The organism is Streptomyces silvisoli, assembly GCF_029269905.1.
Classification (GTDB): Bacteria; Actinomycetota; Actinomycetes; order Streptomycetales; family Streptomycetaceae; genus Streptantibioticus_A; species Streptantibioticus_A silvisoli_A.
Genome location: NZ_JARJBC010000006.1, coordinates 113,385 through 171,055 on the forward strand (window position 1 = coordinate 113,385; position 57,671 = coordinate 171,055).

The window sequence follows — 57,671 nt, forward strand, 5'->3', positions numbered from 1 at the left end:
CGGGCACCGGCAACTCCCTGCTGATGCGCAGCCCGCACACCCTCCAGATGATCATGGACTCGCTGCGCTACTGGGTGACCGAGATGCATGTCGACGGGTTCCGCTTCGACCTGGCGTCCACCCTGGCCCGGCAGTTCCACGAGGTGGACCGGCTGTCGTCGTTCTTCGACCTGGTCCAGCAGGACCCCGTGGTCAGCCAGGTCAAGCTGATCGCCGAGCCCTGGGACCTCGGCGAGGGCGGCTACCAAGTGGGCAACTTCCCACCGCTGTGGACCGAGTGGAACGGCGCGTACCGCGACACCGTGCGGGACCTGTGGCGCGGTGAGCCCGCCCGGCTCGCCGAGTTCGGCTCCCGGCTGACCGGCTCCTCCGACCTGTACCAGGACGACGGCCGCCGCCCGCTCGCCTCCATCAACTTCGTCACCTGCCATGACGGCTTCACCCTGAGCGACCTGGTCAGCTACAACGAGAAGCACAACGAGGCCAACGGCGAGGGCAACCGGGACGGCGAGAGCTACAACCGCTCGTGCAACCACGGCGTCGAGGGACCCACCGACGACGAGGACGTGCTGGCGCTGCGCGGCCGGCAGATGCGCAACTTCGTCGCCACGCTGATGCTGTCGCAGGGCGTGCCGATGATCTCGCACGGCGACGAGTTCGGCCGCAGCCAGGGAGGCAACAACAACGCCTACTGCCAGGACTCGGAACTGACGTGGGTGCCCTGGCCCAAGGGGGCGGAGAGCGGCAGCGGCGGCACGGCGGACGACGAGGCGCTGCGCATGCTGGAGTTCACCCGCACCATGGTGTGGCTGCGCCGCGACCATCCGGTCTTCCGCCGCCGCCGGTTCTTCCACGGCCGCCCCGTCGAGGGTACCCACGACGACCTCTCCGACATCGCATGGTTCACCCCGGAGGGTGAGGAGATGACACAGCGGGACTGGCAGGCGGCGCACGCCCGTTCGCTGGTGGTCTTCCTCAACGGGCAGGCGATCTCCGAGCCGGGGCCGCGCGGCGAGAAGATCACCGACGCGTCCTTCCTGCTGATGTTCAACGCCCACCAGGCCGCCATGGAGTTCGTGGTTCCGATCAACCACGGCACGCAGTGGCAGGTCGTGGTGGACACGGCCGTACCGGACGGGGTACCGCCCGGCACCGGCCGCAAGGTCGAGGCGGGCGACCGGCTGCGGCTGGTCGACCGCAGTCTGGTGGTGCTGATGCGTCCGGCGTGACAGCGTAGAGCTCGACGAGGGGAAGGCAGTTGATGAGCGACGACCTGCCGGGCGCCGTGCCGCCCACCGCGACCTACCGTCTGCAACTGCGGCCGGAGTTCCCCTTCCGCGCCGCCGAGGAGGCGGTCCCGTACCTGGCCCGCCTGGGGGTGTCGCATCTGCACCTGTCCCCCGTCCTCGAGGCGGCCCCGGGGTCCAGCCACGGCTACGACGTCACCGACCACACCCGGGTGCGTGCGGAGCTCGGCGGCGAGGAGGGACTGCGGTCGCTGTCCCGCACCGCGCGGGCGCACGGTCTGGGGCTGATCCTGGACACGGTGCCCAACCACATGGCGGTGCCGGTGCCGGAGCGGCTGAACCGGCCGCTGTGGGAGGTGCTGCGGGACGGCCCGGACAGCCCGTACGCCCGCTGGTTCGACATCGACTGGCAGGCGGGCCAGGGCAAGGTGCTGCTGCCGGTGCTCGGCGGACGGCTCGGCGACGAGCTGCCCGCGCTGCGCGTCGACGCCGATCTCGGCGAACTTCGCTACCACGACCACGCGTTCCCGCTGCGCCCGGGCACCGAGCGGCTCCCGCTGCCCGAGCTGCTGGACGCGCAGCACTACCGGCTCGCCTGGTGGCGGTTGGCCCGTACGGAGCTGAACTACCGGCGGTTCTTCACCATTTCGCAGCTCATCGGGGTGCGGGTGGAGCACCCCGAGGTGTTCGACGCCAGCCACGCCACCCTGCTGCGGCTGCTGCGCGACGGGGTGGCCGACGGCCTGCGCATCGACCACCCCGACGGACTCGCCGACCCCGCGGGCTACCTGGAGCGGCTGCGCAAGGCGTCCGGCGGCCGGTGGACCGTGGTGGAGAAGATCCTGTGCGGTGACGAACGGCTTCCGGACGACTGGGCCTGCGCTGGCACCACCGGCTATGACGCGCTGCGCCGGATCGACGGCCTGTTCACCGACCCGGCGGGCGTCGCCGAACTGACCGCCGTCTACCGCGATTTCGCCGCCCCCGAGCCCGACCTGGGCGGCGACTGGGAGGCGACCGCGCGACGGGCCGCGTACCAGGTGGTCACCGGCGCGCTGGCCGCCGAGGTCGAGCGGCTGGTCCGCACCGCCGACCGCCTCTGCCGCGCCCGCCTCGACCTGGCCGACCACGCCCCCTGGGCGCTGCGCACCGCGCTGCGGGAGCTGCTGGTACGGCTGCCGGTGTACCGCCCGTACCCGGGTCGGCGGGAGTCGGCCGAGGTGCTCCAGGAGGCGGCCGAGGGCGCCCGTGCCGGCTTCACGGTGCCCGAGGAGGCCCACGCGGTCGACGTGGTACGGGACCTGGCGCTCGGGCGGCTGGGGCGCGGGGGCGACCACGACGACTTCGCGGCCCGGTTCGCGCAGGTCGCCTCCGCTTTGCACGCCAAGTCCACCGAGGACGCGGCCTTCTACCGCTATGTGCCGCTGCTGTCGCTGAACGAGGTCGGCGGGTCCCCCGAGCGGCCCGGCACCTCCCCCGACGCCTTTCACGCCTTCTGCGCCCGGCTGGCGCGCGACTGGCCGGAGACCGGGACCGTTCTGTCCACCCATGACACCAAGCGCAGCGCGGACGTACGCGCCAGGCTGGCCGTGCTGTCCGAACTGCCGGGCGAGTGGGCCGATCTCCTGGCCGAGGTCCACGCACAGGCCGATGCGCCGCCCGACCGGCACCTGGCGTACGCGGTGTGGCAGACCGCCCTGGGCATCGGTTCCATCCGCCCGGAACGGCTGGTTCCGGCGGTGCTGAAGTCGGAGCGCGAGGCCGGGCTGCGCACCAGCTGGACCGAGCCCGACGAGGCGTACGAGCGGGCGGTGGAGGCCTTCGTACGGTCCGGGCCGTGCGGGCCGCCAGGGCAGACCCTGGCCCGCTTCAACCGCCGGATCGACGGCCACGCGCGGGCCAACGTCCTGGGCGCGGCGCTGGTCCACCTCACCATGCCGGGCGTGCCCGACCTGTACCAGGGCACGGAGGGCGTGTACGGCGCGCTGGTGGACCCGGACAACCGGGCTCCGGTGCGCCTCCTGCCCGACCTGCTGGCCGAGTTGGACAACGGCGCCGCCCCACGCGGCCTGGACCAGGAGAAGCGGCGGTTGACGGCGGCGGCGCTACGGCTGCGCCGGGGGTGCCCCGAGGCCTTCGACGCCCGGGGCACGTATCAGCCGCTGTCCGCCGAGGGCCCGGCGGCCGGGCACTGTGTGGCGTTCTGCCGGACGGGCCGGGTGGTCAGCGTGGTCACCCGGCTCAGCAGCCGCCTGGAGGCGGCGGGCGGGTGGCGCGGTACCCGGCTGCGTCTGCCGCCCGGCCGCTGGCGCTCGCCGCTGACCGGTCAGGAGGTCGAGGGGGAGGCCGACTTGGCACAACTGCTCGACGACCTCCCGGTGGCCCTGCTACGGCTCGTGTGACGCCCTGGCCGTCACGTACTGTCGGGCACCATGCGTGAGGAACAGCAGATGGCAAGAGTGGTCTACACCAAGTACGACGGCTCGCTGCACTGGCACCAGTACGCGACACGGCTCGGCGAGGACGAGCACGGCGTGTGGCTGGGCTGCCGGGCAGGGAACACCGCGCAGCGGGGCCATGAGCCGCCGATAACCTACGAGCACGCGTTCGTGCTGCTCTTTCCCCGGGACGCGTGGTGGACGGCCGTCTTCAACGCGGCTCCCGACAGGACCGAGATCTACTGCGACATCTCCACGGTGCCGTGCTGGCAGGACGGCGTGGTCACCATGGTCGACCTCGACCTCGACGTGGTCCGCCGCCGTGACGGTTCGCTGTTCATCGACGACGAGGACGAGTTCGCCGAGCACCGGGTGCGCTACGGGTATCCGGCCCAGGTGGTCGAGAACGCCGAGCGGGCCGCCCAGTGGCTGATGAAGTCGATCGGCGAGCGCGCGGAACCCTTCACGGACGGCTACCGGAAGTGGCTCTCCCTGGTCGAGTGAGCGGCGGTCAACCCGCCGGGGAACGGTCAACCGGCGTCTGTGGCACGGCGTTTGACCAACGCGCCGGACGCCGCACGGTCGGCGTACGCCGCATCGCCGGGCCGGCGGCCCCGCCGGTCAACGCCCGGCGAGACGCCTAGCGGGCGGAGAGGCGGAAGCCGATGCGGCCGAAGGTCACCAGGTCGCCGGGTCGCACCGCGGCGGCACCGGTCAGCCGCTGCCCGTTGACCCAGGTGCCGTTCATCGACCCGAGATCACGTAGCACCCAGACGTCTCCCTCGCGGCGCAGCTCGGCGTGCGCCCGGGACACGGAGTCGTCGCCTATGCGCAGCCCCGAGGCGTAGTCCCGGCCGATCCGCAGCGGGAACGGGCCGGGTTCCGGCAGCATCAGCTTCGGCAACCGCTCGGCCCACCAGGCCCTGCGCAGCCGCATGGTGAAGGCGGAGGCGGTGCTGACGACGCCGGTCGCCCAGCGGGTCATCCGGCCGCCGGACGGCAGGTCGTGGACAAGGGCGTCGAGCTCGTGCTGGCCACGCGCGGTGATGGCGAGTTCCATCCGCTGCAGGAACGTTTCGTGGGACAGCCGTCCACGGACGGCGTTCTCCTTGAGCACCTCGATGGCACGGTCCCGGTCGGCGTCCGAAGGCCGGTCGGAATGCGTCTGGAACTCAGATGACGTCACAGGTGGGATTCTGCGGTGCCGATCACGGAGTGTCCAGCGGACCAGTACCCGCGGGCATCGGCCGACAACGGCCCGACCGATCGTGTAAGGGCGCCGCGTTGACGGGGTACATACCGTCAGATCGCCCGCGCACACCGGGGCACGCCGGAGCACGCCCGTAGGGAGGACGACGGTGGGATACCAGGTCTGGGCACCGCAGGCCCGGCAGGTCGCGGTGCGCGTCGCGGGTCGGGACCACCCGATGCGGTCCGACCCGGCGCGCACCGGCTGGTGGCTGACGGACGGCGCGGGCGCGCCGCCGCACGAGGACGGCACCCGGTACGCGTTCGTGCTGGACGGCGGCGAACCGCTGCCCGACCCGCGCTCCCGACGCCAGCCGGACGGCCCCGACGGGCCGAGCGCGGTGGTGGACCACGCCCGGTACACCTGGCGGCACCCCTGGACGGGCAGGCAGTTGCCCGGCGCCGTGCTGTACGAGCTGCACATCGGCACGTTCACCCGCGAGGGCACCTTCGACGCGGCCGCCGCGCGGCTGGCGCACCTGGCCTCACTGGGCGTCAGCCATGTCGAGCTGATGCCGGTGTGCCCGTTTCCCGGCAGGCACGGCTGGGGGTACGACGGGGTGGCGCTGTGGGCGGTGCACGAACCCTACGGAGGACCGGCGGGGCTGAAGCGCTTTGTCGACACGGCGCACGGGCACGGGCTCGGTGTGGTGCTCGACGTGGTGCACAACCACCTGGGACCGTCGGGGGACCATCTGCCACGATTCGGGCCGTACTTCACCGAACGGCACCAGACACCCTGGGGCGCGGCGGTCAACCTGGACGCGCCCGGCTCCGACGAGGTGCGCGACTTCCTCCTCGGCAGCGCGCTCGCCTGGCTGCGGGACTACCGGCTGGACGGGCTCCGGCTGGACGCGGTGCACGCCCTGGCCGACACCAGGGCCCTGCCGTTCCTTGAGGAACTGTCCACGGCGGTCGACGCGTTGGCGGCCGAGACCGGACGGCCGCTGTTCCTGATCGCCGAGTCCGATCTGAACGACCCGCGCACCACCGCCCCCCGCGACGCGGGCGGAATCGGCCTGCACGCGCAGTGGAGCGACGACTTCCACCACGCCCTGCACACCGCGCTGACCGGTGAGTCCCAGGGCTACTACGCGGACTTCGCGCGCGCCCCGCTGGCCGCGCTGGCCAAGACGCTGACCGGGGTGTGGTTCCACGACGGCACGTACTCGTCGTTCCGCGGCCGGGCGCACGGCCGCCCGCTGCCCGGCGATGTGCCGCGGCACCGGTTCCTCGGCTACGCGCAGACCCACGACCAGATCGGCAACCGGGCCACCGGCGACCGCCTGACGGCAGGTCAACTCACCTTGGGCGCAGCGCTGGTGCTGACCGCGCCGTTCACTCCCATGCTGTTCATGGGTGAGGAGTGGGGGGCCGGCACGCCCTGGCAGTTCTTCACCGACCACACCGATCCGGCGCTGGCCGACGCGGTGCGGGACGGGCGGCGCAGGGAGTTCGCCGAGCACGGCTGGCCCGCGTCGAGTATTCCGGATCCGCAGGATCCGGCGACCCGGCTGCGGTCCTGTCTGGACTGGTCCGAGCCAGGCCGCGAACCGCACGCGGGGCTGCTGCGCTGGTACCGCACGCTGATCGCGCTGCGTGCGGCCGAGCCCGAACTGGCAGACCCGGACACGGCGGCGGTCCGGGTGGAGTTCGACGAGGACGCCCGGTGGATCCTGGTGCACCGCGGCACCCTGTGCACCGCGGTGAACTTCGCGGACCAGCCGCGCGAACTCCCGCTCCGTGGCCACCAGGTGCTGGCCGCCTCCACCGAACTTCCTTGCACCGGTGGGCGCTTGGTGCTGCCCGGGGGCTCGGCGGCGGTGGTACGGGGCGGCACGGGCCGGGGATGAGGGGCTATCCGCTGGTAGGGCGGCCCGCGTCGCGGGCGAGTGCGGTGAGGCGGGAGATCGCCCGGAAGTACTTCTTGCGGTAGCCGCCCGCCAGCATCTCCTCGCTGAAGATCCGGTCGAACGGAACGCCGGAGGCCATCACCGGAACCTCGCGGTCGTAGAGCCGGTCGGCGAGCACCACCAGCCGCAGCGCGGTGGCCTGGTCGGTGACCGGGGCCACCCCGCGCAGGAAGACCGCGCCGACCCCGTCGCACAGCGCGCCGTAGCGGCTGGGGTGCACCCGCGAAAGGTGCTCGACGAGGGGGCCGAAGTCATCGAGGGACGCGTGCGCAGTGGTGTACGCGGCCTCGGTGACCTGCTCGTCGGAGTACGGCGCCGGGGCCTGCGGCAGCCCGCGGTGCCGGTAGTCCTCGCCGTCGATCCGCTGGGCCTGGAAACGGGCGGACAGCCCCTGGATCTCCCGCATGAAGTCGGAGGCGGCGAACCGCCCTTCGCCGAGCTTGCCGGGCAGCGTGTTGGAGGTGGCGGCGAGCTTGACGCCCGCGTCGGCCAGCTTGCCGAGCAGGGTGGAGACCAGGACGGTGTCTCCGGGGTCGTCCAGCTCGAACTCGTCGATGCACAGCAGGCGGTGGCCGCTGAGCGCGGCAACCGCCTGCTGGAAGCCCAGGGCGCCGACGAGGTTGGTCAGCTCCACGAACGTGCCGAACGCCTTCCGCTCGCGCGGCGCGGGGGCGGCGTGCCACAGGGAGGCCAGCAGGTGCGTCTTGCCGACGCCGTAGCCACCGTCGAGGTACACCCCGCTGGGACCGCCGGCCGCGGCGGCCCCGCGCTCTCGCCGGAACCACCGCTTCCTGGCGCCCGGAACGGCGGCGTCCGCGCCGAGGGTCCCGGCGAAGCCGCGCAGGACGGTGACCGCCTGGGCCTGGCTGGGCTGGTTCGGGTCCGGCAGGTAGTTCTCGAACCGTACGGCGTCGAACCGCGGCGGCGGCACCATCTCGGCGACCAGCCGATCGGCCGGAACGTGCGGCTCACGCTCACACAGCGACGCGGGGACGTCACCGGAGGCGTCGGCTATCAGGTGCGGAGCGGAGTGCCGCGAGTCAGCTGCGGAGGCGGGAGAGGACACAGCCCCCAAGCGTATCCGCCCGCGCGTGACCGCGCTGTCGGCCATCTCACGCCCCGTGGCTCACGGCGGGGCGGCCGACGCCACCCGAGCGCGGCGGGTTTGCTGTGTTTTGCGGGGTTCGATGGATTCGGCGCCGCCGGACTCCCACAGTCGACCACCGTCCCGGTGGGGAGGGGGTTGACGCCTCGGCGGTGTGGGGCGCAGTGGGCGGCGCTGAAACGGCCGCGGCCCGGCGGAGGCGGGGCCGTGGGTCGAATGATCGCGTGACAGACTTTGCGCATGCGTCGCTTGTTTCCCGTGAGCCCGGTCGGCGAGGCCGATTCCCTGGACACTCTGGACGCGTTGGCCGACGCGTACGCCTACCCGGCGCCACGCGGCGCGGCGTCGGCCTGGCTGCGGGGGAACATGGTGGCCTCGTTGGACGGGGCGGCGCGGCACGACGGGCGGTCTCAGCCGTTGTCCTCGGCGGCCGACATGCGGATCTTCGGAGTACTGCGCGGCCTGGCGGACGCCGTCGTGGTCGGCGCGGAGACGGTGCGGCAGGAGGCGTACCGCCCGGCGAAGGCCAGGGAGGCGTTCGCCGAACGCCGCGCGGCGCTCGGCCAACCGGTCGCCCCGGTGATCGCCGTGGTCAGCGCCAGCCTGGACCTGGACTTCTCCCTCCCGCTGTTCACCGAGCCGCTGGTGCCGACCCTGGTGCTCACCGGCGCCCAGGCGGACCCGGACCGGGTGCGGGCCGCGCGGGCCCGCGGCGCCGAGGTGGTCGTGGCCGGGGCGGGCGCCGGGGTCGAACCGGCCGAGGCGGTGCGCGCGCTGGCCGCGCGCGGGCTGACCCGGCTGCTGACCGAGGGCGGCCCGCGCCTGCTCGCACAGTTCGCCGCGGCCGGGGTGCTGGACGAGCTGTGTCTGTCCATCGCTCCGCTGGTCGCCGCCGGTACCGCGCCACGGATCATGGACGGTCCCGGCCTGGACGTACCGGCACGTTTCGCTCCGGCGGCCATCCTCGAAGAGGACGGTTTCCTGTTCACCCGCTACGTCCGGGCCTGACCTCCGTTGTCTCTGGCGGACCCCCAGGGCATCCAGACATCCGCGCGAGCCCACCACCTACGGAATGACTCGTTCCGTTTTTCTCCCCGGAGAAGGGGATATTCGGCGCGCCCCATAGGGACTCAGGGCAGGATGGTTTCTGTGGGGATCAGTGGCCCGCGAGAAAGAAGGACGAGTCCGTGATCACGACCGTACTCATGATCGAGAAGCCGCTCGCCCCCGTCGACGTGCAGCTTGTCACCACCTTGCACGCGGACGAGCCTGTCTCCTTCGTGGTCCTGATGCAGCCGCGCGGCGATCAGGAACGACTGCTGCGCGCGCTGGATGATGTCGCCCTGGGCGAGCTGCGCAGCGCCGCGCACGAGGACGACGTGCCCGGGGGCGAGCAGGCGCTCGCCCCCGCGTCGCAGGCCCTGGAGCACAGCCTGCGCGAGCTGCGCAAGACGGGAGCGCAGGCGGTCGGCGAGATCGTCGAGGACCATCCGCTCGTCCTGCTGCGCTCGGTCGTCGAGAAGACCAGCGCCGACGAGGTGATCGTGCTCACCGCCCCGCACCTGGTGGAGGAGTTCTTCCACCGCGACTGGGCCTCCCGCGCCCGCCACACCGTGGGCGTGCCCGTACTGAAGCTGTACGCGCACAACGAGTGATCGCGGACCGCGCGGCCACGGACAGGATGCGACAATCACGGCCGAGCAGTTGTCAGCCATCATCGAAGGAGCCCGCGTATGGCACCCGCCGTCCCCACTGCCATGGCCCGACCGCACTTCATCGGTATCGGCGGCGCCGGGATGTCGGGCATCGCCAAGATCCTCGCGACGCGCGGCGCACGCGTCGCGGGCAGCGACGCCAAGGACTCCGAGACCGCCGCCGCCCTGCGGGCGCTGGGCGCCACCGTGCACATCGGGCACGCGGCGGCGCACCTCGCCGAGGACGCCACCTGTGTCGTGGTCTCCAGCGCCATCCGCGATGACAACCCGGAACTCGCGGCGGCCCGCGAACGTGGCGTTCCGGTCGTGCACCGCTCCGACGCGCTGGCCGGGCTGATGACGGACAGCCGTGCGATCGCGGTGGCCGGTACGCACGGGAAGACCACCACCACCTCGATGCTGGCGGTCAGCCTGACCACTTTGGGCCTCGACCCCTCGTACGCCATCGGCGGCGACCTTGACGTGCCCGGCTCCAACGCGCGGCACGGCGGCGGTGAGATCTTCGTGGCCGAGGCCGACGAGAGCGACCGCAGCTTCCACAAGTACGCGCCCGAGGTGGCGATCGTGCTCAACGTGGAACTCGACCACCACGCCAACTACGCCTCGATGGGCGAGATCTACGAGTCCTTCGAGACCTTCGCCGACCGGATCGTGCCCGGCGGCACCCTGGTGATCGCCGCCGACCACGCGGGCGCCCGTGAGCTGACCGCGCGGCTGCGCGGCCGGGACGGACTGCGCATCGTCACCTACGGCGAGGCGGCCGACGCCGACGTACGGATCGTGGGCATCGCCCCGCACGGGCTGACCAGCGAGGTCACCGTGCTGCTCGACAACGAGGAGCTGACCTTCACCGTCTCCGTGCCCGGCCGCCACTACGCGCACAACGCCGTCGCCGCGCTGACCGCGGGCACCGCGCTGGGCGTCCCGGCCGCCGAGCTCGCCGCCGCGCTCGGCTCCTACACCGGGGTCAAGCGCCGTCTCCAGCTCAAGGGCAGCGCCGCCGGGGTGCAGGTCATCGACTCCTACGCGCACCATCCCACCGAGATCGCGGCCGACCTCGAAGCGATCCGCGGCAGTGCGGGCGACGGCCGGGTGCTGGTGGTATTCCAGCCCCATCTGTTCAGCCGCACCCAGCAGTTGGCGACCGAGATGGGCGTGGCCCTCGCCCTGGCCGACGCCTCGGTGGTGCTGGACATCTACCCGGCCCGCGAGGACCCGATCCCGGGCGTCACCAGCGCGTTGATCATCGAGGCGGCCGCCGCCAAGGGGGCCGACACCGACGCGGAGCACGACAAGGAAGCCGTCCCGGACCGGATCGCCGGAATGGCCAAGCCCGGTGATCTCGTTCTCACCATGGGGGCAGGCGATGTGACCGAACTCGGTCCGAAGATCCTGGCCCGCCTTGCCACCGTGGAGAGCTGAGGAGCGAGCGATGCCGTACGAGGTCGACAAGCCGGACGAGCAGTGGCGTGCGGAGCTGTCCCCCGCCGAGTACGCGGTGCTGCGGCAGGCGGGCACCGAGCCCGCCTTCACCGGCGAGTACACCGACGCCACGACGAAGGGCGTCTACTCCTGCCGCGCCTGCGGGGCCGAACTCTTCCGTTCCGACACCAAGTTCGCCTCGCACTGCGGCTGGCCGTCCTTCTACGACCCGAAGGACAGCGACGCCGTCGAGCTGTTGGAGGACCGCTCCCACGGCATGGTCCGCACCGAGGTCCGCTGCGCCCGCTGCGGCTCCCACCTCGGCCATGTCTTCGAGGGCGAGGGCTACCCGACCCCGACCGACCAGCGGTACTGCATCAACTCGATCTCGCTGCGGCTCACCGCTGACGAGGACTGACACCTCCCTTCGGCCTGCGGTCACAGCCGCCGGTACATGATGTGCAGTCCGACGTAGCCCTTGGTCGGATGATGGAAGCCCTCGGGCAGCGTGGCCAGCACCTCGAAGCCCAGCGAGCGCCACAGCGCGACCGCCCTGGTATTGGTCTCCACCACGGCGTTGAACTGCATCGCCCGATAGCCCTCGGCGCGCGCCCACTCCAGCACGTGCTCGCCGAGGGCCCGGCCGACGCCCCGGCCGGAGCACCCGGGATCGACCATGAAGCTCGCACTGGCGATGTGCGCGGCGCCGCCCATGTGGTTGGGGTTCATCTTGGCGGTGCCGAGAACGGCTCCGCCGTCGTCCACGGCCACGACCGTCCGCCCCGGTGGCTCCAGCAGCCACATCGCGCGGGCCTGCTCCTCCGGCAGGTCACGGGGGTAGGTATAGGTCTCCCCCGCGGCGACGATCTCCCGCAGGAACGGCCAGATCGCGGGCCAGTCAGCAAGGGTCGCTTCCCTGATCAGCATGGGTTCAGCATGCCCCGGCCAACGGTTTGGTCGCCAACCCTTTGGATCCCCCGCTGCGTTCAGCGTCTGGCGGCCAGACGGCAACCGAGTGCCGTGGCGGCCGCGCAGACGGCGGCCGTGAGGGCCAGCGGGAGTATCGGCGGGTGCACCGCGCCGGTGTGCGATCCCCTGACCAGGCCGCTGACCGCGGCGTTCGCCGGAGAACCCGAGGCGACCAGGACCAGCAGCGCCGCCAGCGCGGTGACCGGTATCGGCCAGCCGGGACGGCGCAGCACCGGCGGGTTGCACAGCGTGCCGACCGCCGTACCGAGCAGGGCGCAGGCCAGCAGGGCCAGCAGCCCGGCCGCCACGGCCGGGCCCACCGCCACCGGCTGGGTGTGGTCGTCGGTGTACGGAGAGCTGATGGCGGCGACGGCCAGCGTCCCGGCGGCACCGAGCACCAGGGAGGCGCTGAACGCCGTTATGGTGCAGGCGAGTTGCACCCGGCCCGGTCCCGCGGCGGCCTGGGTGATGGCACGGGCGGCGGGCGGCTCACCGGTCGCGCAGACCCGTACCAGCCAGGCGGACACCGGCAGGATCGCCCCGGCCGAGAAGCCGAGGGAGTCCAGGAGCGGCTGCCCCGACTGGGTGCCGATGCCCGTGATCACGCCGTAGAGCAGCAGCGGTGGAAGCCAGCGCTGCGAACGCAGCAGGAGCGCCGTCTGGTAGCGCAGCAGGGCCTTCATCGCACCGCTCCCGAAGGACTCGTACCCCCGGTGGACCGCACCGCGCGGATGTGCCAGGGCGGATCCGCGTCCAGCAGGGCCCGCAGCGCGGCATCCGCCCGGTCGGCTGGCACACGGATCCGCAGCAGGCCCGGGGCGCCCGCCGCCGGTCCGGCGGTCCAGCTGTGCGGCGGAAGGGCGGCGGGCGGCTCGCCGGTGCCCTCGGCCTCGATCACCACCCGGGCCATCTCGTCGGCACCGCCGGGGCCGTCGGTGAGCCGCCCGGCCGCCACCCGGTGGCGGCGGGGGACGGCCTCGGCGAGCCGCCGTGGATCGTGGTCGACGTACACGGCGGTGCCGCCCGCGGCCACCCGCTCGGTCACCGCTTCGTCCAGCAGGGCACGGGCCGCCGTGTCCAACCCCGCCCACGCCTCGTCGAGCACCAGCAACTCCGGCTCGGCCAGCAGGGCCTGGGCCACGGCGACCTTCTGCGCGGTTCCCTTGGACAGCCGGTCCAGCGCCGTGCCCGCGAAGCCGGTGATCCCGAAACGCTCAAGCCACTCCTCGGTGCGGGCGGCCGCCTGCCGCCCGCAGAGCCCGTGCACCCGGCCCATGTGGACCAGGTACCCGGCGGCGTCGAACGGCAGGGTGGCAGCGAAGCGCTCCGGCACATAGGCGGTACGGGGGCGGCCTGTGATCCGGCCAGTGGTCGGGACGTCGATCCCGGCGAGCAGCCGCAGCAAGGTGGACTTGCCGCTGCCGTTGCCGCCTTCCACGCGCAGCAGCGCCCCCTCGGGCACATCGAGGTCTATCCCCCGCAACACCCATGGCCCGCGTGCCCGGTAGCGCCGCCCCACCGCCTCCAGTCTCATGCCGCTCACCCCCGTGTCCGATGCCTCCGCCGCCCCGCGGAGGCCTGTCGTACCGGTCAACGCCCCCCGCCGCGGCCTCGTTCCCTCATCGCTGATCGTTCACCCGTTCGAGTTAGGGCTCGTGGCATGCTGGGCCGGTGACCAGCGCTGACCCCTTCGCCGATCCGGCCGCCGAGGCGGCCGCGGACCGTGATGCCGCACCGCAGTTCGTCCTGCCGCTCGTGGTCCGCATCGAGCGCGACGCTCCGCCCACCCGTACCGACGCCCTGGAGACGTCGGCCCGGGGGGTGCTCACCTTCCTCTCCGACCCGCGCACGGCGGACGGCGGCGAGTGGGCGGAGCTGCTGCGCGACTGGGAGGACGGCAGGATCCGCAAGGTGGTGCGCCGGGCGCGCGGCGCGGAGTGGCGGCGGGCCCAGTCGCTGCCGGGCATCACGGTGGAGGGCCGGTCGGCGCACGTGCGGGTGTATCCGCCGGTGCCGCTGGACGGCTGGCCGAAGGAACTGGCCAAGTTGCAGGTCTCCGGCACCGAGTTGGCCGACCCCGAGCCGGTGGGCGCGCCGGACCCGGCGCTGCCGGTGCTCTGGCTCAACCCCGGCCTGGAGATGTCGGCGGGCAAGGCGATGGCCCAGACCGGGCACGCCGCACAGCTGGCCTGGTGGGCGCTGCCCGACGCGGCCCGCGCCGTCTGGCGGGACTCGGGCTTCGCCCTCTCCGTACGCACCCCGCAGGCGGCGCACTGGGCCGAGCTGGCCGAAAGCGGGCTGCCGTTGGTGCGCGACGCCGGCTTCACCGAGATCGCGCCCGGGTCCTGCACGGTGATCGCGGACCACCCGGCGTTGCGCTGACCGCCCTTGCGGGGCCTGCCGCTAGGGAACGTCGCCCGTGGGCGCCAGCGCGGGCCACAGTGCGATGACCCGGTCGGCGACCGCGCGCACATCCAGGTCACCGGTGTCCACGACCAGGGTTCCGGGTGGGTCGGAGGCCGCTATCTCCTCCAACTGGCGTGCGCTCCTGCTCAGTTGCTCACCGATCCGGCCGCCGATCCCCCGGCGTGTCACCCGCTCCCGCAGTACGTCCAGGCACGCGGTGAGCCGTACCACCGTGAACGCCGCGGCGGGCACCGCCTCGGCGATCCACGGCAACTCCTGCCGCAGGTCCGCGAAGACCCCGGTCAGCATCAGCCGATGATGGCCGAGGTCCGCGTAGTTCGCCCACACCGCGGCGAGGTTGCGGCGGGCCATCTCCCACACCGGCAGCCCCGGCACCGGCCAGGGCTGGATGCGGTCCAACTCGTCGCAGTCGAGGACGGCGTGAGCCATGGAGTCCGCGGCCAGCCGACGCGACACCTCGTACACGGTGGAGCTCTTGCCCACGCCCGCCGCGCCGCAGATGACGAGCACGTCCACCGTGTCCGGGATGTTTCCGCCGCTTCGCCCGCCCGTTTCGGACCCCATGGCGCGCCAGTCTGGTCCGGACCGTGGTACACCGCCAGAGCGCAACCTCAAATCCGGCTCTGAACCGCCCGGTTGGGCGTCCGCCTCCCGCCCCGGCCCGGGTGTCCGACGGCCGTCGGATCCCAACCGCCGAAATTCCAGGGCGGATTGTCAGTGGGATCCAGTAGAACACCCTTATGTGGGTTTTCCTGGTCGCCGTCGCCTGGGTGGCGGCGCTGATGTCCTGCGCGCGGCTGTGCCGGGCGGCGATGGCCGCCGCCCGGGAGTCCCCGGCGCCCGCCTGCGGCCCCGACCGCGCGGCGGCCGGGGAACCGGAACTGAGCCTGTACGAGGCGGCGTTCCTCGCCGGTGGGCCGAGCCGGGTCACCGATCTGGCGATGGTGGCGATGTCCCGGCAGCGGCGGCTGCTGCTCGCCCACACCGGCTGGGCGACGGTGGTGGACCCGGTCGGCCGCGATGAGGTGGAGCGTTCGCTGATCGCCTCGATAGGTCCCGGTGGCCAGTCCCTCATACCGGCGGTGCGCACGGTGCACGCCGCCGCCGACTGCGTGCGCGCGCTCGGTGAGCGGCTGGCCTCGGCCGGTCTGGCCGTGCCCGCGGCGGTCCGGGACGGGATGACGGCCGGGATCCGGCAGACGTGGGCCGCCACCGTGCTGGTGTGCGCTCTGCTGGCCGCTTCCACCGGCATCAACCGGCCCGGCGGGGACGCCTCGGACCCGCTGTGGTTCGTGCTGCCGCTGCTGCTGACCGTGGGCTGTCTGGTCATCGCCCGGATCGAGGCGCATCCGTACACCCGTTGGGCCTCGCCCGCGGGCCAGGAGTTGCTGCGGGCGATACCCGTGCCCCGGCTGCGGCACCGCCGAGGCGGTGGTGCCGCGGTGCCGGGGCTGACCGGTCGCGCGGACGACCGCACGCCGCTGATGACGCTCGCGCTGTGCGGGCCGGCGGTGCTGCGGGACCCGGCGTTGCGCGCGGCGCTGGGCGGTTCACGCCGGGTGGCGTGAACCCCCGCCTGCGGCCCGGCTGTTGACCGGGATCGTCAGCCGGTCGCGGTCGGTTCGTACCGCCGGGCTCCGACGTCGCGGTTGCTCGCCGTCTCGGCTGAACCTCTTGCCGCCGTGACGGCACGCGACCACGGCGGCGCAGGTCGGCGGTACAACCGGCCGCACACCCCGAGCCGAACGACCCGCCGGGAAGCCGCTACGCCAAACCCGCGACCAGTTCGGAGACGGCCTTGCGGCGGCCCGTGTAGAACGGGACCTCCTCGCGGACGTGGCGGCGCGCCTCGGAGCCGCGCAGGTGCCGCATCAGGTCGACGATCCGGTACAGCTCGTCGGCTTCGAAGGCCAGGATCCACTCGTAGTCACCGAGGGAGAAGGAGGCGACCGTGTTGGCGCGCACATCCGGGAAGCCGCGGGCCATCTTGCCGTGGTCGGCGAGCATCCGCCGCCGGTCCTCGTCGGGCAGCAGGTACCACTCGTAGGACCGCACGAACGGGTAGACGCTCACGTAGTCGCGCGGCGTCTCGTCGGCGAGGAACGCCGGGATGTGCGACCGGTTGAACTCGGCCGGGCGGTGCAGCGCCATGTTCGACCAGACCGGGTCCAGGGCGCGGCCGAGCCGGGTGCGGCGGAAGAGGTTGTACGCCTCCTGGAGCGCGTCCGAGCTCTCGGAGTGCCACCAGATCATGACGTCGGCGTCAGCGCGCAGACCGGACACGTCGTAGGTGCCGCGTACCGTGACGTCCTTCGCGGCGAGCTGCTCGAACAGTTCCTCGACCTCGTCCGCGTAGCCGGAGCGGTCCTCGGGCAGCGGGGAGCGCAGCCGGAACACCGACCAGAGGGTGTAGCGGATCACTTCGTTGAGGTCACGGGCCTTCTTGCCCGCGTTGGGGGCCTTGGCGGGGGCAGCATTCTCGGTCATGCGGCTATTCTCCCGCGCCGTCCTCGATGCCCGTCCGCAGGGTGCCCGTCGAGCGTCCGGCGAGGGTCCGCAGCACCTGGTCGGCGGCCTTGCGGGCGCTGGCGACGCAGGCCGGGATCCCCACGCCGTCGTAGACCGCGCCGCACACCGACATGCCGGGAAGCTTGGCGACCTGCTCGCGGACCCGGGCCACCCGCTCCAGGTGGCCGACCGGGTACTGCGGCAGCCCGCCGTCCCATCGGGTCACCCGGGCCGCGACGGGTGCCGCGCTGATCCCGGCCGCGGCGGCGAGGTCCTCCCGGGACAGCCGCACCAGGTCGGTGTCGTCCCAGGCCAGGTCGTCCTCCTCGCCGTACCTGCCGACCGAGGTGCGCAGCACGAAGGTGTCCGCTCCGGCCTCCTCGAGCCAGCCCCACTTGCGGCTGGAGAACGTGGACGCCTTGATGGTGTTGCGGTCCACCGGGGGCACCAGGAAGCCGCTGCCGCCGGGCATGTTCAGCAGGTCACGGCGGCGGAACGCCATGGTGACCAGCGCGACGCTGGCGTACTCCACGGTGCCCAACTCGGCCGCGGCGGCGGGCGATTCGGCGGCCAGCAGCCGGGCCGCGGCCGGCGCGGGCACGGCGAGCACCACCGCGTCGGCCGCCAGCGCCGATCGGCCGCCGGTCCCCTCGATGACCGCCTGCCAGCCGGAGGCGGTGCGGCGCAGCTCGCGCACCTCGGTGCCGGTCCTGATGTCCGCGCCCGCGGCTCGGCACGCCTGCGCGACCGCCACGGGCAGCCGCCCCACGCCGCCGCGCACGCCCATGAACACGGGTCCGTCCTGCCCGGCCGCGGCGGCCCGGCGCTGGCTGTCGCGCACCGCCTCGATCAGCGAGCGCCGACCGCGTGCCGCCTCGTAGAGCTGCGGGACGGCGGCGCGCAGCGAGATCTGGTAGGCGTTGCCCGCGTAGACCCCGCCGAGCAGCGGCTCGACCAGCCGGTCCACCACCTCCCGGCCGAGCCGGGCGGCCACGTACTCGCCGATCGCGACGTCCTCGCCGACCTCGGTGCGCGGCAGCACATGGTCCAAGGGCAGCCGGGCCAGCCCCGCGGGCGAGAGCACCCCGGAGGCGGACAGCGGTCCCAGGTCGCCGGGTACGCCCATGATGTGGCCGGTCGGCATCGGCCGCAGCCGACCGCGGGTCCACAGCGCGGCCCGAGCGGTGGCGGGCGGCTCCAACTCGTCGCCGAGCCCGGCCTCGCGGGCCAGTTCCACCGCCTCCGGGCGCCGCGCGAGCATCGACTCCGCGCCGAGGTCGACCGGCACCCCGGCGATCTCGTCGGCGTACAGCTTGCCGCCGAGCCGGGCCGACGACTCCAGCACCGTCACCCTGGCACCGCCGGTGACGAGGCGGAAAGCGGCGGCCAGTCCCGAGATCCCACCGCCGACCACGAGGACGTGCCCCGCGCCGGATCCGTGCTCGGGCCGCTCCCGCACCGCGTTCATGCCCTCCACTGTGCCACCGCCGTCAACGGGCCTCGGTCGTCTGGTGGACGAACTCCACGAGCCGGGTGAGCGCGTCCGGCTCCGTGTTGGGCAGCACGCCGTGCCCGAGGTTGAAGACGTGACCGGGCGCGGCCTTGGCCGAGTCCAGCACCTCGCGCGCCTTGGCCCGTACGGCCTGCTCGGGGGCGAACAGCACGGCGGGGTCCAGGTTGCCCTGGAGCGCCTTGTCCGCCCCCACCCGGCGGGTGGCCTCGGCGAGCGGTACCCGCCAGTCGACGCCGACCACGTCCGCGCCCGCCTCTCCCATGAGACCGAGCAACTCGCCGGTGCCGACGCCGAAGTGGATGCGGGGCACGCCGTAGGACGCGACCGCGTCGAAGACCTTCGCCGAGGCGGGCATGACGGAGCGCCGGTAGTCCTCGGGGGCGAGCGCACCGACCCAGGAGTCGAACAGCTGGACGGCCGAGGCGCCCGCCTCGATCTGCACCTTCAGGAACGCGGCGGTGATGCCGGCGAGCCGGTCGAGCAGGTCCGCCCACAGCTGCGGGTCGCCGTACATCAGCGCCTTGGTGCGCTCGTGGTTGCGGGACGGGCCGCCCTCGACGAGGTAGCTCGCCAGGGTGAACGGCGCGCCCGCGAAGCCGATCAGCGGGGTGCCGCCGAGTTCGCCGGTCAGCATGCCGATCGCCTCGGTGACGTAGCTGACGTCGTCCGGTTCCAGCGGACGCAGCCGGTCGAGGTCGGCGCGGGTCCTGATCGGCTCGGCGACCACCGGGCCGACGCCCGGCTTGATGTCGAGGTCGAGGCCGACGGCCTTGAGCGGAACGACGATGTCGCTGAAGTAGATGGCGGCGTCGACCCCGTGGCGCCGTACCGGTTGCAGCGTGATCTCGGTGACGAGGTCGGGGCGCATGCACGATTCGAGCATCGCGGTGCCCTCGCGCACCTTGCGGTACTCGGGCAGCGAACGCCCGGCCTGCCGCATGAACCACACCGGGGTGTGCGGCACCGGCTCGCGTCGACACGCCCGGATGAACGCCGAATCGGCGGTCCGCTGGCGTGCTTGGTCTGTCCGCTGCTGAGCATTCACGGATGAATCTTCGCACGCGCCGAATGTCCACCGAATGCCGACCGCGTGTCAGCCGAAGGGGCGACCCGCCCATACCGGTGTTCCTCCCGTGCCGAAGGGTGCCAGCGGCCTAGTCTTCCGGGCATGGTCGCGGCTCAGGGGCACCTCGTGGACGAGGATGGGGCACCGCTCGTATTCCAACGGGCGGTGGAGACACTGGAAGCGGCCCGGACGCGGGCCGAGGTGGAACTGGCGCAGATCCCGGCCCCCAAACGGCTGGCCCCGCACGCGTACGCGGTGGAGGCCTCGGTGGTCGTCGAGGGGGAGGAACTGGCGGACGGCAGGCTGGTGCTGCTGCACGACCCGGCCGGGCAGGACACCTGGCACGGTACCTTCCGGGTGGTCACGCTGGCCCGAGCGGAGCTGGAACCGGAGATGGCGGCCGATCCACTGCTGCCGGACGTGTGCTGGTCCTGGCTGACCGGGGCGCTGGCCGCGCGCGGTGCGGCGTACAGCGAACCGAGCGGCACCGTCTCGTGCAGTTCCTCGCACCACTTCGGGGCGCTGGCGGACCGGGCGGCCAGCACGGAGATCGAGGTCCGGGCGTCCTGGACGCCCGCCGACACATCGGCCGGGTTCCCCGACATGGCGGCGCACCTGGTGGCGTGGTGCGAGCTGCTGTGCACCAGTGCCGGGTTGCCTCCGGCGCTGGGCGAAGGGGGTGGCGACGGGGTGGTGTCGCTGCCGAACCGGCGTGGCCCGCGATAACGATCCACGGTAACGGTCGGTTGCCGTACGGCGGACCGAATGTCCTTGCCTGATCGAACCGTTGGCCCTTTTGTTCGGAATCGATCAGCCTCGTATCCGACTTGCCCGGATTGTTACAGAATAAATCGTGATCTTTCCCTAAAGGACCGTTCCGATACTGCCGAAGAGGACTGTGACCTTTATCCCCACGGAGCACCGGCCCCCTCCCCCATCGGCCGGTCCGGTTCCGCCACGTCACAGGAGGCCCGGTGTCGGTTCTTCTCGACCACCCCACAAGCCTGGTCGCCTACCGCCCGATCAAGCCGACGGCCATGGTCGTCGTCGCCGACCCGCGCGTCCGCAGCACTGTCACCCGGCATCTGTGGGCACTCGGCGTACGCGACGTCATCGAGGCGTCGTCGATCGCGGAGGCCCGCCCCCGGGTCGGCACCCCGCGCGACATCTGCGTCGCCGATGTGCACCTGCCCGACGGCTCCGGGCTCACCCTCCTCGCCGAGACCAGGGCCGCGGGCTGGCCCAACGGACTCGCCCTGTCCGCCGCCGACGACATCGGCGCGGTGCGCAACGCGCTGGCCGGTGGCGTCAAGGGCTACGTCGTCACCGGCACCCGTACGAATGTAGGTCTCGCGCAGCGACCCGGCGCCGCCCCGATCGGGGCACCCGGCGCCCGCCTCCAGCGCCGCCCACCGGGCGCTCCCGGCCACCCCGGCGGCTACCGGGAGCTGTCGGGGCGCGAGGTGGAGGTGCTCCGGCTGGTGGCCGAGGGGCAGTCCAACAAGGCGATCGGCGTGTCGATGGGGCTGTCCGCCCTCACCGTCAAGAGCCATCTGGCCCGTATCGCCCGAAAGCTCGGCACCGGAGACCGGGCCGGAATGGTGGCCGTGGCACTGCGCACCGGCATCATCCACTGAGCCCGACCCGTACGGCCGTCAGCGCGCCCGTTCGTGGAACGTTCCATCGACGGGCGCGACGCATGAGCCGTCCCGGCTACCCTTGACGAGTGACCGACGCCCGAGAGACCGCAGCAAGCGAAGCAATCCCGGCGCCGGTCCCGCTGCTGGACCCGCGCGAGGGCATCCCGCCGGTGACCGACAGCCCGGAGGCGCTCGCCGCAGTCGTGTCGGCATTCGCCGCGGGCACCGGTCCCGTCGCCGTCGACGCCGAGCGCGCTTCCGGCTACCGCTACGGGCAGCGGGCCTACCTGGTCCAGCTGCGCCGCGCCGGAGCAGGGACCGCGCTGATCGACCCCGTCGCCTGTCCTGACCTGTCCGCGCTGGGCGAGGCCCTCGCCGACACCGAGTGGGTGCTGCACGCGGCCACCCAGGACCTGCCGTGCCTGGCCGAGATAGGGATGCGGCCGGGCCGGATCTTCGACACCGAGCTTGCCGGACGGCTGGCGGGCTTCGCCCGGGTGGGCCTGGGCGCCATGGTGGAGAACGTGCTCGGTTACGCCCTGGAGAAGGGCCACTCGGCCGTCGACTGGTCCACCCGCCCGCTGCCCGAGCCGTGGTTGCGCTATGCCGCGCTCGACGTGGAACTGCTGGTCGACCTGCGCGACGCGCTGGAGGCCGAGCTGCGAGAGCAGGGCAAGCTGGAGTGGGCGCTGCAGGAGTTCGCGGCGATCGCCGCCGCGCCGCCGCCCGCGCCGCGCACCGACCCCTGGCGCCGCACCTCGGGCATGCACAAGGTTCGGCGGCGCCGACAGCTCGGCGTGGTACGGGAGTTGTGGACGGTACGGGACGAGATCGCGCGGCAGCGCGACGTCTCGCCGGGGCGGGTGCTGACCGACGCCGCGATCGTGGCGGCGGCACTGGCGATGCCGCCCAATGTGCACGCGCTCGCCGCGCTGCCCGGTTTCGGCAACCGGATGGGCCGCCGTCAACTGGACGTCTGGCAGGCCGCGGTGGACCGGGCGCGGGCGCTGCCCGAGCGGGACCAGCCGCAGCTCGGGCCGGTACAGGGAGGTCCGCCGCCGCCGCGCTCGTGGACCGACAAGGACCCGGCGGCGGCAGCCCGCCTCAGCGCCGCCCGCGCGGCGGTCACCGCGTTGGCGGAGCGGCTCAATGTGCCGCAGGAGAACCTGGTGGCGCCGGACGCGGTACGGCGGGTGTGCTGGGAGCCGCCGGCGGAGCCGAACGCGGCGGCGATCGCCGAGCGGCTCGCGGAGCGGGCCGCGCGCCCATGGCAGATCGAACTCGTCTCGGACGTGATCGCGCGGGCGCTGACGGCGGTTCAGGCCGAGTCCTGACGATCGGCCGCCCCCGCGGTCCTCGCGAACGGGTTCTGCCGCCCGCCCACCTGATTACCGTCGGCCTTCGCTTGACGGGGCGCACGGCCGTGCACGTTCGGTCGGCGGTGCGCTGCGGGTTTCACCCGCCCATCCGCCGCTTTCGCAGGCACGCTCCCGGCCCGTGCCGAACCGTGCGCGACGGCAGGCGAGAGGCCGAGGCAGACGGGTGGACGGGTGGGCGTGGCCCCAGGGCAGACGGTCGGCCAGGTGGGAGGCAGCGCCCCGGACCTGCGGGGAATGTGACGTTCACCGCTTACCGCGGGGGGACTGTCCACACTGGTTACCCGCAAGTAGCATGACCGTGTGAGCCGCCGCTGCTTCGCCATGCGGCGTCCTCTGCCGGGCTGCCCAGCCACACCGCGCGCCGCGGAGCGCCGCGCGCCCGGCGGCGAGCGAACACGAATGAGGGAGAGCCAACGTGCCTCGTACCGCTAGGGACGTCGTCTTCGTTGACGGCGTCCGCACCCCGTTCGGCAAGGCGGGCCCCAAGGGCATCTACCACGAGACCCGCGCCGACGACCTGGTGATCAAGTGCATCCGGGAGCTGCTGCGGCGCAACCCGGACCTGCCGGCGGAGCGGATCGACGAGGTCGCCGTCGCCGCCACCACGCAGATCGGCGACCAGGGCCTGACCCTGGGCCGTACCGCGGGCATCCTCGCCGGGCTCCCGAAGACCGTTCCCGGCTTCTCCATCGACCGCATGTGCGCGGGCGCGATGACCGCGGTCACCACGACCTCGGGCGGCATCGCCTTCGGCGCGTACGACGTGGTCGTCGCCGGTGGTGTCGAGCACATGGGCCGCCACCCGATGGGTGAGGGCGTGGACCCCAACCCGCGCTTCGTCTCCGAGAAGCTGGTCGACGAGTCCGCCCTGTTCATGGGCATGACGGCGGAGAACCTGCACGACCGCTTCCCGCACCTGACCAAGCAGCGGGCCGACGAGTACTCGGTGCGCAGCCAGGAGAAGGCCGCCAAGGCGTACGCCAACGGCAAGATCCAGCAGGACCTGGTGCCGATCTCGGTGCGCCGCACCAACCCCGAGGCGGGCGAGACCGGTTGGGGCCTGGCCACCGCCGACGAGCCGATGCGCCCGGGCACCACGCTGGAGAACCTGGCGAGCCTCAAGACCCCGTTCCGCGCCCACGGCCGGGTGACCGCCGGAAACGCCGCCGGTCTCAACGACGGTGCCACCGCCTCCCTGCTGGCGGCCGAGGACGTCGCGAACGAGCTGGGCCTGCCGGTCAAGATGCGGCTGGTCAGCTACGCGTTCGCCGGTGTCGAGCCCGAGGTGATGGGCATCGGTCCGGTTCCGGCGACCGAGAAGGCGCTGGCCAAGGCGGGCCTGTCGATCTCCGACATCGGCCTGTTCGAGGTCAACGAGGCGTTCGCCGTGCAGGTGCTCGCCTTCCTCGACCACTACGGCATCGCTGACGACGACCCGCGCGTCAACCAGTACGGCGGCGCGATCGCGTTCGGCCACCCGCTGGCCTCCTCCGGTGTGCGGCTGATGACGCAGCTGGCCCGCCAGTTCGAGGAGCAGCCGCAGGTCCGCTACGGCCTGACCACCATGTGCGTCGGCTTCGGCATGGGCGGGACCGTCATCTGGGAGAACCCGCACTGGGAGGGCAAGTGAGCACCACCGCTGAGCTGTTGAAGGGGGCGGCCGAGCTGTTCCCTGACGAGGTCGTCACCCAGGCGCACGTACGCCACCTCGAACTGCCGCAGGGCGCGGGCAAGTTCGCGCTGATCACGCTGGACAACGGCCTGGACCACACCAAGCCGACCACCTTCGGCCCGCAGTCGCTCGCCAACCTCAACACGGCGATCGACCAGGTGGAGAAGGAGGCCGCGGACGGCGAGATCGTCGGTGTGGGCATCACCGGCAAGCCGTTCATCTTCGCGGTCGGCGCCGACCTCAAGGGCGTCGAGCTGCTGAAGCGGCACGAGGACGCGCTGGCCATCGGCAAGGGCGGCCACGACGTCTTCAAGCGGCTGTCCGCGCTCGCCGTTCCCACCTTCGCGTACTACAACGGCGCGGCGATGGGCGGCGGTGTCGAGGTCGGTCTGCACTGCTCGTACCGCACGGTCTCCAAGGCGCTGCCCGCGTTCTCGCTGCCCGAGGTCTTCCTCGGTCTGGTGCCGGGCTGGGGCGGCTGCACGCTGCTGCCGAACCTGATCGGCGCGGACCGCGCGGTGAGCGTCATCATCGAGAACTCGCTCAACCAGAACAAGCAGCTCAAGGGCAAGCAGGTCTTCGAACTCGGCATCGCCGACGCCATCTTCGAGGGCGCGGACTTCCTGGAGCAGTCGCTGGCCTGGACCGCGTCCGTACTCAAGGGCGAGACCGAGGTCGTACGGGCCGAAGTGGACCGCGGCGAGGCCTGGGACCAGGCCGTGGCGCGCGGCCGGTTCATCGCCGACGGCAAGGTGCACGGCGCCGCCCCGGCCGCGTACCGCGCGCTGGACATCATCGCGGGCGCCAGGAACGGCGACCTGCGGCAGGGCTTCGACGCCGAGGACCAGGCGCTCGCCGACCTGATCATGGGCGGCGAACTGCGCGCCGGGATCTACTCGTTCAACCTGGTGCAGAAGCGCGGCAAGCGCCCGGCCGGTGCGCCGGACAAGAACCTGGCCCGCACGGTCGGCAAGGTCGGCGTGGTCGGCGCCGGTCTGATGGCCTCCCAGCTGGCGCTGCTGTTCGCCCGCCGCCTTGAGGTGCCGGTCGTGCTGACCGACATCGACCAGGAGCGGGTCGACAAGGGCGTGGCCTACGTCCACGGCGAGATCGACAAGCTGCTCGCCAAGGGCCGGGTGAACAACGACAAGGCCAACCGGCTCAAGGCGCTGGTGTCCGGCTCCCTCGACAAGGCGGCCGCCTTCGGTGACGCGGACTTCGTCATCGAGGCCGTCTTCGAGGAGATGGGCGTCAAGCAGAAGGTGTTCGCCGAGGTGGAGGCGGTCGTCGGACCGGACACCATCCTGGCGACCAACACCTCCTCGCTGTCGGTGAGCGAGATGGCGTCGAAGCTCCAGCACCCGGAGCGGGTCGTCGGCTTCCACTTCTTCAACCCGGTCGCGGTGCTGCCGCTGCTGGAGATCGTGCGCGGCGAGAAGACCGACGACGCCTCGCTGGCCACCGCCTTCGGTGTGGCCAAGAAGCTGAAGAAGACCGCGGTTCTGGTCAAGGACGCCCCGGCGTTCGTGGTCAACCGGATCCTGACCCGCTTCATGGGCGAGATCCAGAACGTCATCGACGAGGGCACCTCGGTCGAGGTCGCCGAGAAGGCCATCGAGCCGCTCGGTCTGCCGATGTCCCCGCTGGTGCTGCTGGAGCTGGTCGGCCCGGCGATCGGCCTGCACGTGTCGGAGACCCTGCACGGCGCCTTCCCCGACCGCTTCACGGTCTCGCCGAACCTGGCCGCGGTCGTCAAGGCGGGCAAGCGCGGCTTCTACGTCTACGACTCCGGCAAGCCGGAGCTGGACCCCGAGGTCGCGGCGCTGCTGAAGCAGGGCGACGTCAAGCTCACCGAGGAGCAGGTGCGCGACCGGGTGCTGGACGCGGTGGCGCAGGAGATCGGCCTGATGCTCGACGAGGGCGTGGTGGCCGAGGCGCAGGACATCGACCTGTGCCTGATCACCGGCGCGGGCTGGCCGTTCCACCTGGGCGGCATCACCCCGTACCTGGACCGCGAGGGCGTCTCGGAGCGGGTGAACGGCAAGCGGTTCCTCGCCCCGGGCGTCGCCAGCGTCCCGGCGTAACCGGGTGACACGCGAGGGCCGCCCGGGAGTTGTCCCCTCCCGGGCGGCCCTTTCGCGTCCTCGCTTCAACCCGGCGTTCTGCCGGGTGGTCCGCACAGGGCGGCGGTCAGGTCCTTCACCAGCACCGTGCGCGCGTGGTCGTCCAGGGCGATCCGGCCCCGGTCGGTGAGCCCGCAGACCGTTTCGGCGACCGTGGTGACCACATCGCCGACCAGCGCCTGGCGGTGCCGGGCGTCAAGGGCCGCCAGCTGCCTGCGCCGCATGATCACGGCGACCTCGGGCGCGTAGTCGATGCGCATCGGCCGGGCCGAGACGATCTCGATGCCCACCGGGCGCATCTCCTCCATCAGTGCCAGGGTCAGGGCGTCACCCACGTGGTCGGTGTCGCGCAGTGTCCGCGAGCGGGTGCGGAAGTCGTCGGTGGGCAGCCGGGAGAGCACCCGGGTCACCGCGCACTCCATCTGGTCGCGCAGGTAGACGACGTGGTTGTCGACGGCGAAGCAGGCCCGGGCGGTGTCCCGTACCCGCCAGACCAGCAGCACCGTCGCGTGCAGCCGGGTGCCGTCGGCGTCCACGGCCTCGATGGGCCGACTGCGCCAGTGGCGCAGCGCCACGTCCACCCGGCGCCTGGTCAGCAGCGGATTGATCCACAGCAGTCCGGTGCGCCGTACGGTGCCGCGGTAGCCGCCGCACCAGGTCAGCACCCAAACGCTGCCGGGTCGGCCGCGGTTGAGCCCGCCGACGGCGATCGCGCCCAGCGCGGCGAGCAGCATCACGGCGCCCCAGGTCGCGTAGTCGGCTCCGTAACCCGGGCTGCCGGGCAGCACCTCGTACCCGGCGACCCGGTCCGGGAGCACACCCCGCCACCACAGCAGCCACAGCGCGGCGCCCGCGGCGGCGGCGCCGGTGCTGACCGCCAACCAGCCCGGCAGACAGGGGCCTTGGCGTTCGGTCGGCTCGGTGGCGGTGGGTGCCCGTTCCGTGGCAGCGGCGACAGATCCGGCGAACACCGGTAGCACCATGGCTCCGCCCTCCGTCATCCAGCCGCCCAGCACCTAGGGCTCCATCCTGCGAGACATCCGGTGCGAAACGGCAGAAGACAGGCTGCACGAGTCGGATTATGTGTTTTTAATGCTCCCGTTGGCGGAACGGAGGCGCCGTCAGCCCGCCGACGGTGTGCCGGACGGCGCGCTCGGCGCGGAGGCGGTGGCGGACGGCTTGGCGGGCGCCGAAGCGGAAGCGGAAGCGGACGGCGACGGCTGGGTGTCGGCGAGGGCCGCCGCCTGCTCCACCAGGGAGACCAGCTTGGCCGGGGTCAGCCCGTCCTTGGCCGGGGACACCGTCTGGCCGTTGATCTGCAGCACCGGTACGTCGCCGAGACCGTCCTGCTGGTACTTCTTCTGCGAGGCGATGACCCAGCCGCCGTGGTCGTCGTCGTTCACACAGGGCACGAACTCGGAAGCCTGGAGCTTCTCCGACTTGGGCAGCCCCGGCAGCTTCTCCGCCAGCTTCTCCAGGTACGCGGCGCTGGCGAACCTGTCGTGCGCCCGCGCGGGCTGGTGCTTCCACAGCTGCTTGACGTAGGCCTCGAACTGGTCCTTGCCCTGGTCCTGGGCGCAGGCCACCGCGTTGGCGGCCATCGCGGAACCCTTGCCGCCCAGCTTGGCGTCGGTCGAGGTGACCAGGCGGTACTCGATCCTGGCCTGGCCGGAGTTGAGCAGCCGGTCGAAGGTGCTGGCGTAGCTCTCGGCGAACGTCTTGGACTGCGGGCTGCGCATGTCCATGTACACCGTGACGGTCACCGGCACCGCGGGGTTGATCGGAATGCTCAGCGGAGCCGCGCTGGGGACGCCGTTCGGCGGCTTGACGGTGGTGTTCTTACCGGCCCGTACGTGCGCGCCGATCACCGCGGACACCACGAAGATCGCCGCGACCGCGACGATCGCCGCCGAGTAGGGACGCCAGCGGTGCCAGCCGCCGCGGGAGCCCGCCGTACCCGAAGCCGTCGGCTCAACCTGCCCGGTGGCCTCCTGCGGCCCCTTGGACTCTGCCATCACGCGTCCCATCACTTCCTGCGTTGCCCTACCGCGCCTGTATACCACCGCCCCTGGAGGCGGGACCGTGCCAGGGTAGGCCCATGACCTTTGAACCACTGGTTGTCGTGGACGCGGCCAACACTGTGGGGGCCGTGCCGGACGGCTGGTGGCGGGACCGGCACGGCGCCACCGAGCGGCTGCGCGACGCCCTGGTGCCGCTGGCCGAGCGGGGCTTCCCGGAAGACGCCGACGTACCCGAGTGGGCGAAGAACACACCACTGGAAGTGGTCCTGGTAGTCGAGGGCGCGGCGCGCGACGTGGCCTCGGTGCCTGGGGCGCGGGTGGAGGCGGCGCCGGGCAGCGGTGACGACCGGATGGTGGAGCTGCTGGAGCGGGCCGCCCGTCAGGCCCCCGACCGCCCGCTGCTGCTGGTCACCGCCGACCGGGCGCTGCGCGAGCGGGCAGAGGCCCACGGCGTGGTCTGCGTGGGGCCGCGGGCGGTGCGGCCATGACGGCCTGACGCGCTAGGACCGCCGGACGTAGAGCACGGCGCCGTCGGCGGTGGCGGTGCGGTGGTAGCCCGCCAGCAGGTGGCGGAAGGCGGGGATGTGCGCCGGGCCGTACGGCTGGCCGCGCGAGTCGTCCACGATCAGGGCGGGCGGGCGGCGTTCCATCTCCTGCCGGAAGGCGCGCCAGGCGCCCGGCACCGCGTACTCCTCGCCGACCCGCGCGCCGCCGCGGCCGCCGCTGAAGTTGGTGAGGAACCCGGCGGTCAGATAGCGGCTGGCGGGCGCGCGGCCGGACAGCCAGTAGTCCTCGGGGTGCATGCCCCAGACCAGAACCGTCTCCCCCGGCGCGGTGCGGTGCGCGATCGCGGCGGCGACCCGGCTCGCGTGGTCCAGGTCGCCGTGCGGCGCCGCCAGCCCCCAGGCCGTGAAGCCGCAGGCCGCCAGCGCGGTCCATCCGGCGGCCGGGCGCCACCAGCGCGGCAGCCGGCGCAGGGCGGCCACCCCGAGCAGCACCAGCGGCGGCAGCAGCTGCAGGTAGTAGTGGCCGTAGAACTGGAAACCGGTGGTGACCGCGACCGCCGAAGCGGCCAGCCATATCCACAGGTCGGACTCGGCGAACCGGCGACGCCTGGCCAGCAGGTACAGCGCCGGGACCACGGCCCCCGCACAGGCGGCGGCCAGGATCCCCGTGTTGCCGAGCGCCCGCCCGACGGCGACCAGCCAGGCACCGCTCACCGACAGGTAGGACCCCGAGCCGGTCACCGTCCAGAACAGGAACCGATGCGCCCCCAGGAACAGCGCCACGGCGAGCCCCGGCACCAGGAAGCCGACCGCGAGACCGCCCAGCGCCCGCGCCCGGCCCGGACCGGACCGCCACAGCAGCCAGACCACCGGCAGCAGCACCGCGCCGCCGGTCTGCTTGGTGAGCGCCGCGCCCGCCACGGCGAGCCCCGCGAGCGCACCCCAGCGCGCCGCCGACCGGCCGCGGGCGAGATCCGCGCAGAGGAAGGCCGCCACCGTCCACGGGAGCATGAAGACCTCGAAGGTCGCGGCCTGGCTGTCCTCGGGGGAGAGCCCCACGGAGACCAGCAGATGGCCGATGCCCGCGGTCGCACCCGCCAGGTTCCCCCAGCGGCGCCGGGCGAGGGCGGCCAGCAGCGCCGCGGTGACCAGTTGGGCGAGCACCGCGGCGATCCGAAGCGGCGTCAGCGAGGCGTCCCCGAACAGCCAGAACGCGCCCTGGTACAGCCAGGGCAGCAGCGGTGGTTTGCGGTCCACCACCGTGTCGTAGAGCACGCCGCCGTGCGCCAGCATGCGCGCCTGGGTGGCGAGGAACCCCTCGTCGGGGTTCCAGATCGGGCGCAGGAAGGACGGCAGTCGGGTCAGGGCGGCCAGCACGGCGAGCACCGGCAGCAGCCGCACCCAGTAGTGGCCGGAGCCGGTACGGGCCACCGCGGTCCCGTCGCCCCGCTGCGACGGCAGCCGCGCCGTCGTGACACCGGCGGTCTCGGGGGCGGCAGGCATGCGGTCCAACGTACCGGGCGGTGGTCCGGACTGGGAAACGAGGCGTGTCCGGTCAGCCGCGCAGGCCGAGGCGGCTGTGCCGCCGCCCGTAGGCGAAGTACAGGAGGAAGCCGACGACCATCCAGACGACGAACCGCAGCCAGGTCTCCGCGGGCAGGTTGAGCATCAGCCACAGCGAGGCGCACACCGACAGCACCGGGATGACCGGAACCCACGGGGTACGGAAGGAGCGCGGCAGATCCGGCCGCGTCCGGCGCAGGATCACCACACCCACCGCGACCACCACGAACGCGAACAGCGTGCCGATGTTCACCAGTTCCGACAGCTCCGCGATGCTGGTGAAACCGGCCACCACCGCGACCACCAGGCCGAGCAGCAGGGTGGCCCGGTAGGGGGTGCCGAACCGCGGGTGGACCTGCGAGAAGAACCTCGGCAGCAGTCCGTCCCGGCTCATCGCGAAGAACACCCGGCTCTGGCCGAGCAGCAGGATCATGCAGACCGAGGTGAGGCCGACGGCCGCGCCGAAGCTGATCACCCCGGACCAGACCGGCGCGTGGTTCACCTTGAAGGCGTCGGAGAGCGGGGCCTCCACCGACAGCCGGCTGTACTTCTGCATGCCGGTGACGACGACGGACACCGCGACGTACAGGACCGTGCACACGGCCAGCGAGCCGAGGATGCCCAACGGGACGTCCCGCGCGGGGTTCCTGGTCTCCTCGGCGGCGGTCGCCACGATGTCGAAGCCGATGAACGCGAAGAACACCACGGCGGCGGCGGTGAACACGCCCCACACGCCGAAGGTCGTCGGCTTGTACCCGAAGATCAGCTGGACCAGCGGTGCGCCGAGCCCCGAGGAGGCGCCGCCGGCCCGTTGCGCGGCGGGCAGGAACGGCATGTAGTTGGCGCTGCTGACGTAGAACGCCCCGGCGACGATCACGATCAGCACCACGATCACCTTGATCCCCACGATCAGCGAGGTGAGCCGGGCGGACAGCTTCATCCCGGCGACCAGCACCCCGGTGAGCACCAGCACCAGCAGGAAGGCCATCAGGTCGAACTCCCCGCCGGCGCCGACCCCGGTCAGCCCGCGCGGCAGGCGGAGTCCCGCTGTGTCCAGCAGCGACCTGATGTACCCGGACCAGCCGACCGCCACCACCGCACAGCCCAGGGCGAGTTCGAGGATCAGGTCCCAGCCGATGATCCACGCGGGCAGCTCGCCGATCGAGGCGTACGAGAAGGTGTACGCGGATCCGGCGACCGGCACGGTGGAGGCGAACTCCGCGTAGCACAGGGCGGCCAGCGCGCACACCACGCCCGCGGCGACGAACGACAGGGCGACCGCGGGCCCGGCGTAGGACCTGGCCACCTGGCCGGTGAGGACGAAGATGCCGGTGCCGATGATGACGCCGACGCCGAAGACGGTCAGGTCAAGGGCGGACAGCGACTTGCGGAGGGCGTGTTCGGGCTCCTCGGTGTCCTGGATCGACTGCTCGACGGACTTCGTGCGGAACATCGGGTTCCGCGACCGGATCGCGGGCTGTGGCGTTCTGGCATCCATCGACGCACCTCCACGGTTGTCCTGCCCACATGGTCGGGACGGCCGGTCTGCCAGCCCGGCACCCGGATGGCCAGGTCACCCGAAAGGGCACGCATGCAGATGCGCCGATGGGCCGGGCGGACCACTCTTCGCAGTGGTCCGCCCGGCCCATCGGTGGGTCGTGCGGTCAGTCGCTGGTGACGCTGGTCGGCTCGTCCTCGTAGCGGCCGTCCAACGTGGCCACCAGGCCGGTCACCTGACGCGCGATGGCGGGCGCGGTGAGCCCGATCTCGGACATGACCTCCTTGCGGGAGGCGTGGTCGAGGAAGACCGGCGGAATGCCGAAGTCCCGCAGCGGCACGTCCACCTCGGCGTCCCGCAGCGCCTGCGAGACGGCCGAACCGACGCCTCCGGTACGGCAGTTGTCCTCCACGGTGACCACCACGCGGTGGCGTGCGGCGAGGGCGGGCAGCGCCTCGTCCACCGGCTTGACCCAGCGCGGGTCGACGACGGTGCTGGAGATGCCCTGGGCGTCGAGGAGTTCGGCGACCTCAAGGCACATCGGGGCGAGCGCGCCGACCGAGACGATGAGCACGTCCGGCTGCCCCTGCCCGACCGCCGGGTCGCGCAGCACGTCCATGCCGCCGATCCGGCCGACCGCCTGGACCGCGGGGCCCACGGCGCCCTTGGAGTAGCGCACCACGGTCGGCGCGTCCTTGACCTCGACGGCCTCACGCAGCTGGGCGCGCACCTGGTCGGCGTCGCGCGGTGCGGCGAGCCGCAGCCCGGGTACGACCTGGAGGATCGACATGTCCCACATGCCGTGGTGGGAGGCGCCGTCCGGGCCGGTGACGCCGGAGCGGTCGAGGACGAAGGTCACCCCGCACCTGTGCAGCGCCACGTCCATCAGCACCTGGTCGAAGGCCCGGTTGAGGAAGGTCGCGTACAGCGCGAACACCGGGTGCAGCCCGCCGGTGGCCAGGCCCGCCGCCGACACCGCGCCGTGCTGCTCGGCGATGCCCACGTCGTAGACCCGGTCGGGGAACGCCTCGGCGAAGGGGGCGAGGCCGACCGGCTGGAGCATCGCCGCCGTGATGGCCACGATGTCCTCGCGCTCGTGACCGAGCTTGACCATCTCCTCGCCGAAGACCGACGTCCAGTCAGTGCCCGCGGCGGACACCGGCAGACCGGTGTCCGGGTGGATGACGCCGATGCCGTGGAAGCGGTCCGCCTCGTCCTGCTCGGCGGGCTTGTAGCCGCGCCCCTTCTCGGTGAGGCAGTGCACGATCACCGGGCCGCCGAAGCGCTTGGCGCGCTGCAGCGCGGACTCCAGTGCCTCCACGTTGTGGCCGTCGATCGGGCCGACGTACTTCAGCCCGAGGTCCTCGAACATGCCCTGCGGGGCGATGAAGTCCTTCAGCCCCTTCTTGGCGCCGTGCAGCGTCTCGTACAGCGGCTGGCCGATCAGCGGGGTGCGCTCCAGCAGGTCCTTGCCGCGGGCGAGGAAGCGCTCGTAGCCGTCGGTGGTGCGCAGCGTGGCGAGGTGGTTGGCCAGACCGCCGATGGTCGGCGCGTAGGAGCGCTCGTTGTCGTTGACGACGATGACCAGCGGGCGGTCCTTGGCGGCGGCGATGTTGTTGAGCGCCTCCCAGGCCATGCCGCCGGTGAGCGCTCCGTCGCCGATCACCGCGACGACGTGGTCCTTGCGGTCCAGCACCTGGTTGGCCTTGGCCAGGCCGTCGGCCCAGCCGAGCACCGTGGAGGCGTGCGAGTTCTCGATGACGTCGTGCTCGGACTCGGCGCGCGAGGGGTAGCCGGACAGGCCGCCCTTGTTGCGCAGCCTGGAGAAGTCCTGACGGCCGGTGAGCAGTTTGTGGACGTAGCTCTGATGGCCGGTGTCGAACAGCACCTTGTCCTTGGGCGAGTCGAAGACCCGGTGCAGCGCGATGGTCAGCTCCACCACGCCGAGGTTCGGCCCGAGGTGGCCGCCGGTCTTGGACACGGCCTCGACGAGGAAGGTCCGGATCTCGCCCGCCAGCTCCACCAGCTGCTCCTGGGTGAGCCGGTCGAGGTCGCGCGGTCCCTTGATACGGGATAGCAGGGCCACCCGTGCCTCCTTGTGCTGTCGAACCTGTCGAGCGTTGCCGGTCAGTCCGTCGAGTCTAATGTTCCGTCCTGAGCGAAGTCGGCCGGGCGATGCGATTCACGTCACCCGGGCGAACGCAACGGTACCCGGCGTGCCGTGGCACGCCGGGTACCCGGGGAAGGCGGACGCTAGGCGCGGCCGGACGCCTTCTGTGTCCTGCGCGACACCGAGTCGACCACCACGGCGGCCAGCAGCACCGCACCGGTGATCATGTACTGGATCGCGGTGTTCAGGTTGAGGATGTACATGCCCTGCTGGATCGAGACGATCACCAGCGCGCCCAGCAGCGCCGACCAGGTCTTGCCCCGGCCGCCGAACAGGCTGGTGCCGCCGATGACGGCCGCGGCGATCGCGTTCATCAGCGTGTTGCCGCCACCCTGGGTGGACTGGGCCGAGTTGACCTGGCCGGCCAGGAACATGCCGCCGACCGCGGCCATCGTGCCCGCCAGCATGAACACCGAGATCCGGATCCAGGCCACGTTGATGCCCGCCCGGCGGGCGGCCTCGATGCCACCGCCGACCGCGAAGATCTGCCGCCCGTAGGTGGTGCGGCGCAGCACCAGGTCGAGACCGATGACCACCGCCAGGAACAGCAGCAGGCACAGCGGCAGCCCGTCCGCCTGGTTGAGCACCACGGCGGCGGCGAACGAGACGATCGCCAGCAGCACGGTCTTGACGATGATGTCGGTCAGCGGACGGAACGGCACCCCGGCCTGCCGACGGCGGTTGGCCTGCCACAGCGAGGAGCCGAGGTAGAGCAGCACCCCGATCAGCGCCAGACCGTAGGCGTAGGCGACGTCGGTGAAGGTGTAGTTGTAGAGGTTGTACAGCAGGCCGTTGGCCTTGAGGTTGATGGTGCCGTTCTTGCCGAGCACCCAGAGCATGGCACCGTTCCACGCCAGGAAGCCGGCCAGCGTCACCACGAACGCCGGTACGCCCACCTTGGCGAAGAAGAAGCCCTGCAGCGCGCCGATCGCCGTGCCGGTGAGGATGCCCAGCACCAAGGCCAGCGGCTCGGGGAACCCGTGGTAGACGCTGAGTACGGCGAAGACCGCGCCGGCCAGACCGCTGACGTAGGACACCGACAGGTCGATCTCGCCCAGCAGCAGGACGAAGACGATCCCGACGGCGATCATGCCGGTGCCCACCACGTTGAACGCGATGGTGGACAGGTTGTTGGCCGACAGGAACGTGCTGTTCATTCCCTGGAAGACGCCCCAGATGAGGATCAGGGCGACGATCACCGGCATGGATCCCAGATCGCCGCTGTGCAGGCGGCGCTTGAACTCGGTGACATAGCCGGCGAGTCCCTGCTCGCGTATGAGCAGCCGTGGGTCGACCGCCACGATGGCGTCGGCGGCGGGGGGCGGCGCGGCGACCGCCGGTTCCTGCTCGGCGTCGTCCGCGACCGGGGGCTTGTGCAGATCGGAGTTGCTCACTTGTCCGCCTCCGCGGTGCGCGCCTTCCGGCGGGTCACGGCGTTGTCCGTGGCGCCGGTGATGGCGGAGATGATCTCTTCCTGGGTGGTTTCCCTTGCGGCGAAGACGCCGTTGTTGCGGCCCAGCCGCAGCACCGCGACCTGGTCCGCGACCGCCATGACGTCCACCATGTTGTGGCTGATCAGGATGACGGCCAGGCCGCGTTCGCGGAGCCGCTCGACCAGGTCGAGGACCTGGGCGGTCTGCTCCACGCCGAGGGCGGCGGTGGGCTCGTCCAGGATGACGACCTTGGGGTCGCCGATCAGGGAACGGGCTATGGCCACCGTCTGGCGCTGACCGCCGGAGAGCGAGGCGATCGGGATCCGCACGCTGGGGATGCGGATGGAAAGGGTGTTGAGGAGTTCGCGGGAGCGCTTCTCCATCTCCACCTCGTCGAGCACGCCGACCCTGCGGACCTCCCGGCCCAGGAACAGGTTCTGGACGACATCGAGGTTGTCGCACAGCGCCAGGTCCTGGTAGACGGTCGCGATGCCCAGTCCCTGGGCGTCATGCGGCCGGTTGATCGTCACGGGCCGGCCCTCCCACTCGATGACGCCTTCGTCGATCGGGTGAACTCCGGCGATCGTCTTCACCAGCGTCGACTTTCCGGCGCCGTTGTCGCCGACCAGGGCGACCACCTCACCGGAACGGACCTCCAATTCGACATCGGTGAGCGCCTGTACGGCACCGAACCGCTTGGAGATCCCGCGCAACGCCAGCACGGGCGTAGCGGACACGTGAACCATCTCCTTCGCCGCCTGGCCGGCGGGGGATGCCGCGCTGCGGTGGCAGACGCGGAATGCTGTGCGAGAAAAGTTTGGGAATGCCGCGCCGGAAAAAGCGAGGCCTTTCCCGGGGAGCCTCCCCGGGGATGTCCGGTGCACTGTCCCGTTAGCGGGGTCTGTTTGCCGGGACAGCGCACCGGACGGCTGATATCAGCGGTCATCAACCGCTGACCGCGAGGAAAAAGGGCGGCTACTTCAGTCCCGCCTTGGCGCAGTCGGCCGCGTACTGACCGGAGCACAGCTGGTTGACCGTGAACAGGCCGCCCGCGATCACCGTCTGCTGGATGTTCTTGTCGGTCAGGATCTGGGTCGGGATCAGCTTCGCCGGGATTCCCTTGTTGGTGGCGCTGGCCACCGTGGTGTCGGCCGCGGAGACCGGCTTGCCGGTGGCCACCTCGATCGCCATCTCGGCGGCGGCGTCCGCCTCGTCCTTGTACGGCTTGTAGATGGTGAACGCCTGGGTGCCCGCCAGCACCCGCTGGACGCCGTCGAGTTGCGCGTCCTGGCCGCCGACCGGCGGCAGCGGGTTGATGTGCGCGGACTGCAGGGCGGAGATGATACCGGCGGCCATGCCGTCGTTGGCCGAGTACACCGCGGCGATGTTGCTGCCGCCGATCCGGCTTATGGCGCCGGAGACCTCGTTGTTGGCGTTGTTGGCCAGCCAGCCGTTGGTGTCGAACTCGGCGGCGATCTTGACCTTTCCGTCCAGCACGCTGTGCGCACCGGCCTTGAACTGGGCGGCGTTGGGGTCGCCCTTGTCGCCGTTGACCATGACTATCTGGCTGCTCGGGCTGGCCTTGGAGCCCATGGCCTGGAGGAGCGCCTGGCCCTGCTGCTTGCCGACCTGGGTGTTGTCGAAGGAGGTGTAGGCGTCGATCGGCCCCTGGGCGAGCCGGTCGTACGCGACGATCTTCACGCCCTTGTCGTGCGCCTTCTGCACCGACGGCTGAATGGCCTTGTAGTCGACCGAGTCGAGAATGATGACCTTGTCGCCGTCATTGATGAGCGTGTCGACCTGCTGCTGCTGGGTATTGGCGTTCTGCGCGGCGTTTTCGTAATCGACCTGGCACTTGGGGCACAGTTGGTGCAGCTTCGCCTCGATCTTCGGTCGGTCGACCGACTCATACCGCGCGGTCTGGTTCTCCGGAAGCGCCAGACCGATACGGAATCCGTTGTTCACGTCGGCGGCGCTGGTTTTGCTGCCGCCCGCCTTGCCACACGCCGCCATGGACAACGCCATGGAAACAGCCGCCGTCGCGATGACTGCACGACGCAGAGTGGTGTTCACTGAGTACCTCCCTGACGGGGCCGCGACGTTGCGGCCGAGGTGGACGTGAGTCAACTCCCACCAAAGCTTGCCGTCAAGAAGTAAATAATTAACGAGATGACAACGACACGACTCGTTATCTAGCTGAACGCGAGGGCGGCCGGCGCGGAATCCGGCAAAAGAGTTGAATCGCCCATTTCGCTGAGCACCAATGCCAGCGCGCCCAGCACTTCCGCCCGGGCCCCCAAAGCACCGGGAACCACCGCGAGTTGCCGGGCCGCGCTGGGAATGGCGTACCGGGCCACGGATTCCCTGATGGGCCCCAGCACCACCTCCCCGGCCTCGGCCAGCTCCCCGCCGAGCACCACACGGCTCGGGTTGAGCACGTTGCACAGGTTGGCCACGCCCATGCCGACGTGGCGGCCGACGTCGGCGATCACCCGGCGGCACCCGGGGTCGCCGTCCCGGGCCAGCCGTACCATCTTCGGCACCGTCAGATCCGGACCGTGGCTGGCGCGCAGCAGGTCCAGCACGTACCGGGCGGCGGTGAAGGTCTCCAGGCAGCCGCGGTTGCCGCAGCGGCAGACCGGCCCGGACTCGTCCAGGGTGATGTGCCCTATCTCGCCCGCGGTGCCGCCCGGTCCCCGGTAGATCTGCCCGTTGATCACCAGCCCGGCGCCGACACCGCTGGCCACCTTGATGTAGGCCAGGTCCTTCACCCCGCGGCCCGCGCCCCAGACCAGCTCGCCGAGGGCGCCCAGGTTGGCGTCGTTGTCCACGTGCACCGGCATGCCGAGCCGCCCGGCCAGCTCCTCGCGCGGGTTGATGCCGCCCCACCCCGGCATGATCGCGGTGGACCCCAGGACACCGGTGGCCACGTCGATCGGCCCCGGTACGCCCAGGCCGACGCCGATCACCTTGTCGGCACCGATCCCGGTGGTCTCGATCAGCTGCGCCACCAGCCGTTCCGCCCGGTCGAAGCCCTGCGCCGCGGAGGCGTCCACATCGATCGGCTCGGTCTGCTCGGCGAGCACCTGGTGGGCCAGGTTGCCCACGGCGACCCGCAGATGGGAGTGGCCGAAGTCGACGCCGACCACGATTCCGGCGTCCCCTGACAGCGACACGCTGCGGGCCCGCCGGCCGCCCGAGGAGGTCGGGGTGACCTGCACCGTTCCGTTGTCCCGCAGCTCGCGGACGATGTTGGAGACGGTGGCGGCGGACAGTCCCGTACCGCGGGCGATCTCCGCCTGGGTGAGCGAGCCAGCCAGCCGCACCGCGCGGACCACCCGCTCAAGATTGGCCCGGTGCAGCGAGGACTGCGATCCCGGAGTCTCCACGACCATCCACTCCCTGCCGTTCCTCCAACATATGAACTCTAAGCAGAGCCTCAGGGGTCGTGCCCCGTCAAGGTATTGAGCGGCAGGAACCCCGGATGATCACAGATCGTACGTGGGGCGACCGCACCCCCGGCTCGGTCACCGACGGTACCGTCCCCGGCCGGCGCTACTTCAACGTGCCCGCCGTAAGTCCGGCCTGCACCTGCCGCTGGAAGGAGAGGTAGACCACCAGCACCGGCAGCATGGCGATGGTCATCCCGGCGAACAGCGCGGGCATGTCGCCGGCGTACCCCTGCTGGAGCGCCAGGTTGACCAGGCCCTGGGTGAGCATCGAGTGGTCCCGGTCGGAGCCGCTCTGCTTCTGCATCAGGGTCAGCGGCAGGATGTACTGGTTCCACTGCCCCAGCACGTTGAAGATCCCGACGCTGAGCAGCCCGGGCTTGGCGATCGGCAGCATCACCTGGAAGAAGGCCCGGGTGTGCGAGCAGCCGTCGATCATCGCGGCCTCGTGCACGGCCGTCGGCAGGGTGCGGAAGAACGAGTGCAGGAAGAAGACGGTGAACGGCAGCGAGTAGGCGACGTAGACCAGGATCAGACCCTGGTACGTGTTGAGCATGCCGAGGTTGCGCACCATGAAGAACAGCGGCACCAGCGCAAGGTAGACCGGGAACATCGCCCCGGCCACGAAGAGGTAGTACAGCACGCGGTTGCCCGGGAACTCGTAGCGGGCCAGCACGTACGCGGCCATGGAGCCGAACAGCATGGTGAGCGTCACAGAGAAGAACAGCACGATCACCGTGTTGAGGAAGAACCCGCCGATGCCCTTGTCCCAGGCCCGTACGAACACCTCGAACGACCAGTGCGTCGGCCAGGTCCAGGCGCTGCCGCCGATCTGCGCGTCGGTCTTGAACGAGCTCAGCACGATCCACGCCAGCGGCAGCACGATCATGACGGCCCACAGGGCGAGGAAGCCGTGGGAGAAGACGTTCAGCACCCCGCCGCCCTCCGCGAACCGGGTCCGCGGGTCCGCCTTGCGCGGGCTCGGCGCGGGAGCCGGTTCCACCGGGGCCGGGGTGGGGTCCTTGATGGGTGTGCTCATGACGCGGTCCCCGCTCAGAACTCGATGCGCTCGCGGCGGGTGACCCGCAGCGCGACGGCGGACAGGATCAGGGTAAGGAAGAGGATCACCACGCCCATGGCGCAGGCGTAGCCGCTCTTGCCGAAGTACAGGAAGTTGCGCATCAGGTAGGTGGCCATCACCTCGCCGTGGTAGTCCGGTCCACCGCCGTAGGCCACGCCCGGGGTCAGCGTGGAGACCAGGGCGAAGGCGTCCATCGCGGCGATCGCCAGATAGACCCAGGCCGTCTGCACGCTGTCCCACAGCAGCGGGAGGGTGACCCGGAAGAAGGTCTGCACCCGCCCGGCGCCGTCCAGCAGCGCGGCCTCGTAGATCTCCCTGGGGATGGACTGCATGGCGGCCGAGAACAGCACCAGGTAGAAGCCGACCCCGGACCACACCAGGATGGCCAGGATGCACCACAGCACCAGATTCGGGTCGTTGAGCCATTCGATCGGATGCTGTGCGTCCTCCAGATGGAGTTTCAGCAGGATGCCGTTGAGCAGCCCGCCGCCGTCACTGCGGTAGACGGCCTCGAACAGCACCGCGAGGATCGCGATGGACAGCACCTGCGGGAAGAAGAAGACCACCTTGTAGACCGCCGCGCCGCGCACTCCCTGCACTCCCCCGGTGCCGCCGCGCCCGCCGACGTTGAGCATGAAGGCGAAGAACAGCGCCAGCAGGATGGTGACCACCGGCAGGAACACCAGCAGCAGCGCGTTGTGCAGCAGGGCCTGGCGGAAGACGCCGTCGGAGAACAGCGTGGTGTAGTTGCGCAAGCCCACGAAGTGCATCACGGTCGACTCGCCGGACCAGTCGGTGAGCGAGTAGCCGAAGGTCTGCAGGTACGGCCAGATCACCAGCAGCGCGTACAGCGCGACCGGCACGATGAGGAAGCCCACGATGAACGGGTACTTGCGGTGTCGCATAATTCCTGCCTGACGATCGAGAGGCCCGCCGTGGTGGCGGTACGTCCAGCGCGTACCGCCACCTTGTGCTGTCAGGAACCGTTCTTCTTCGCCTTCTGCGTCGCCGCCTTGACCCGCTTCAGCCATTCGGCGGGCTGGATGCGGTTCGCCATCAGCTCGCTGCTGGCGTTTCCCATGTCGACGTCGAGCGAGCTGGCGGTGTACAGGTACGTGGGGTTGAAGACGTTGGTCCCGGCCGCCTTCAGCGCGGCTACCGTGGACTTGGTGCCGGGGCGCAGTTGGACGTCCGGGCCGAGCGCGTCCTTGACCACGGTCAGCGAGTTGGCGGTCTGCGCGAAGGCGATCGCACCCGCCTTGCTGAGCATGACCCGCATGAACTCCATGCCGCCCGCCGCGTTCTTCGCCTTGGCGGGCACGATGTACGGCTCGTTGGCACCGCCACGGATCGCCTCGAACGGCATTTTGTCGCCGGGCAGCGACGGCATCGGCATGAAGGTCATCTCGAAGTCCGACGGGGTGGACTTCAGCTGCTCGTTCTCCAGCCAGGCGCCGCACGGGACGAAGGCGGCCCGGTACTGGTTCCAGGCGGTTTGCGCCTCGATGTGGGTCATGCCGTTGGTGCCGGGCAGCAGGTAGTTGTTGCTGACGATCTGGTAGACCGCCTCGATGGCGTTCTTCGCCGGGGCCTCGTCCCACACCGTCTCGTCGAGCCTGTCGACCCGGTTCAGGAAGTCCTGGCCGCCGTTCTTGATGGCCAGGTCCATGATGGCGACGTTGATGTAGTACGGGTACTTGCCCTGGTGCGCGAACGGCGCGATACCGGCCTTCTTGATCTCCGAGGAGAGCGACATGAAGTCGGCCCAGGTCCTGGGCTCGCTCCAGCCGTGCTGCCGGAACAGCTTTCCCGAGTACCACAGGCCGAAGACGGTGTAGACGTACTGGAGGGTGCAGAACGTGCCGCCGATGGTGCCCAGCTCGACGGTGCCCGGTTGCAGGGTGTCGCGGACCTTCTTGCCGGGATCGTCTATTGATGGCGCGTCAAGCAGCGGGGTGAGGTCGGCGAGCTGGCCGGCCTTCTGCAGGACGTCCAGTTTGATCTGGGCGTTGCCCGAGTCGTCCACCACGTCCGGCGGATTACCGCCGTTCAGCCTGGGCTGCAGGAGGCCGGTGATGTTCTGGGTGGGCGTATGGGTGACCTTCGCGTTGGGGAATTCCTTCGAATAGAGCTTCTCGAACCGCCTGGCGTAGTCGTCCCCGAATCCGCCTTTGAAGATGATGACTTCCAGGCCCGCGTTGTCCACCACGCCGAACGGGTTGGTCGCGGTTTTCTTTCCGGTCTCCTGCTTGCCGCCACCGCCGCTGGCGGCGCACGCGCTGAGCAGCCCACTGGCCGGAACGGCGGCGATTCCCAGCGCCGCGGCCCGTTTGATGAGGTCGCGGCGGTTGAGCCGGTTCGGCTCGATGGTGGATCCCATGCTCAAGTCCTCGCCTTCTTCAGGACTCAGGCGGTGCACCGGAACCCGCCGGCTACCGCTGTCGGTCGAAGCTGGGTCGTACGGTGAAGCTGGGCCGAAATCGAAAGGCCGTTGGACGCCGACAGGTATAGTCCACTTCCTGTGAGGCGGCAAGATCGAGCACAGTCCCGGACGGGAAGTTTCCCGAGTTGAGACCTGCCACTCCGTCGTCTCACAGGCTTGAAACATAAAACAGGGCCGCACTCCTGAAGTGGAGTGCGGCCCTGTCGGCCGTGTCGGGCACGTCGCGCCCGCCGGATCTACTTCCGGATCAGCGAGCGCAGCACGTACTGCATGATGCCGCCGTTGCGGTAGTAGTCGGCCTCACCGGGGGTGTCGATGCGGACGGTGGCGTCGAACTCGACACCGGTGTCCGTGGTGACCTTCACGGTGCCGGGGGTGCGGCCCTCGTTCAGCTCGGTCACACCGGAGATGGAGAAGGTCTCCTCACCGGTCAGGCCCAGCGACTCGGCCGAGGCGCCCGCCGGGTACTGCAGCGGGAGCACGCCCATGCCGATCAGGTTGGAGCGGTGGATGCGCTCGTAGGACTCGGCGATGACGGCTTTGACGCCCAGCAGCGCGGTGCCCTTGGCGGCCCAGTCACGGGACGAGCCGGAGCCGTACTCCTTGCCCGCCAGCACGACCAGCGGGATGCCCGCCGCCTGGTAGTTCTGCGACGCGTCGTAGATGAAGCCGACCGGAGCGTCCGGCTGGGTGAAGTCGCGGGTGAAGCCGCCCTCGGTGCCGGGCGCGATCTGGTTGCGCAGCCGGATGTTGGCGAACGTACCGCGGATCATCACCTCGTGGTTGCCGCGGCGCGAGCCGTACGAGTTGAAGTCCCGCTTGTCCACACCGTGCTCGGTGAGGTACTTGCCCGCCGGGGTGTCGGCCTTGATGGCACCGGCCGGGGAGATGTGGTCGGTGGTCACCGAGTCGCCCAGCTTGGCCAGCACCCGGGCACCGGCGATGTCCTCGACCGGGGCCGGGTCCATCGTCATGCCCTCGAAGTACGGGGGCTTGCGCACATAGGTGGACTCGGCGTCCCACTCGAAGGTGTTGCCGGTCGGGATGGGCAGCGCCTGCCACTGCGCGTCGCCCGCGAAGACGTCGGCGTAGTCCTGCGCGAACATCTCCTGGCCGATGGCGGAGGCGACGACCTCCTCGACCTCCTGCTCGGAGGGCCAGATGTCCTTCAGGAACACCGGGTGGCCCTCGTTGTCGGTGCCGAGCGCGTCCTTGGTGATGTCCACCTTCATCGAGCCCGCGATGGCGTACGCGACGACCAGCGGCGGGGACGCCAGGTAGTTCATCTTGACGTCCGGGTTGATCCGGCCCTCGAAGTTGCGGTTGCCCGACAGCACCGAGACCACGGCCAGGTCGTTGTCGTTGACCGCCTTGGAGACCTCCTCCGGCAGCGGGCCGGAGTTGCCGATGCAGGTGGTGCAGCCGTAGCCGACCAGGTTGAAGCCCAGCTTGTCCAGGTACGGGGTGAGCCCGGCGCGGTCGTAGTAGTCCATGACGACCTTGGAGCCCGGGGCCAGCGTGGTCTTGACCCACGGCTTGCGGGTCAGCCCCTTCTCCACCGCCTTCTTGGCCAGCAGCGCGGCGCCGACCATGACGTACGGGTTGGAGGTGTTGGTGCAGGAGGTGATCGCGGCGACCGTGACGGCGCCGTGGTCGATCTCGTAGGTCGCGCCGTCAGGGGCGGTGACCTGGGTCGGCTTGCTCGGCACGCCGTTGGAGACGGCCGGGGCGTCGGAGGCCGGGAAGGACTCCACGCCCGCCTCGTCGAGGTCGGCGACCGGCACGTAGTCGCGCACGTCCTGACCGAACTTCTCGGCGGCCTCGGCCAGCACGATGCGGTCCTGCGGGCGCTTGGGGCCGGCGATGGACGGCACGACGGTGCTCAGGTCCAGCTCGAGCTTCTCGGAGAAGTCCGGCTCGGCGGCCGGGTCGAGCCACAGGCCCTGCTCCTTGGCGTAGGCCTCGACCAGGGCGATCTGCTGCTCCGAACGGCCGGTCAGCTTCAGGTAGTTGATGGTCTCGGAGTCGATCGGGAAGATCGCGGCGGTGGAGCCGAACTCCGGGGACATGTTGCCGATGGTGGCGCGGTTGGCCAGCGGGATCGAGGAGACGCCCTGGCCGTAGAACTCCACGAACTTGCCGACCACGCCGTGCTTGCGCAGCATCTCGGTGATGGTCAGCACCAGGTCGGTGGCGGTGGTGCCGGTGGGCAGCTGGCCGGTGAGCTTGAAGCCGACGACCCGCGGGATCAGCATCGAGACCGGCTGGCCGAGCATCGCGGCCTCGGCCTCGATGCCGCCGACGCCCCAGCCCAGCACACCGAGGCCGTTGACCATGGTGGTGTGCGAGTCGGTGCCGACCAGGGTGTCGGGGTAGGCCTGGCCGTTGCGGACCATGACGGTGCGGGCCAGGTGCTCGATGTTGACCTGGTGGACGATGCCGGTGCCGGGCGGGACGACCTTGAACTCGTCGAACGCGGTCTGGCCCCAGCGCAGGAACTGGTAGCGCTCCTTGTTGCGGCCGTACTCCAACTCCACGTTCTGCGCGAAGGAGTCGGGGGTGCCGAAGCGGTCGGCGATCACCGAGTGGTCGATGACCAGCTCGGCCGGGGCGAGCGGGTTGATGCGGGACGGGTCGCCGCCCAGCTCCTTGACGGCCTCCCGCATGGTGGCGAGGTCGACGACGCACGGCACACCGGTGAAGTCCTGCATGATCACGCGGGCCGGCGTGAACTGGATCTCCTGGCTGGGCTGGGCGCTCGCGTCCCAGTCGCCCAGCGCACGGATGTGATCGGCGGTGATGTTCGCCCCGTCCTCGGTACGGAGCAGGTTTTCCAGCAGCACCTTCAGGCTGTACGGCAGACGGGCGGAGCCCTCGACCTTGTCCAGCCGGAAGATCTCGTACGACTCGTCGCCCACGCGCAGCGTGCTGCGGGCGTCGAAGCTGTTCGCCGACACGACAGTCTCCTTATGCATGTTTCGCGCGTACCACCGCATCCTGTCGCCGCGGTTCGAGGCCGATGCACTAAGGTGGGCCTAAGTTAGGTGAGCCTTACTAGCGCGGCAGCGGTACGCCCCTCGACAGATATCTCGATGTCGAGATAACACTAGTACATCACCGCCGCGCGGTCATGCCGCGGCCCCGACCGGCTCCGGCACGGGCTTTGGGCCATTCGCCGCACAGCGGGGCGCCACACCACCCCCCTGCCGAGCGGCATCTCATATCTGAGATAGCCTCTGCTCATGACTGACGACTACCTCGTACGTATCGGCAGGCTCATCCGTGACGCGCGGCAGCACCGCGGCTGGACCCAGTCGCAGCTCGCCGAGGCCCTGGGCACCAGCCAGAGCGCGGTCAACCGCATCGAGCGCGGGAACCAGAACATCAGCCTTGAGATGATTGCCCGAATCGGTGAGGCACTGGACAGCGAGATCGTCTCACTCGGATACGCGGGCCCCATGCATCTGCGGGTGGTGGGCGGACGTCAGCTGTCCGGCGCGATCGACGTCAAGACCAGCAAGAACGCCTGTGTCGCGCTGCTGTGCGCCTCGCTGCTGAACGCCGGGCGCACGACGCTGCGCCGGGTGGCCCGGATCGAGGAGGTCTACCGGATCCTCGAAGTGCTGGGCAGCATCGGGGTGCGCACCCGCTGGATCAACGGGGGCAACGACCTGGAGATCGTGCCGCCCGCCGAGCTCGACCTGGACTCGATGGACACCGAGGCGGCGCGCCGCACCCGCAGCGTGATCATGTTCCTCGGCCCGCTGATGCACCGCACCGACCAGTTCCGGATCCCGTACGCGGGCGGCTGCGACCTGGGCACCCGCACCGTGCATCCGCATATGGCGGCGCTGCGGCACTTCGGACTGGACGTCACGGCCACCTCCGGCTCGTACCACGCCCAGGTCGACCCCTCACGCTCCCTCAGCCGGCCCATCGTGCTGACCGAGCGCGGCGACACGGTGACCGAGAACGCGCTGCTGGCCGCCGCCCGGCACGACGGTGTCACGGTGATCCGCAACGCCAGCTCCAACTACATGGTCCAGGACCTGTGCTTCTTCCTTGAGCAGTTGGGCGTGAAGGTCGAGGGCATCGGCACCACCACGCTCACCGTGCACGGCGTGCCGCACATCGACCGCGACGTGGACTACGCGCCGTCGGAGGACCCGGTCGAGGCGATGAGCCTGATCGCCGCCGCCGTGGTCACCTCATCGGAGCTGACCATCCGCCGGGTGCCGATCGAGTTCCTGGAGATCGAGCTCGCGGTACTGGAGGAGATGGGCCTGGACCACGAGCGCAGCCCGGAGTACCCGGCGGACAACGGCCGCACCCGGCTGATCGACCTCACCGTACGGCCGTCGAAGCTGCGGGCGCCGCTGGACAAGATCCACCCGATGCCGTTCCCCGGCCTCAACATCGACAACGTGCCGTTCTTCGCGGCGATCGCGGCCACCGCCCAGGGCTCCACGCTGATCCACGACTGGGTGTACGACAACCGCGCGATCTACCTGACCGAGCTGACCCGGCTCGGCGCGAGCGTCAAACTCCTGGACCCGCACCGGGTGTTGGTCGAGGGCCCGACCCGCTGGCGCTCGGCGGAGATGATGTGCCCGCCCGCGCTGCGGCCCGCGGTGGTGGTGCTGCTGGCGATGCTGGCGGCGGAGGGCACCTCGGTGCTGCGCAACGTCTATGTCATCAACCGCGGTTACGAGGAGCTGGCCGAGCGGCTGAACTCCATCGGCGCCCAGATCGAGACGTTCCGCGACATCTGACAGGGGGCGGGTGGGTGGGGAGGGTCCCACGGCAGCCCCACCCCACCCGCACCCGCCCATCGCGGCTCACCGGTACAACTCCCGCGCGATGATGGACCGCTGCACCTCGGTCGCGCCCTCATAGATCCGCGGCGCCCGCACCTCGCGATAGAGGTGCTCCAGCAGATGCCCCGCGCGCAGCGCACCGGCCCCGTGCAGTTGGACGGCGGCGTCCACCACGTACTGCGCGGTCTCAGTGGCGAACAACTTGGCCATCGCCGACCGCTTGGCGATGTCGGGGGCCCCGGCGTCGTACGCCTCCGCGGCGGCCAGCACCAGCAGCCGCGCCGCCTCGGTGCGGGTGGCCATCTCGGCCAGGGTGTGGCCCACGGCCTGTAGGTCCTTCAACGGCCCGCCGAACGCGGTGCGTTGACCGGCGTGATGGACGGCGGCGTCGAGCGCCGCCCCCGCCATACCGACCGCGAACGCGCCGACGCTCGGCCTGAACAGGTTCAGCGTCTCCATGGCGACCCGGAAGCCGCGCTCCGGTTCGCCCAGCAGATCGTCCGGACCGACCGGCACCCCGTCGAAGCTCAGGCTGCCGATGGGGTGCGGGGAGAGCATCCGGATCGGCTCGCCGGTAAGTCCAGGGCGGTCGGCCGGGACGAGGAAGGCGGTCACGCCGCGCGCCCCGGCATCCGGTGCGGTACGGGCGAAGACCGTGTAGAAGTCGGCTTCCGGCGCGTTGGAGATCCAGCGCTTGGTACCGGTCAGCCGCCACCCGGCGCCGTCCGGCTCGGCCCGCAGCCGCAGTGCCGCGGCGTCGGACCCGGCGTCCGGCTCGGTCAGCGCGAAGGCGGCCACCGCACGGCCCGAGGCCACAAGCGGGATCCAGCGCCGCGCCAACCGCGGTGCGCACAGGACCGGATGAGCGCCGAGGCCCTGGAGCGCCAGCGCGGTCTCCGCCTCGGTGCACTCGCGGGCCAGCGACTCGCGCAGCAGGCACAGGTCCAGGGCGCGGGGCCGGCCGTCCGCCGGGAACAGCCGCTCCAGCATTCCCAGACGGGCGAGTTCGGCGAGCAGCGGCCGGTTGACCCGGCCGGGCTCGCCCGCCTCGGCGAGCGGACGCAGCCGGGTGGCCGCCTGCTCGCGGACGCGCTCACACCACGCCTGCTGTTCGGGATCGAGTGCGAACACCGGCACCGGGCTGCCTCCTCGCTTCGCGGTCTGACGGACCCAACGCGTTGCTTATCGCGGTCTGTTGACTGTCGTCACCATCACGTTACGCTGATTCGGCAATCGCACGGCCGGATTCCCACCCTTGCCCGGACCGTCGCAAAGGGGCGACCCACGATGGATCTGCTGCCCTCCGCACATCTGGACACCTTCGCGCGCGACCACCTGCCGCCGCCGGAGCAGTGGCCGGGTCTGCTGCTCGACGCACCACTGCCGCGGTACCCGGACCGGCTCAACTGCGGTACGGAACTGCTGGACGCCAGCGCCGAACGCTTCGGCCCCGACCGCCCGTGCCTGCGCACGCCGGGCGGCGAGGTGTGGAGCTACGAGGAGCTGCGGGCGGCCTCCGACCGCGTGGCACGGGTGCTGGTGGAGGACCTGGGGGTGGTCCCGGGGAACCGGGTGCTGCTCCGGGGACCCAACTCGCCGTGGCTGGTGGCCTGTTGGTTCGCGGTGATGAAGGCCGGCGCGGTCGCGGTGACCGTGCTGGCCGCGCACCGCCCCCGGGAGCTGGCGGTGATCTGCCGGATCGCCCGGGTACGGCACGCGCTGTGTGACATCCGGTCACTCGACGACCTGGAGAAGGCCGAGGTGCCGGGGCTGCGCACGGCGGCCTTCGGCGGCGAGCGGCCGGGGGACCTGACGCGGCTCGCCCAGCGCAAGCCGGATCGTTTCCCCGCGGTCGCCACCTCGGCGGACGACGTGGCGCTGATCGCCTTCACCTCGGGGACGACCGGAATGCCGAAGGGGTGCATGCACTTCCACCGGGATGTCCTGGCCATCGCCGACACCTTCTCCGCGCTGGTGCTGCGGCCGGAGAAGTCCGATGTCTTCGCCGGAAGCCCGCCGTTGGGGTTCACCTTCGGGCTGGGCGGCCTGGTGGTCTTCCCGCTGCGCGCCGGGGCGTCCACGCTGCTGCTCGAACGGGCCGGTGCCGAGCCGCTGTTGGAGGCGGTGACCCGGCACCGGGTGAGCGTGCTGTTCACCGCGCCGACGGCGTACCGCGCCATGCTGGGCGCGCTGGAGGGCGGCGGATACGACATCTCCTCGCTGCGGCGGTGCGTTTCGGCCGGGGAGAACCTGTCGGCGGACACCTGGCAGGCGTGGCACGAGCGCACCGGCATCGAGATCATCAACGGCATCGGCGCCACCGAGATGCTGCACATCTTCATCTCCGCGGCCGACGGTGCGATCCGGCCGGGCACCACCGGGGTGCCGGTCCCCGGCTACCAGGCGCGGGTCGTCGACGAGTCGGGCGGCGAACTGCCGGACGGTGAGCCGGGGTTGCTGGCGGTGCGCGGCCCGACCGGCTGCCGGTACCTGGCCGACGAGCGGCAGCGCGACTACGTACGCGACGGCTGGAACATCACCGGCGACACCTATGTGCGCGACGCGGACGGCTACTTCACCTACGTGGCACGCGCCGACGACATGATCATCTCGGCCGGGCACAACATCGCCGCGCCGGAGGTCGAGGAGGCCCTGTCCCGCCATCCGGCCGTGCGCGAGGTGGCGGTGATCGGCGTCCCCGACCCGGACCGCGGGCGGATCACCAAGGCGTACGTGGTGCTGCGCGACGGGGTGCCGCGGGACGAGCGGACGGTGCGGGCGCTGCGGGAGTTCGCCAAGGGCGAGATGGTGCCGTACAAGTGCCCGCGCGAGGTCGCGTTCCTGGACGCGCTGCCGCGTACCCCCACGGGCAAGCTGCAACGCTTCCGGCTGCGCGACCTAGAGTGATCGCGTGGAAGGGCAACGTACCGAGGGGCATACGCCGAGTTCGCTGATCCTGACGTTCTTCGGGGCGTACGGCCGGGCGGAGTGCGCGGGACGGGTGGCGGTCGCCGCGCTGATCCGGCTGCTGGGCGCCGCGGACGTCGACCCGCAGTCGGTGCGCTCGGCGGTCTCCCGGCTCAAGCGGCGCGAACTGCTGGTCGCCGACCGGGTGGGCGCGGCGGCGGCCTACCGGCTCTCGGCGGACGCCACCGAGCTGCTGGCGGACGGCGACCGCCGGATCTACCGGCACCCTTCGGCCGCGGGCGCGGACGGCTGGGTGCTGGTGGTCTTCTCGGTCCCGGAGACCGAACGCCGAAAGCGCCATCTGCTGCGCTCACGGCTGTCCCGCCTGGGCTTCGGCACGGCCGCCCCCGGTGTGTGGATCGCCCCCGCGCAGCTCTACGAGGAGGCCCGGCACACCCTGGACCGGCTCGGCCTGGCCGGCTACGCCGACCTGTTCCGCGGCGACCACCTGGGCTTCGAGCCCACACGGGAGTCGGTCAGCCGCTGGTGGGACCTGGACGCCATCGCCGCGCTGCACCGGGCGTTCCTGGCCGAGCAGGAGCCGGTACTGGCCGCCTGGTCCCGCCGCGCCTGCGTACCGCCGCAGGACGCCTTCCGCGACTACCTACGGGTGCTGGACTCGTGGCGCCGCCTGCCGTACGCGGATCCCGGCCTCCCGGCCGAACTGCTCCCCGCGGACTGGCCCGGCGGCCGGGCCGCGGAGGTGTTCTCGGCGTTGCACGAGCGACTGCGCGAGCCTGGCGCGCAGTTCGTACGGGCGGTTCATCGGATGCCGTGACCGGCGGGAGCGGCGGCTTGACCTTCGAGACCGCCGCCCTCACCTGGCGTCCAACGTCAACCGCGGCTTGGGGCCGTCGACCCGCCCCGTCGGCGGACGCCTGGAGCCCGCCTGATACGGCAGCGGCCACTGCGCACCCGGTCCCGAGTAGCCCTGCTCCGCGGCGGCGTGCAGGGTCCAGTTGGGGTCGTACAGGTGCGGACGCGCGAGCGCGCAAAGATCCGTACGGCCCGCCAGGACAAGGGAGTTGACGTCGTCCCAGGAGGAGATGGCGCCCACCGCGATCACCGGGATGCCCAACTGGTTGCGGATGCGGTCGGCGTACGGCGTCTGGTACGAGCGGCCGAACGCGGGGCGTTCGTCGGGCACGACCTGGCCGGTGGAGACGTCGATGGCGTCGGCGCCGTGCGCCGCGAAGGCACGGGCGATCTCGACCGCGTCGTCGGCGGTGGTGCCGCCGTCCGCCCAGTCGGTGGCCGATATCCGTACCGTCATGGGCCGCTCCGCGGGCCAGACCTCGCGTACCGCGTCGAAGACCTCCAGGGGGTAGCGCAGCCGTCCGGTCAGGTCGCCGCCGTAGCGGTCGGTGCGCCGGTTGGTGAGCGGTGAGAGGAAGCCCGACAGCAGGTAGCCGTGGGCGCAGTGGAGTTCGAGCAGGTCGAAGCCAGCACGCGCGCCGCGTACGGCGGCGGCCGTGAACTGCTCGCGGATCTCGGTGAGTCCCGCCGCGTCCAGCGCGTGCGGCACCTGGTTCACCCCGGGCCGGTACGGCAGTGCGGAGGCGGCGGCCAGCGGCCAGTTGCCGTCCGGCAGCGGCTGGTCGATGCCCTCCCACATCAGCCGGGTCGAGCCCTTGCGGCCGCTGTGGCCGAGTTGCAGGCCGAGCGCCGCCGGGGACTGGCTGTGCGCGAAGTCCACGATGCGCCGCCAGGCGTCCTCGTGCCGGTCGGTGTAGAGCCCGGCGCAGCCCGGTGTGATCCGCCCCTGCGGGCTGACGCACACCATCTCGGTCATCACCAGGCCCGCGCCGCCCAGCGCCCGGGCGCCCAGGTGGACCAGGTGGAAGTCGCCGGGTGTGCCGTCGGCCGAGGAGTACATGTCCATGGGCGAGACGACCACGCGGTTGCGCAGTGTGAGACCGCCCAGCCGGAAGGGGGCGAACATCGGCGGGGTGCCCGGCTCGACGCCGAACTCGGTCTCGACGGCGGCGGTGAAGTCCGGGTCGCGCAACCGCAGGTTGTCATGGGTGACCCGGCGGCTGCGGGTGAGCAGGTTGAAGGCGAACTGCCGTTTCGGCTGGTCGGCGTACTGGGCCAGTTCCTCGAACCACTCCAGGCTGGCCAGCGCCGCGCGCTGGGTGCTCTCCACCACGGCCCGGCGCTCGGCCTCGTAGGCCGCCAACGCCGTGTCCAGATCGGGTTGTTCCCGCAGGTTGGCGGCGAGGGCGAGGGCGTCCTCCATGGCGAGCTTGGTGCCGGAGCCGATGGAGAAGTGCGCGGTGTGCGCGGCGTCGCCGAGCAGCACCACTCGTCCTGCCCGCCAACTGCCGTTGGTCACCGTGGTGAACGCCGTCCAGCGAGAGCGGTTGGAGCGCAGCCAGTGGCCGCCGAGCAGATCGGCGAAGACCTTCTCGCACAGCGCGATCGAGCCTTCCTCGTCCAACCGGTCAAGACCCGCGCTCCGCCACACCTCCTCGCGCATCTCCACTATGAAGGTGCTGGCACCATCCAAATGGGAGCGCGAAGCGCCTCCGTTGAGGGTGGTGGTGGGCGACGGGTGGTCATCACTGCGGCGCGAAGCGCCTCCGTTGAGGGTGGTGGTGGGCGACGGGCGGTCATCACAGCGGCGCGAAGCGCCTCCGTTGAGGGTGGTGGTGGGCGACGGGTGGGCGAAGGGATAGCCGTGCGCCTGCATCAGGCCGTGCGGGGTTTCGGCGATCTCGAAGCGGAAGGCGTCCAGGACGAGATCGGTGGCCAGCCACACATACCGGCAGCGGTGCGTGGTCAGGCTCGGACGGAAGACGTCCCGGTACGCCTCCCGGGTGGCGCTGTGCACCCCGTCCGCGGCGATCACCAGATCGTGCTCACGGGCCAACTCGGCTGCTGGCGGCGCGGTTTCGGCGAACCGCAGCCGTACGCCGAGGCTCCGGCAGCGGTCGTGCAGCACGGCGAGCAGCCGGCGGCGGCCGAGCGCGGCGAAGCCATGGCCGCCGGAGCGGATGACCGTACCGCGATGGGACACGTCGATCGCGTCCCAGCGGACGAACTCCTCGCTCAGCGCCCGGTACACGACCGGGTCGGCGTGCTCGATCCCACCGAGGGTCTCGTCGGAGAGGACGACGCCGAAGCCGAAGGTGTCATCGGGGGCATTGCGCTCCCAGACGGTGATCTCCCGTGCCGGGTCCAGCCGTTTGAGCAGCGCGGCGGCGTACAGGCCGCCGGGGCCCGCGCCGATCACCGCAATCCGCCGCGGACCTGCCGCGGTCACCGCCCCTCCCACTTCGGGGGGCGCTTGCCGGTGAACGCGGCGTGGAACTCGGCGTAGTCGGCGCTGGTCATCAGCAACGCCTGGGCGGCGGCGTCCATTTCCACGGCGGCGCCCAGCGGCATGTCCAGTTCGGCGGTCAGCAGGGCCTTGGTCTGGCGGTAGGCGAGCGCCGGGCCGTCGGCGAGCCGGCGGGCGAGCGCGGCCGACGCCGTCGCGGCCTGACCGTCGTCGGCCAACTCGCTTACCAGGCCGATGCGTTCGGCCTCGGCGGCGTACACCGGTTCGCCCAGCATCAGCAGCCGGGTGGCGTGGCCGAGCCCGACCACCCTGGGCAGCAGATAGGCGGCGCCCATGTCGGCCCCGGCCAGGCCGACCTTGGTGAACAGGAAGGCGAACCGCGCCGAGCGCTCCACGATCCGGAAGTCGCAGGCCAGCGCCAGTACCGCGCCCGCCCCGGCGGCCACCCCGTGTACGGCGGCGATCACGGGAAACGGACACTCGCGCAGCGCCCGTACCACTTGGCCGGTCATCCGGTTGAACTCCAGCAGTTCACCGGCGCCCATGGCCAGGGTGGCGCCGATGATCTCGTCCACGTCGCCGCCGGAGCAGAAGCCGCGCCCTTCGCCGCCGAGCACCAGCACCCGGGTCCGGCCGTCCTGGGCGAGTTCGGGGAGCAGGTCGCGCAGGTCGGCGTAGGCGCCGAAGGTCAGGGCGTTGAGCCGGTCGGGGCGGTCGAGGGTGACGGTGGTGACGCCGTCGGCTCGCTCCACTCTCAGATGGCGCCATTCCTCGGTGATCGTCGCGGAGCCTCGCATCGGGCTCATGGCACGGCCTCCTTCGCGATGGGGAGGGCGGACGGACGCTCGCGGTCCGAAGTTATCACCGCTTCGTGACTGCCGTCACGAGTACGACATAGAATCCGTTCGGCTATCCGGTCCCGGGCAGCCGGGACCTACGGCGTCCGTACCCCGCGTACACCAGCGTCCCGAGGACCAAGTAGCCCAGGAACAGCAGCCAGTTGGCTCCGCCGAGCCCGTAGACCGGGTACAGGCAGCAGCCGGCCCAACGACCGCCGCCAGACGCCGAAGCACACCAGCTGGAACAGGCCCATGGTGCGCCGCAGCCCGTGCCCCTCCAGGTCCGCGCCGGACTCGGCGACCAGCACTTCCGGTGACTTGATACGGGGCATGGACAGATGGTGGCGAACCGCGGCGCCCGCCGCGGTTCACGACATCCGCCTGACGCTCGGTCAGCCGAGCGTGGCCACCAGCACCGCCTTGATGGTGTGCATCCGGTTCTCCGCCTGGTCGAAGACGACCGAGTGCTCCGACTCGAAGACCTCGTCGGTGACTTCGAGCGAGTCCAGCCCGTACTGCTCGTTGATCTCCCGGCCGACCGCCGTGCCCAGGTCGTGGAAGGCGGGCAGGCAGTGCATGAACTTCACGTCCGGGTTGCCGGTGGCCCGCAGCACGTCCATGGTGACCGCGTAGCGGCCGAGCAGCGCTATCCGCTCGTCCCACATCTCCTTGGGCTCGCCCATCGACACCCAGACGTCGGTGTGCACGTAGTCGACGCCGCGCACTCCTTCCGTCACGTCCTCGGTAAGCGTGACCCGGCCGCCGGTGCGCTCGGCGAGGCGGCGGGCCGCGGCGACCACCGACTCGCCGGGCCACAGGATCCTCGGGCCGACGATGCGCACGTCCATGCCGAGCAACGCACCCGTTGTCAGCAGCGAGTTGCCCATGTTGTAGCGGGCGTCGCCGAGGTAGGCGTAGGCGATCTCGTTCAGCGGCTTGGCGCTGTGCTCGGTCATGGTGAGCACGTCGGCGAGCATCTGCGTCGGATGCCACTCGTCGGTGAGCCCGTTCCAAACGGGGACGCCCGCGTGGGCCGCGAGCTCCTCGACGATCTCCTGGGCGTGGCCGCGGTACTCGATGCCGTCGAACATCCGGCCGAGCACCCGGGCGGTGTCCTTGACCGACTCCTTGTGGCCGATCTGCGAGCTGGCCGGGTCGAGGTAGGTGGTCCGCGCGCCCTGGTCGGCGGCGGCGATCTCGAAGGAGCACCGCGTGCGGGTCGAGGTCTTCTCGAAGATCAGCGCGATGTTCCTGCCGCGCAGCCGCTGCTCCTCGGTGCCCGACCGCTTCGCGGCCTTCAGCCGCGCGGCCAGCTCCACCAGGTGGCGGAACTCCTCGGCCGAGAAGTCCAGCTCCTTGAGGAAGTGGCGGCCGGTGAGGTCGATGGCCATGACGGGTGCTCCTAGGTGGGGCGGCAGCGACACCGGAAGTGTATACGATTAATCGCATCCTTATGCGGCGGCCCGCTCGCGTCGGTCACCGGCATCATCGCCCGCCGCCGGCGGCGGGGCTAGACCGGGTCGCGCTCGATCGGGCAGCTCATACAGCGCGGGCCTCCCCTGCCCCGGCCCAGCTCGCTGCCCGGGATGGTGATCACCTCGATGCCGTTCTTGCGCAGGAAGGTGTTGGTGGTGGCGTTGCGCTCGTAGGCGATGACCACGCCCGGTTCGATGGCCAGCACGTTGCAGCCGTCGTCCCACTGTTCGCGCTGCGCCGAGTGCACGTCCTGGGTGGCGGTCAGCACCCTGATGTCGTCCAGGCCGAGGGCCGCCGCGATCGCCCGGTGCATGTGCTCCGGCGGATGGTCGGTGGCCTTCAGCTCCCCCTCGCCCGCGCCGGGCTCGATGGTGTACGAACGCAGCATCCCCAGGCCCGCGTACTTGCTGAAGGTATCGCCGTCGACCATCGTCATCACGGTGTCGAGGTGCATGAACGCACGTCTCTTGGGCATGTCCAGGGCGACGATGGTACGGGCGGAGCCCGCCGCGAACAGTCCGCGCGCCAGCATCTCCACCGCCTGCGGGGTGGTGCGCTCGCTCATCCCGATCAGCACCGCGCCCTTGCCGATCACCAGCACGTCACCGCCCTCGATGGTGGACGGATAGGCCGACTGCCCCGCCGACCACACATGGAACAGGCCGCCCGCGAACATCGGGTGGTACCGGTAGATCGCCTCGAAGTGCACCGTCTCCCGCCAACGGGCGGGCCAGCGCATGGCGTTGATGCTCACCCCGTCGTACACCCACGCCGAGCTGTCCCGGGTGAAGATGTGGTTGGGCAGCGGGGCGAGCAGGAAGTCGTCCGGCTCCATCACATGGAAGCGCACCGAGGTGGGCTCGGCGTGCCCTTCCAGGAACTCGCGCTTGGTCATCCCCCCGACCAGCGCCTCGACCAGGTCCGCCACCGGCATCTCGGCGAAGGCCGCCCGCAGGTGATCGGTGGCCAGCGGCCCGAACTCCTTCTCGTCGAAGACCCGGTCCAGGACGAGTCGGCGGGCCTCGGGCACCAGCAGCGTCTCACGCAGCAGGTCGCCGAAGAGATGGACCTCCACGCCGCGGTCCCGCAGTATGTCGGCGAAGCCGTCGTGCTCGGCGCGCGCCCTGCGCACCCAGAGCACGTCGTCGAACAGCAGCGCGTCCTTGTTGGACGGGGTCAGCCGCTTCAGCTCCAGATCCGGGCGGTGCAGGATGACGCGGCGCAGCCGCCCGGCCTCGGAATCCACATGGAAGCCCATGGAAGAACCTTCCCACGCCGGGCGCGGGCACCCCACCCCGCACGCGCGCCCCAGCGCCAGGCGGCCGGAACGCTACAGCCGTGGATCGACCGGTTCCGACTCCAGCGCGAGCACCGCGAAGACCGCCTCGTGCACCCGCCACAGCGGTTCGCCCGTCGCCAGCCGGTCCAGTGCCTCCAGCCCCAGCGCGTACTCGCGCAGCGCGAGCGAGCGCTTGTGGCCCAGGGAGCGCGCACGCATCCGGGCCAGGTTGTCGGGCCGGGTGTACTCCGGGCCGTAGACAATCCTCAGGTACTCCCGGCCACGGCACTTGACGCCCGGCTGCACCAGGCCCTTCGGTCCGCGCACGCACGCCTGGAGCGGCTTGACCACCATGCCCTCGCCGCCCTCGGCGGTCAGTTCCAGCCACCACCGGACGCCTTCGGCGACCGACGTCTCGTCCTCGGTGTCGACGACCAGACGGCGGGTGGCGGCGAGCAGGC

General features: G+C 71.3%; 48 protein-coding genes (2 of these 48 cut by a window edge). 19 read left to right on the top strand and 29 right to left on the bottom strand.

Annotated elements, in window-relative coordinates:
- The 3 genes in view from glgX to P3G67_RS12225 are tightly spaced (at most 32 nt apart) and all read left to right on the top strand, a layout consistent with a single transcriptional unit that may run on beyond the window.
- Positions 1-1,229: the 3' portion of a glycogen debranching protein GlgX gene (gene glgX, locus P3G67_RS12215; RefSeq protein ID WP_276093479.1), read on the top strand. It extends 916 nt beyond the left edge of the window; 1,229 of the gene's 2,145 nt are visible here — the last part of the coding sequence; the start codon falls outside the window, past its left edge; its stop codon occupies positions 1,227-1,229.
- 32 nt (positions 1,230-1,261) lie between these two features.
- Positions 1,262-3,649 carry a malto-oligosyltrehalose synthase gene (treY, locus tag P3G67_RS12220; RefSeq protein ID WP_276093480.1) on the top strand — a complete coding sequence of 796 codons (2,388 nt, stop codon included), beginning with the start codon at positions 1,262-1,264 and terminating at the stop codon, positions 3,647-3,649.
- 30 nt (positions 3,650-3,679) lie between these two features.
- A complete protein-coding gene (locus P3G67_RS12225; protein ID WP_276093481.1) occupies positions 3,680-4,189 on the top strand; it encodes a DUF402 domain-containing protein in 510 nt (169 codons plus the stop codon).
- Between the two features lie 136 nt (positions 4,190-4,325).
- Here the strand turns inward: P3G67_RS12225 and P3G67_RS12230 are convergent, their stop codons facing one another.
- Complete coding sequence (locus P3G67_RS12230) at positions 4,326-4,871, bottom strand: DUF1707 and FHA domain-containing protein (RefSeq protein ID WP_276093482.1); 546 nt, start codon at positions 4,869-4,871, stop codon at positions 4,326-4,328.
- 172 nt (positions 4,872-5,043) lie between these two features.
- On the opposite strand from P3G67_RS12230, the gene treZ reads away from it, so the two are divergent.
- Complete coding sequence (gene treZ / locus P3G67_RS12235; RefSeq protein ID WP_276093483.1) at positions 5,044-6,786, top strand: malto-oligosyltrehalose trehalohydrolase; 1,743 nt, start codon at positions 5,044-5,046, stop codon at positions 6,784-6,786.
- 4 nt (positions 6,787-6,790) lie between these two features.
- Here treZ and zapE read toward each other — a convergent pair whose 3' ends face one another.
- A complete protein-coding gene (gene zapE / locus P3G67_RS12240) occupies positions 6,791-7,957 on the bottom strand; it encodes a cell division protein ZapE (RefSeq protein WP_391858245.1) in 1,167 nt (388 codons plus the stop codon).
- Positions 7,958-8,191: 234 nt separating this feature from the next.
- Between zapE and P3G67_RS12245 the strand changes: the two genes are divergently transcribed.
- From P3G67_RS12245 to msrB, 4 genes are all read left to right on the top strand, one after another.
- Positions 8,192-8,959, top strand: a complete 768-nt coding sequence (locus P3G67_RS12245) for a pyrimidine reductase family protein (RefSeq protein ID WP_276093484.1) — start codon at positions 8,192-8,194, stop codon at positions 8,957-8,959.
- Positions 8,960-9,138: 179 nt separating this feature from the next.
- On the top strand, positions 9,139-9,606 hold the full coding sequence (locus P3G67_RS12250; protein WP_269856502.1) for an indole-3-glycerol phosphate synthase: 468 nt from the start codon (positions 9,139-9,141) through the stop codon (positions 9,604-9,606).
- Between the two features lie 78 nt (positions 9,607-9,684).
- A complete protein-coding gene (murC, locus tag P3G67_RS12255) occupies positions 9,685-11,088 on the top strand; it encodes a UDP-N-acetylmuramate--L-alanine ligase (protein WP_276093485.1) in 1,404 nt (467 codons plus the stop codon).
- A 10-nt stretch (positions 11,089-11,098) separates the two neighbouring features.
- Complete coding sequence (gene msrB, locus P3G67_RS12260; protein WP_269856504.1) at positions 11,099-11,506, top strand: peptide-methionine (R)-S-oxide reductase MsrB; 408 nt, start codon at positions 11,099-11,101, stop codon at positions 11,504-11,506.
- A 20-nt stretch (positions 11,507-11,526) separates the two neighbouring features.
- Here msrB and P3G67_RS12265 read toward each other — a convergent pair whose 3' ends face one another.
- From P3G67_RS12265 to P3G67_RS12275, 3 genes are read right to left on the bottom strand one after another with little or no spacing between them, the layout of a single operon-like run.
- Entirely contained in the window at positions 11,527-12,015 is a 489-nt protein-coding gene (locus P3G67_RS12265; protein WP_276093486.1) for a GNAT family N-acetyltransferase, read from the bottom strand.
- A gap of 59 nt (positions 12,016-12,074) precedes the next feature.
- On the bottom strand, positions 12,075-12,740 hold the full coding sequence (locus tag P3G67_RS12270) for an ABC transporter (protein WP_276093487.1): 666 nt from the start codon (positions 12,738-12,740) through the stop codon (positions 12,075-12,077).
- Positions 12,737-13,591: an ATP-binding cassette domain-containing protein gene (locus tag P3G67_RS12275; RefSeq protein ID WP_276093488.1), complete on the bottom strand. Its 855-nt coding sequence runs from the start codon at positions 13,589-13,591 to the stop codon at positions 12,737-12,739. The genes P3G67_RS12270 and P3G67_RS12275 overlap by 4 nt, the downstream gene beginning before the upstream one ends.
- A 137-nt stretch (positions 13,592-13,728) precedes the next feature.
- Here P3G67_RS12275 and P3G67_RS12280 point away from each other — a divergent pair, with 137 nt between their 5' ends.
- Entirely contained in the window at positions 13,729-14,439 is a 711-nt protein-coding gene (locus P3G67_RS12280) for an aminoacyl-tRNA hydrolase (RefSeq protein WP_276093489.1), read from the top strand.
- Positions 14,440-14,460: 21 nt separating this feature from the next.
- Here the strand turns inward: P3G67_RS12280 and P3G67_RS12285 are convergent, their stop codons facing one another.
- Positions 14,461-15,048 carry a hypothetical protein gene (locus tag P3G67_RS12285; RefSeq protein WP_276093490.1) on the bottom strand — a complete coding sequence of 196 codons (588 nt, stop codon included), beginning with the start codon at positions 15,046-15,048 and terminating at the stop codon, positions 14,461-14,463.
- A 176-nt stretch (positions 15,049-15,224) separates the two neighbouring features.
- On the opposite strand from P3G67_RS12285, the gene P3G67_RS12290 reads away from it, so the two are divergent.
- The gene (locus tag P3G67_RS12290) at positions 15,225-16,052 is read left to right on the top strand and encodes a TIGR04222 domain-containing membrane protein (RefSeq protein ID WP_276093491.1); all 828 of its coding nucleotides are present in this window, start codon (positions 15,225-15,227) and stop codon (positions 16,050-16,052) included.
- 196 nt (positions 16,053-16,248) lie between these two features.
- Here the strand turns inward: P3G67_RS12290 and hemQ are convergent, their stop codons facing one another.
- Genes hemQ through hemE form a run of 3 tightly spaced genes read right to left on the bottom strand, consistent with a single transcriptional unit; the run spans position 16,249 to position 19,550 of the window.
- On the bottom strand, positions 16,249-16,971 hold the full coding sequence (gene hemQ, locus P3G67_RS12295; RefSeq protein ID WP_276093492.1) for a hydrogen peroxide-dependent heme synthase: 723 nt from the start codon (positions 16,969-16,971) through the stop codon (positions 16,249-16,251).
- A 4-nt stretch (positions 16,972-16,975) separates the two neighbouring features.
- Positions 16,976-18,460 (bottom strand): protoporphyrinogen oxidase, encoded by a 1,485-nt coding sequence (hemG, locus tag P3G67_RS12300; protein WP_276093493.1) that lies wholly within the window; start codon positions 18,458-18,460, stop codon positions 16,976-16,978.
- 22 nt (positions 18,461-18,482) lie between these two features.
- Positions 18,483-19,550 carry a uroporphyrinogen decarboxylase gene (gene hemE / locus P3G67_RS12305; RefSeq protein ID WP_276093494.1) on the bottom strand — a complete coding sequence of 356 codons (1,068 nt, stop codon included), beginning with the start codon at positions 19,548-19,550 and terminating at the stop codon, positions 18,483-18,485.
- A 123-nt stretch (positions 19,551-19,673) separates the two neighbouring features.
- Here hemE and P3G67_RS12310 point away from each other — a divergent pair, with 123 nt between their 5' ends.
- The 5 genes from P3G67_RS12310 (at position 19,674) to P3G67_RS12330 (ending at position 26,346) form a co-directional block, all read left to right on the top strand.
- Positions 19,674-20,297: a DUF3000 domain-containing protein gene (locus P3G67_RS12310; RefSeq protein ID WP_269856514.1), complete on the top strand. Its 624-nt coding sequence runs from the start codon at positions 19,674-19,676 to the stop codon at positions 20,295-20,297.
- Positions 20,298-20,545: 248 nt separating this feature from the next.
- Positions 20,546-21,208, top strand: a complete 663-nt coding sequence (locus P3G67_RS12315) for a response regulator transcription factor (RefSeq protein WP_255930217.1) — start codon at positions 20,546-20,548, stop codon at positions 21,206-21,208.
- Positions 21,209-21,297: 89 nt separating this feature from the next.
- Positions 21,298-22,545 carry an HRDC domain-containing protein gene (locus P3G67_RS12320; RefSeq protein ID WP_269856515.1) on the top strand — a complete coding sequence of 416 codons (1,248 nt, stop codon included), beginning with the start codon at positions 21,298-21,300 and terminating at the stop codon, positions 22,543-22,545.
- 460 nt (positions 22,546-23,005) lie between these two features.
- Positions 23,006-24,220 carry a thiolase family protein gene (locus P3G67_RS12325; protein WP_269856516.1) on the top strand — a complete coding sequence of 405 codons (1,215 nt, stop codon included), beginning with the start codon at positions 23,006-23,008 and terminating at the stop codon, positions 24,218-24,220.
- Complete coding sequence (locus P3G67_RS12330) at positions 24,217-26,346, top strand: 3-hydroxyacyl-CoA dehydrogenase NAD-binding domain-containing protein (protein WP_276093495.1); 2,130 nt, start codon at positions 24,217-24,219, stop codon at positions 26,344-26,346. The genes P3G67_RS12325 and P3G67_RS12330 overlap by 4 nt, the downstream gene beginning before the upstream one ends.
- Positions 26,347-26,411: 65 nt before the next feature.
- Here the strand turns inward: P3G67_RS12330 and P3G67_RS12335 are convergent, their stop codons facing one another.
- A complete protein-coding gene (locus tag P3G67_RS12335; protein ID WP_269856518.1) occupies positions 26,412-27,386 on the bottom strand; it encodes an SPFH domain-containing protein in 975 nt (324 codons plus the stop codon).
- Between the two features lie 120 nt (positions 27,387-27,506).
- Positions 27,507-28,400, bottom strand: a complete 894-nt coding sequence (locus tag P3G67_RS12340; protein WP_276093496.1) for a DsbA family protein — start codon at positions 28,398-28,400, stop codon at positions 27,507-27,509.
- A gap of 83 nt (positions 28,401-28,483) precedes the next feature.
- On the opposite strand from P3G67_RS12340, the gene P3G67_RS12345 reads away from it, so the two are divergent.
- The gene (locus P3G67_RS12345) at positions 28,484-28,894 is read left to right on the top strand and encodes a PIN domain-containing protein (protein ID WP_276093497.1); all 411 of its coding nucleotides are present in this window, start codon (positions 28,484-28,486) and stop codon (positions 28,892-28,894) included.
- A gap of 12 nt (positions 28,895-28,906) precedes the next feature.
- Here the strand turns inward: P3G67_RS12345 and P3G67_RS12350 are convergent, their stop codons facing one another.
- The 11 genes from P3G67_RS12350 to acnA form a co-directional block, all read right to left on the bottom strand.
- Positions 28,907-30,415: an ArnT family glycosyltransferase gene (locus tag P3G67_RS12350; protein ID WP_276093498.1), complete on the bottom strand. Its 1,509-nt coding sequence runs from the start codon at positions 30,413-30,415 to the stop codon at positions 28,907-28,909.
- Positions 30,416-30,467: 52 nt separating this feature from the next.
- Positions 30,468-31,928 carry an amino acid permease gene (locus P3G67_RS12355; protein ID WP_276093499.1) on the bottom strand — a complete coding sequence of 487 codons (1,461 nt, stop codon included), beginning with the start codon at positions 31,926-31,928 and terminating at the stop codon, positions 30,468-30,470.
- Between the two features lie 211 nt (positions 31,929-32,139).
- Positions 32,140-34,059 (bottom strand): 1-deoxy-D-xylulose-5-phosphate synthase, encoded by a 1,920-nt coding sequence (gene dxs, locus P3G67_RS12360; protein ID WP_276093500.1) that lies wholly within the window; start codon positions 34,057-34,059, stop codon positions 32,140-32,142.
- A gap of 167 nt (positions 34,060-34,226) precedes the next feature.
- Positions 34,227-35,537 (bottom strand): sugar ABC transporter permease, encoded by a 1,311-nt coding sequence (locus P3G67_RS12365; protein WP_391858246.1) that lies wholly within the window; start codon positions 35,535-35,537, stop codon positions 34,227-34,229.
- Positions 35,534-36,322, bottom strand: a complete 789-nt coding sequence (locus P3G67_RS12370) for an ATP-binding cassette domain-containing protein (RefSeq protein WP_276093501.1) — start codon at positions 36,320-36,322, stop codon at positions 35,534-35,536. Before P3G67_RS12370 ends, P3G67_RS12365 begins: the two co-directional genes overlap by 4 nt.
- A gap of 229 nt (positions 36,323-36,551) precedes the next feature.
- Entirely contained in the window at positions 36,552-37,649 is a 1,098-nt protein-coding gene (locus P3G67_RS12375) for a substrate-binding domain-containing protein (RefSeq protein WP_269856525.1), read from the bottom strand.
- Positions 37,650-37,768: 119 nt separating this feature from the next.
- Positions 37,769-38,965 carry an ROK family transcriptional regulator gene (locus tag P3G67_RS12380; RefSeq protein WP_276093502.1) on the bottom strand — a complete coding sequence of 399 codons (1,197 nt, stop codon included), beginning with the start codon at positions 38,963-38,965 and terminating at the stop codon, positions 37,769-37,771.
- A 166-nt stretch (positions 38,966-39,131) separates the two neighbouring features.
- On the bottom strand, positions 39,132-40,064 hold the full coding sequence (locus tag P3G67_RS12385) for a carbohydrate ABC transporter permease (RefSeq protein ID WP_269856527.1): 933 nt from the start codon (positions 40,062-40,064) through the stop codon (positions 39,132-39,134).
- 14 nt (positions 40,065-40,078) lie between these two features.
- Entirely contained in the window at positions 40,079-41,011 is a 933-nt protein-coding gene (locus P3G67_RS12390; RefSeq protein WP_269856528.1) for a carbohydrate ABC transporter permease, read from the bottom strand.
- A 71-nt stretch (positions 41,012-41,082) separates the two neighbouring features.
- Positions 41,083-42,486 (bottom strand): N-acetylglucosamine/diacetylchitobiose ABC transporter substrate-binding protein, encoded by a 1,404-nt coding sequence (gene ngcE / locus P3G67_RS12395; RefSeq protein ID WP_269856529.1) that lies wholly within the window; start codon positions 42,484-42,486, stop codon positions 41,083-41,085.
- A 299-nt stretch (positions 42,487-42,785) separates the two neighbouring features.
- The gene (acnA, locus tag P3G67_RS12400; RefSeq protein WP_269856530.1) at positions 42,786-45,506 is read right to left on the bottom strand and encodes an aconitate hydratase AcnA; all 2,721 of its coding nucleotides are present in this window, start codon (positions 45,504-45,506) and stop codon (positions 42,786-42,788) included.
- Between the two features lie 285 nt (positions 45,507-45,791).
- Between acnA and P3G67_RS12405 the strand changes: the two genes are divergently transcribed.
- Positions 45,792-47,321 carry a helix-turn-helix domain-containing protein gene (locus P3G67_RS12405; RefSeq protein ID WP_269856531.1) on the top strand — a complete coding sequence of 510 codons (1,530 nt, stop codon included), beginning with the start codon at positions 45,792-45,794 and terminating at the stop codon, positions 47,319-47,321.
- Between the two features lie 66 nt (positions 47,322-47,387).
- Here P3G67_RS12405 and P3G67_RS12410 read toward each other — a convergent pair whose 3' ends face one another.
- Positions 47,388-48,503, bottom strand: coding sequence for an acyl-CoA dehydrogenase family protein (locus P3G67_RS12410; protein ID WP_276093503.1), 1,116 nt, complete (start codon positions 48,501-48,503; stop codon positions 47,388-47,390).
- 150 nt (positions 48,504-48,653) lie between these two features.
- On the opposite strand from P3G67_RS12410, the gene P3G67_RS12415 reads away from it, so the two are divergent.
- Together P3G67_RS12415 and P3G67_RS12420 are read left to right on the top strand one after the other, a co-directional pair.
- The gene (locus tag P3G67_RS12415; protein ID WP_276093504.1) at positions 48,654-50,273 is read left to right on the top strand and encodes an AMP-binding protein; all 1,620 of its coding nucleotides are present in this window, start codon (positions 48,654-48,656) and stop codon (positions 50,271-50,273) included.
- A gap of 4 nt (positions 50,274-50,277) precedes the next feature.
- The gene (locus tag P3G67_RS12420; RefSeq protein WP_276093505.1) at positions 50,278-51,111 is read left to right on the top strand and encodes a PaaX family transcriptional regulator; all 834 of its coding nucleotides are present in this window, start codon (positions 50,278-50,280) and stop codon (positions 51,109-51,111) included.
- 39 nt (positions 51,112-51,150) lie between these two features.
- Here P3G67_RS12420 and P3G67_RS12425 read toward each other — a convergent pair whose 3' ends face one another.
- From P3G67_RS12425 to P3G67_RS12450, 6 genes are all read right to left on the bottom strand, one after another.
- Positions 51,151-53,598 (bottom strand): oxidoreductase, encoded by a 2,448-nt coding sequence (locus P3G67_RS12425; RefSeq protein ID WP_276093506.1) that lies wholly within the window; start codon positions 53,596-53,598, stop codon positions 51,151-51,153.
- Positions 53,595-54,422, bottom strand: a complete 828-nt coding sequence (locus tag P3G67_RS12430; protein WP_276093507.1) for an enoyl-CoA hydratase family protein — start codon at positions 54,420-54,422, stop codon at positions 53,595-53,597. Before P3G67_RS12430 ends, P3G67_RS12425 begins: the two co-directional genes overlap by 4 nt.
- Positions 54,423-54,550: 128 nt before the next feature.
- The gene (locus P3G67_RS12435; protein WP_276093636.1) at positions 54,551-54,787 is read right to left on the bottom strand and encodes a hypothetical protein; all 237 of its coding nucleotides are present in this window, start codon (positions 54,785-54,787) and stop codon (positions 54,551-54,553) included.
- A gap of 60 nt (positions 54,788-54,847) precedes the next feature.
- Positions 54,848-55,846 carry an ornithine carbamoyltransferase gene (gene argF, locus P3G67_RS12440; RefSeq protein ID WP_269856537.1) on the bottom strand — a complete coding sequence of 333 codons (999 nt, stop codon included), beginning with the start codon at positions 55,844-55,846 and terminating at the stop codon, positions 54,848-54,850.
- A 119-nt stretch (positions 55,847-55,965) separates the two neighbouring features.
- Positions 55,966-57,189 (bottom strand): arginine deiminase, encoded by a 1,224-nt coding sequence (locus P3G67_RS12445; RefSeq protein WP_276093508.1) that lies wholly within the window; start codon positions 57,187-57,189, stop codon positions 55,966-55,968.
- Between the two features lie 72 nt (positions 57,190-57,261).
- A protein-coding gene (locus P3G67_RS12450) for a polynucleotide kinase-phosphatase (protein WP_276093509.1) crosses the window boundary here: on the bottom strand, positions 57,262-57,671 show its end. The gene runs 2,164 nt beyond the window's last position; 410 of the gene's 2,574 nt are visible here — the last part of the coding sequence; its start codon lies off the right edge, out of view; it ends in the stop codon at positions 57,262-57,264.

Excerpts from the sequence above, each read along its gene's own strand:
- treY (WP_276093480.1), top strand. The coding sequence starts at position 1,262 with ATGAGCGACGACCTGCCGGGCGCCGTGCCGCCCACCGCGACCTACCGT.
- P3G67_RS12225 (WP_276093481.1), top strand. The coding sequence starts at position 3,680 with ATGCGTGAGGAACAGCAGATGGCAAGAGTGGTCTACACCAAGTACGAC.
- zapE (WP_391858245.1), bottom strand. The coding sequence starts at position 7,957 with ATGGCCGACAGCGCGGTCACGCGCGGGCGGATACGCTTGGGGGCTGTG.
- P3G67_RS12245 (WP_276093484.1), top strand. The coding sequence starts at position 8,192 with ATGCGTCGCTTGTTTCCCGTGAGCCCGGTCGGCGAGGCCGATTCCCTG.
- murC (WP_276093485.1), top strand. The coding sequence starts at position 9,685 with ATGGCACCCGCCGTCCCCACTGCCATGGCCCGACCGCACTTCATCGGT.
- msrB (WP_269856504.1), top strand. The coding sequence starts at position 11,099 with ATGCCGTACGAGGTCGACAAGCCGGACGAGCAGTGGCGTGCGGAGCTG.
- P3G67_RS12265 (WP_276093486.1), bottom strand. The coding sequence starts at position 12,015 with ATGCTGATCAGGGAAGCGACCCTTGCTGACTGGCCCGCGATCTGGCCG.
- P3G67_RS12270 (WP_276093487.1), bottom strand. The coding sequence starts at position 12,740 with ATGAAGGCCCTGCTGCGCTACCAGACGGCGCTCCTGCTGCGTTCGCAG.
- P3G67_RS12275 (WP_276093488.1), bottom strand. The coding sequence starts at position 13,591 with ATGAGACTGGAGGCGGTGGGGCGGCGCTACCGGGCACGCGGGCCATGG.
- P3G67_RS12285 (WP_276093490.1), bottom strand. The coding sequence starts at position 15,048 with ATGGGGTCCGAAACGGGCGGGCGAAGCGGCGGAAACATCCCGGACACG.
- P3G67_RS12290 (WP_276093491.1), top strand. The coding sequence starts at position 15,225 with ATGTGGGTTTTCCTGGTCGCCGTCGCCTGGGTGGCGGCGCTGATGTCC.
- hemQ (WP_276093492.1), bottom strand. The coding sequence starts at position 16,971 with ATGACCGAGAATGCTGCCCCCGCCAAGGCCCCCAACGCGGGCAAGAAG.
- hemG (WP_276093493.1), bottom strand. The coding sequence starts at position 18,460 with ATGAACGCGGTGCGGGAGCGGCCCGAGCACGGATCCGGCGCGGGGCAC.
- P3G67_RS12310 (WP_269856514.1), top strand. The coding sequence starts at position 19,674 with ATGGTCGCGGCTCAGGGGCACCTCGTGGACGAGGATGGGGCACCGCTC.
- P3G67_RS12335 (WP_269856518.1), bottom strand. The coding sequence starts at position 27,386 with ATGACGGAGGGCGGAGCCATGGTGCTACCGGTGTTCGCCGGATCTGTC.
- P3G67_RS12340 (WP_276093496.1), bottom strand. The coding sequence starts at position 28,400 with ATGGCAGAGTCCAAGGGGCCGCAGGAGGCCACCGGGCAGGTTGAGCCG.
- P3G67_RS12345 (WP_276093497.1), top strand. The coding sequence starts at position 28,484 with ATGACCTTTGAACCACTGGTTGTCGTGGACGCGGCCAACACTGTGGGG.
- P3G67_RS12350 (WP_276093498.1), bottom strand. The coding sequence starts at position 30,415 with ATGCCTGCCGCCCCCGAGACCGCCGGTGTCACGACGGCGCGGCTGCCG.
- P3G67_RS12355 (WP_276093499.1), bottom strand. The coding sequence starts at position 31,928 with ATGTTCCGCACGAAGTCCGTCGAGCAGTCGATCCAGGACACCGAGGAG.
- P3G67_RS12370 (WP_276093501.1), bottom strand. The coding sequence starts at position 36,322 with ATGGTTCACGTGTCCGCTACGCCCGTGCTGGCGTTGCGCGGGATCTCC.
- P3G67_RS12385 (WP_269856527.1), bottom strand. The coding sequence starts at position 40,064 with ATGAGCACACCCATCAAGGACCCCACCCCGGCCCCGGTGGAACCGGCT.
- P3G67_RS12390 (WP_269856528.1), bottom strand. The coding sequence starts at position 41,011 with ATGCGACACCGCAAGTACCCGTTCATCGTGGGCTTCCTCATCGTGCCG.
- ngcE (WP_269856529.1), bottom strand. The coding sequence starts at position 42,486 with ATGGGATCCACCATCGAGCCGAACCGGCTCAACCGCCGCGACCTCATC.
- P3G67_RS12405 (WP_269856531.1), top strand. The coding sequence starts at position 45,792 with ATGACTGACGACTACCTCGTACGTATCGGCAGGCTCATCCGTGACGCG.
- P3G67_RS12415 (WP_276093504.1), top strand. The coding sequence starts at position 48,654 with ATGGATCTGCTGCCCTCCGCACATCTGGACACCTTCGCGCGCGACCAC.
- P3G67_RS12430 (WP_276093507.1), bottom strand. The coding sequence starts at position 54,422 with ATGAGCCCGATGCGAGGCTCCGCGACGATCACCGAGGAATGGCGCCAT.
- P3G67_RS12435 (WP_276093636.1), bottom strand. The coding sequence starts at position 54,787 with ATGCCCCGTATCAAGTCACCGGAAGTGCTGGTCGCCGAGTCCGGCGCG.
- argF (WP_269856537.1), bottom strand. The coding sequence starts at position 55,846 with ATGGCCATCGACCTCACCGGCCGCCACTTCCTCAAGGAGCTGGACTTC.
- P3G67_RS12445 (WP_276093508.1), bottom strand. The coding sequence starts at position 57,189 with ATGGGCTTCCATGTGGATTCCGAGGCCGGGCGGCTGCGCCGCGTCATC.